Annotated in this window: 61 protein-coding genes and 1 pseudogene; 40 read left to right on the top strand and 22 right to left on the bottom strand. The window is 43.0% G+C overall.

The window, feature by feature from the left end; genetic code table 11:
• The first annotated feature begins 281 nt into the window (after positions 1-281).
• Positions 282-983, top strand: a complete 702-nt coding sequence (locus L1D37_RS08870; RefSeq protein ID WP_239847651.1) for a YafY family protein — start codon at positions 282-284, stop codon at positions 981-983.
• Between the two features lie 84 nt (positions 984-1067).
• Positions 1068-1427 (top strand): VOC family protein, encoded by a 360-nt coding sequence (locus L1D37_RS08865; protein WP_239847650.1) that lies wholly within the window; start codon positions 1068-1070, stop codon positions 1425-1427.
• A gap of 72 nt (positions 1428-1499) precedes the next feature.
• Here L1D37_RS08865 and L1D37_RS08860 read toward each other — a convergent pair.
• A pseudogene (locus L1D37_RS08860) lies at positions 1500-2215 on the bottom strand (DUF1826 domain-containing protein).
• 608 nt (positions 2216-2823) lie between these two features.
• Here L1D37_RS08860 and L1D37_RS08855 point away from each other — a divergent pair.
• The 7 genes from L1D37_RS08855 (at position 2824) to L1D37_RS08825 (ending at position 9557) form a co-directional block, all read left to right on the top strand.
• A complete protein-coding gene (locus L1D37_RS08855) occupies positions 2824-3732 on the top strand; it encodes a LysR family transcriptional regulator (protein ID WP_239847649.1) in 909 nt (302 codons plus the stop codon).
• A gap of 146 nt (positions 3733-3878) precedes the next feature.
• Complete coding sequence (locus L1D37_RS08850; protein ID WP_239847648.1) at positions 3879-5654, top strand: hypothetical protein; 1776 nt, start codon at positions 3879-3881, stop codon at positions 5652-5654.
• Between the two features lie 222 nt (positions 5655-5876).
• On the top strand, positions 5877-6449 hold the full coding sequence (locus L1D37_RS08845; protein WP_239847647.1) for a YceI family protein: 573 nt from the start codon (positions 5877-5879) through the stop codon (positions 6447-6449).
• 210 nt (positions 6450-6659) lie between these two features.
• On the top strand, positions 6660-7904 hold the full coding sequence (locus L1D37_RS08840; RefSeq protein ID WP_239847646.1) for an NADH:flavin oxidoreductase/NADH oxidase family protein: 1245 nt from the start codon (positions 6660-6662) through the stop codon (positions 7902-7904).
• A gap of 155 nt (positions 7905-8059) precedes the next feature.
• Positions 8060-8755: a VC0807 family protein gene (locus L1D37_RS08835; protein ID WP_239847645.1), complete on the top strand. Its 696-nt coding sequence runs from the start codon at positions 8060-8062 to the stop codon at positions 8753-8755.
• 352 nt (positions 8756-9107) lie between these two features.
• A complete protein-coding gene (locus L1D37_RS08830; RefSeq protein ID WP_017632873.1) occupies positions 9108-9383 on the top strand; it encodes an HU family DNA-binding protein in 276 nt (91 codons plus the stop codon).
• Positions 9384-9410: 27 nt separating this feature from the next.
• On the top strand, positions 9411-9557 hold the full coding sequence (locus L1D37_RS08825; RefSeq protein WP_017632874.1) for a hypothetical protein: 147 nt from the start codon (positions 9411-9413) through the stop codon (positions 9555-9557).
• Between the two features lie 183 nt (positions 9558-9740).
• Here the strand turns inward: L1D37_RS08825 and L1D37_RS08820 are convergent, their stop codons facing one another.
• A complete protein-coding gene (locus tag L1D37_RS08820) occupies positions 9741-10835 on the bottom strand; it encodes a UDP-N-acetylglucosamine 2-epimerase (protein ID WP_239847644.1) in 1095 nt (364 codons plus the stop codon).
• 432 nt (positions 10836-11267) lie between these two features.
• Between L1D37_RS08820 and L1D37_RS08815 the strand changes: the two genes are divergently transcribed.
• From L1D37_RS08815 to L1D37_RS08800, 4 genes are all read left to right on the top strand, one after another.
• Entirely contained in the window at positions 11268-12761 is a 1494-nt protein-coding gene (locus tag L1D37_RS08815; protein ID WP_239847643.1) for a hypothetical protein, read from the top strand.
• A gap of 26 nt (positions 12762-12787) precedes the next feature.
• The gene (locus tag L1D37_RS08810; protein ID WP_239847642.1) at positions 12788-13756 is read left to right on the top strand and encodes a glycosyltransferase family 2 protein; all 969 of its coding nucleotides are present in this window, start codon (positions 12788-12790) and stop codon (positions 13754-13756) included.
• Between the two features lie 1100 nt (positions 13757-14856).
• Positions 14857-15771, top strand: a complete 915-nt coding sequence (locus L1D37_RS08805; RefSeq protein WP_239847641.1) for a VirK/YbjX family protein — start codon at positions 14857-14859, stop codon at positions 15769-15771.
• A 258-nt stretch (positions 15772-16029) separates the two neighbouring features.
• A complete protein-coding gene (locus L1D37_RS08800; protein ID WP_239847640.1) occupies positions 16030-16233 on the top strand; it encodes a hypothetical protein in 204 nt (67 codons plus the stop codon).
• Positions 16234-16275: 42 nt separating this feature from the next.
• On the opposite strand, the gene L1D37_RS08795 is transcribed toward L1D37_RS08800, so the two are convergent.
• Both L1D37_RS08795 and L1D37_RS08790 read right to left on the bottom strand, forming a co-directional pair.
• Complete coding sequence (locus tag L1D37_RS08795) at positions 16276-17367, bottom strand: transporter substrate-binding domain-containing protein (RefSeq protein ID WP_239847639.1); 1092 nt, start codon at positions 17365-17367, stop codon at positions 16276-16278.
• 186 nt (positions 17368-17553) lie between these two features.
• Positions 17554-18003 carry a PaaI family thioesterase gene (locus L1D37_RS08790; protein ID WP_239847638.1) on the bottom strand — a complete coding sequence of 150 codons (450 nt, stop codon included), beginning with the start codon at positions 18001-18003 and terminating at the stop codon, positions 17554-17556.
• A gap of 44 nt (positions 18004-18047) precedes the next feature.
• Between L1D37_RS08790 and L1D37_RS08785 the strand changes: the two genes are divergently transcribed.
• The gene (locus L1D37_RS08785) at positions 18048-18326 is read left to right on the top strand and encodes a DUF134 domain-containing protein (protein WP_017096978.1); all 279 of its coding nucleotides are present in this window, start codon (positions 18048-18050) and stop codon (positions 18324-18326) included.
• Positions 18327-18370: 44 nt separating this feature from the next.
• On the opposite strand, the gene nqrM is transcribed toward L1D37_RS08785, so the two are convergent.
• Both nqrM and L1D37_RS08775 read right to left on the bottom strand, forming a co-directional pair.
• Entirely contained in the window at positions 18371-18568 is a 198-nt protein-coding gene (gene nqrM, locus L1D37_RS08780) for a (Na+)-NQR maturation NqrM (RefSeq protein ID WP_239847637.1), read from the bottom strand.
• On the bottom strand, positions 18565-19011 hold the full coding sequence (locus L1D37_RS08775) for a NifB/NifX family molybdenum-iron cluster-binding protein (protein ID WP_239847636.1): 447 nt from the start codon (positions 19009-19011) through the stop codon (positions 18565-18567). The genes nqrM and L1D37_RS08775 overlap by 4 nt, the downstream gene beginning before the upstream one ends.
• A gap of 239 nt (positions 19012-19250) precedes the next feature.
• On the opposite strand from L1D37_RS08775, the gene L1D37_RS08770 reads away from it, so the two are divergent.
• Positions 19251-20078: a DMT family transporter gene (locus L1D37_RS08770; protein ID WP_239847635.1), complete on the top strand. Its 828-nt coding sequence runs from the start codon at positions 19251-19253 to the stop codon at positions 20076-20078.
• Between the two features lie 32 nt (positions 20079-20110).
• Here the strand turns inward: L1D37_RS08770 and L1D37_RS08765 are convergent, their stop codons facing one another.
• Together L1D37_RS08765 and L1D37_RS08760 are read right to left on the bottom strand one after the other, a co-directional pair.
• A complete protein-coding gene (locus tag L1D37_RS08765) occupies positions 20111-21514 on the bottom strand; it encodes a HAMP domain-containing sensor histidine kinase (RefSeq protein ID WP_239847634.1) in 1404 nt (467 codons plus the stop codon).
• A complete protein-coding gene (locus L1D37_RS08760; protein ID WP_239847633.1) occupies positions 21498-22172 on the bottom strand; it encodes a response regulator transcription factor in 675 nt (224 codons plus the stop codon). The genes L1D37_RS08765 and L1D37_RS08760 overlap by 17 nt, the downstream gene beginning before the upstream one ends.
• A 214-nt stretch (positions 22173-22386) precedes the next feature.
• On the opposite strand from L1D37_RS08760, the gene L1D37_RS08755 reads away from it, so the two are divergent.
• From L1D37_RS08755 to L1D37_RS08745, 3 genes are all read left to right on the top strand, one after another.
• On the top strand, positions 22387-22884 hold the full coding sequence (locus tag L1D37_RS08755) for a heme-binding protein (RefSeq protein ID WP_239847632.1): 498 nt from the start codon (positions 22387-22389) through the stop codon (positions 22882-22884).
• 246 nt (positions 22885-23130) lie between these two features.
• Positions 23131-23568 carry a hypothetical protein gene (locus L1D37_RS08750; protein ID WP_239847631.1) on the top strand — a complete coding sequence of 146 codons (438 nt, stop codon included), beginning with the start codon at positions 23131-23133 and terminating at the stop codon, positions 23566-23568.
• A 32-nt stretch (positions 23569-23600) separates the two neighbouring features.
• A complete protein-coding gene (locus tag L1D37_RS08745; RefSeq protein WP_239847630.1) occupies positions 23601-23780 on the top strand; it encodes a DUF1289 domain-containing protein in 180 nt (59 codons plus the stop codon).
• A gap of 9 nt (positions 23781-23789) precedes the next feature.
• Here L1D37_RS08745 and rcnR read toward each other — a convergent pair whose 3' ends face one another.
• Positions 23790-24065, bottom strand: coding sequence for a Ni(II)/Co(II)-binding transcriptional repressor RcnR (gene rcnR / locus L1D37_RS08740; RefSeq protein WP_017631168.1), 276 nt, complete (start codon positions 24063-24065; stop codon positions 23790-23792).
• A 318-nt stretch (positions 24066-24383) separates the two neighbouring features.
• On the opposite strand from rcnR, the gene L1D37_RS08735 reads away from it, so the two are divergent.
• Together L1D37_RS08735 and L1D37_RS08730 are read left to right on the top strand one after the other, a co-directional pair.
• Entirely contained in the window at positions 24384-25106 is a 723-nt protein-coding gene (locus L1D37_RS08735; RefSeq protein WP_239847629.1) for a DUF1007 family protein, read from the top strand.
• A gap of 92 nt (positions 25107-25198) precedes the next feature.
• The gene (locus L1D37_RS08730; RefSeq protein ID WP_239847628.1) at positions 25199-26296 is read left to right on the top strand and encodes a nickel/cobalt transporter; all 1098 of its coding nucleotides are present in this window, start codon (positions 25199-25201) and stop codon (positions 26294-26296) included.
• Positions 26297-26429: 133 nt separating this feature from the next.
• Here L1D37_RS08730 and L1D37_RS08725 read toward each other — a convergent pair whose 3' ends face one another.
• On the bottom strand, positions 26430-27395 hold the full coding sequence (locus L1D37_RS08725; protein WP_239847627.1) for a helix-turn-helix domain-containing protein: 966 nt from the start codon (positions 27393-27395) through the stop codon (positions 26430-26432).
• Positions 27396-27509: 114 nt separating this feature from the next.
• Here L1D37_RS08725 and L1D37_RS08720 point away from each other — a divergent pair, with 114 nt between their 5' ends.
• The 6 genes from L1D37_RS08720 to L1D37_RS08695 all read left to right on the top strand — a co-directional run bounded on the left by L1D37_RS08720 (position 27510) and on the right by L1D37_RS08695 (position 34163).
• The gene (locus tag L1D37_RS08720) at positions 27510-28304 is read left to right on the top strand and encodes an MBL fold metallo-hydrolase (protein WP_239847626.1); all 795 of its coding nucleotides are present in this window, start codon (positions 27510-27512) and stop codon (positions 28302-28304) included.
• A 175-nt stretch (positions 28305-28479) separates the two neighbouring features.
• A complete protein-coding gene (locus L1D37_RS08715; protein WP_239829475.1) occupies positions 28480-28983 on the top strand; it encodes a YcxB family protein in 504 nt (167 codons plus the stop codon).
• Between the two features lie 87 nt (positions 28984-29070).
• Positions 29071-29796, top strand: a complete 726-nt coding sequence (locus L1D37_RS08710) for a metallophosphoesterase (protein ID WP_239847625.1) — start codon at positions 29071-29073, stop codon at positions 29794-29796.
• A gap of 198 nt (positions 29797-29994) precedes the next feature.
• Positions 29995-30879 carry a hypothetical protein gene (locus L1D37_RS08705; RefSeq protein ID WP_239847624.1) on the top strand — a complete coding sequence of 295 codons (885 nt, stop codon included), beginning with the start codon at positions 29995-29997 and terminating at the stop codon, positions 30877-30879.
• A gap of 56 nt (positions 30880-30935) precedes the next feature.
• The gene (locus L1D37_RS08700) at positions 30936-31724 is read left to right on the top strand and encodes a hypothetical protein (RefSeq protein WP_239847623.1); all 789 of its coding nucleotides are present in this window, start codon (positions 30936-30938) and stop codon (positions 31722-31724) included.
• Positions 31725-32120: 396 nt separating this feature from the next.
• The gene (locus tag L1D37_RS08695) at positions 32121-34163 is read left to right on the top strand and encodes an FUSC family protein (protein ID WP_239847622.1); all 2043 of its coding nucleotides are present in this window, start codon (positions 32121-32123) and stop codon (positions 34161-34163) included.
• A 116-nt stretch (positions 34164-34279) separates the two neighbouring features.
• Here L1D37_RS08695 and L1D37_RS08690 read toward each other — a convergent pair whose 3' ends face one another.
• The gene (locus L1D37_RS08690) at positions 34280-34897 is read right to left on the bottom strand and encodes a LysE family translocator (protein WP_239847621.1); all 618 of its coding nucleotides are present in this window, start codon (positions 34895-34897) and stop codon (positions 34280-34282) included.
• Positions 34898-35066: 169 nt separating this feature from the next.
• Here L1D37_RS08690 and L1D37_RS08685 point away from each other — a divergent pair, with 169 nt between their 5' ends.
• The 4 genes from L1D37_RS08685 (at position 35067) to L1D37_RS08670 (ending at position 37709) form a co-directional block, all read left to right on the top strand.
• The gene (locus L1D37_RS08685; protein ID WP_239847620.1) at positions 35067-35993 is read left to right on the top strand and encodes a helix-turn-helix domain-containing protein; all 927 of its coding nucleotides are present in this window, start codon (positions 35067-35069) and stop codon (positions 35991-35993) included.
• Between the two features lie 142 nt (positions 35994-36135).
• Positions 36136-36378: a hypothetical protein gene (locus L1D37_RS08680; RefSeq protein WP_239847619.1), complete on the top strand. Its 243-nt coding sequence runs from the start codon at positions 36136-36138 to the stop codon at positions 36376-36378.
• A 7-nt stretch (positions 36379-36385) separates the two neighbouring features.
• A complete protein-coding gene (locus L1D37_RS08675) occupies positions 36386-37177 on the top strand; it encodes an AraC family transcriptional regulator (protein WP_239847618.1) in 792 nt (263 codons plus the stop codon).
• A 76-nt stretch (positions 37178-37253) separates the two neighbouring features.
• Positions 37254-37709 carry a GNAT family N-acetyltransferase gene (locus L1D37_RS08670; RefSeq protein WP_239847617.1) on the top strand — a complete coding sequence of 152 codons (456 nt, stop codon included), beginning with the start codon at positions 37254-37256 and terminating at the stop codon, positions 37707-37709.
• A gap of 153 nt (positions 37710-37862) precedes the next feature.
• Here the strand turns inward: L1D37_RS08670 and L1D37_RS08665 are convergent, their stop codons facing one another.
• Positions 37863-39674: a PLP-dependent transferase gene (locus tag L1D37_RS08665; protein ID WP_239847616.1), complete on the bottom strand. Its 1812-nt coding sequence runs from the start codon at positions 39672-39674 to the stop codon at positions 37863-37865.
• Between the two features lie 141 nt (positions 39675-39815).
• On the opposite strand from L1D37_RS08665, the gene L1D37_RS08660 reads away from it, so the two are divergent.
• Positions 39816-40271, top strand: coding sequence for an Lrp/AsnC family transcriptional regulator (locus L1D37_RS08660; protein WP_239847615.1), 456 nt, complete (start codon positions 39816-39818; stop codon positions 40269-40271).
• A gap of 11 nt (positions 40272-40282) precedes the next feature.
• Here the strand turns inward: L1D37_RS08660 and L1D37_RS08655 are convergent, their stop codons facing one another.
• Positions 40283-40909 (bottom strand): type II secretion system protein, encoded by a 627-nt coding sequence (locus L1D37_RS08655; RefSeq protein ID WP_239847614.1) that lies wholly within the window; start codon positions 40907-40909, stop codon positions 40283-40285.
• A gap of 348 nt (positions 40910-41257) precedes the next feature.
• Here L1D37_RS08655 and L1D37_RS08650 point away from each other — a divergent pair, with 348 nt between their 5' ends.
• The 3 genes from L1D37_RS08650 (at position 41258) to L1D37_RS08640 (ending at position 44061) form a co-directional block, all read left to right on the top strand.
• On the top strand, positions 41258-42166 hold the full coding sequence (locus L1D37_RS08650; RefSeq protein WP_239847613.1) for a dienelactone hydrolase family protein: 909 nt from the start codon (positions 41258-41260) through the stop codon (positions 42164-42166).
• Positions 42167-42374: 208 nt separating this feature from the next.
• Positions 42375-43178: a MetQ/NlpA family ABC transporter substrate-binding protein gene (locus tag L1D37_RS08645; protein WP_239847612.1), complete on the top strand. Its 804-nt coding sequence runs from the start codon at positions 42375-42377 to the stop codon at positions 43176-43178.
• Between the two features lie 202 nt (positions 43179-43380).
• Positions 43381-44061: a haloacid dehalogenase type II gene (locus L1D37_RS08640; RefSeq protein ID WP_239847611.1), complete on the top strand. Its 681-nt coding sequence runs from the start codon at positions 43381-43383 to the stop codon at positions 44059-44061.
• Positions 44062-44211: 150 nt separating this feature from the next.
• On the opposite strand, the gene L1D37_RS08635 is transcribed toward L1D37_RS08640, so the two are convergent.
• Positions 44212-44550, bottom strand: coding sequence for a cytosolic protein (locus tag L1D37_RS08635; protein ID WP_239847610.1), 339 nt, complete (start codon positions 44548-44550; stop codon positions 44212-44214).
• Positions 44551-44889: 339 nt separating this feature from the next.
• Between L1D37_RS08635 and folK the strand changes: the two genes are divergently transcribed.
• The 4 genes from folK to folM all read left to right on the top strand — a co-directional run bounded on the left by folK (position 44890) and on the right by folM (position 47268).
• Positions 44890-45387 carry a 2-amino-4-hydroxy-6-hydroxymethyldihydropteridine diphosphokinase gene (gene folK / locus L1D37_RS08630; RefSeq protein ID WP_239847609.1) on the top strand — a complete coding sequence of 166 codons (498 nt, stop codon included), beginning with the start codon at positions 44890-44892 and terminating at the stop codon, positions 45385-45387.
• Between the two features lie 141 nt (positions 45388-45528).
• Entirely contained in the window at positions 45529-45906 is a 378-nt protein-coding gene (gene folX, locus L1D37_RS08625; protein ID WP_054546529.1) for a dihydroneopterin triphosphate 2'-epimerase, read from the top strand.
• A 10-nt stretch (positions 45907-45916) separates the two neighbouring features.
• A complete protein-coding gene (folE, locus tag L1D37_RS08620; protein WP_239847608.1) occupies positions 45917-46555 on the top strand; it encodes a GTP cyclohydrolase I FolE in 639 nt (212 codons plus the stop codon).
• Positions 46552-47268: a dihydromonapterin reductase gene (gene folM / locus L1D37_RS08615; protein WP_239847607.1), complete on the top strand. Its 717-nt coding sequence runs from the start codon at positions 46552-46554 to the stop codon at positions 47266-47268. Before folE ends, folM begins: the two co-directional genes overlap by 4 nt.
• A 78-nt stretch (positions 47269-47346) precedes the next feature.
• Here the strand turns inward: folM and L1D37_RS08610 are convergent, their stop codons facing one another.
• The 6 genes from L1D37_RS08610 to L1D37_RS08585 all read right to left on the bottom strand — a co-directional run bounded on the left by L1D37_RS08610 (position 47347) and on the right by L1D37_RS08585 (position 51522).
• A complete protein-coding gene (locus tag L1D37_RS08610) occupies positions 47347-47700 on the bottom strand; it encodes a hypothetical protein (RefSeq protein ID WP_239847606.1) in 354 nt (117 codons plus the stop codon).
• 15 nt (positions 47701-47715) lie between these two features.
• On the bottom strand, positions 47716-48588 hold the full coding sequence (locus tag L1D37_RS08605; protein WP_239847605.1) for a patatin-like phospholipase family protein: 873 nt from the start codon (positions 48586-48588) through the stop codon (positions 47716-47718).
• 368 nt (positions 48589-48956) lie between these two features.
• Positions 48957-49511: a hypothetical protein gene (locus L1D37_RS08600; protein ID WP_017632792.1), complete on the bottom strand. Its 555-nt coding sequence runs from the start codon at positions 49509-49511 to the stop codon at positions 48957-48959.
• A 144-nt stretch (positions 49512-49655) separates the two neighbouring features.
• Positions 49656-50171, bottom strand: coding sequence for a sigma-70 family RNA polymerase sigma factor (locus L1D37_RS08595; protein ID WP_239847604.1), 516 nt, complete (start codon positions 50169-50171; stop codon positions 49656-49658).
• A gap of 82 nt (positions 50172-50253) precedes the next feature.
• Positions 50254-50502, bottom strand: a complete 249-nt coding sequence (locus tag L1D37_RS08590; RefSeq protein ID WP_239847603.1) for a thioredoxin family protein — start codon at positions 50500-50502, stop codon at positions 50254-50256.
• Between the two features lie 33 nt (positions 50503-50535).
• The gene (locus L1D37_RS08585) at positions 50536-51522 is read right to left on the bottom strand and encodes a permease (RefSeq protein ID WP_239847602.1); all 987 of its coding nucleotides are present in this window, start codon (positions 51520-51522) and stop codon (positions 50536-50538) included.
• Positions 51523-51917: 395 nt separating this feature from the next.
• Here L1D37_RS08585 and L1D37_RS08580 point away from each other — a divergent pair, with 395 nt between their 5' ends.
• The gene (locus L1D37_RS08580; protein WP_239847601.1) at positions 51918-53426 is read left to right on the top strand and encodes a DUF3360 domain-containing protein; all 1509 of its coding nucleotides are present in this window, start codon (positions 51918-51920) and stop codon (positions 53424-53426) included.
• A 130-nt stretch (positions 53427-53556) separates the two neighbouring features.
• On the opposite strand, the gene L1D37_RS08575 is transcribed toward L1D37_RS08580, so the two are convergent.
• The gene (locus L1D37_RS08575; protein WP_239847600.1) at positions 53557-54318 is read right to left on the bottom strand and encodes a helix-turn-helix transcriptional regulator; all 762 of its coding nucleotides are present in this window, start codon (positions 54316-54318) and stop codon (positions 53557-53559) included.
• Positions 54319-54441: 123 nt separating this feature from the next.
• Between L1D37_RS08575 and L1D37_RS08570 the strand changes: the two genes are divergently transcribed.
• Positions 54442-55689, top strand: a complete 1248-nt coding sequence (locus L1D37_RS08570; protein WP_239847599.1) for an MFS transporter — start codon at positions 54442-54444, stop codon at positions 55687-55689.
• A gap of 268 nt (positions 55690-55957) precedes the next feature.
• Here L1D37_RS08570 and L1D37_RS08565 read toward each other — a convergent pair.
• On the bottom strand, positions 55958-56629 hold a 672-nt coding region (locus tag L1D37_RS08565; protein WP_239847598.1), incomplete at its 5' end, for an IS3 family transposase.

Here is a 56629-nt window from a genome sequence, read left to right as displayed (position 1 = left end):
AATAACCGTGGGTAACAGAACCGTTCCCATCCGGTAGCAAGCGCATATATTTTACACATTAAAATAAATAATAAAATGGGCTAACTCATTGTATTATCGTTATATGTGAACCAATAACAGATCCAGATCAATTCACAATCGAAAGAATGATATACGTTAATCGGTCGCGTCAAAGCCCCATCCAAAATGCCAAGCCTTTTGCTTCATTTATCTCAATGTAATTAGCGTTCATATTCCCAATGCATTAATCTTATAAGCTGTTAAGTATTCAGAGTTTTCCTATGTCCCGAAGTCAACGTCTCTTCGATCTGCTCCAATTATTACGCTGTCATAAATACCCCGTGTCTGCCGATCATCTCGCTAAGGAACTAAACGTGAGTACTCGTACCATTTATCGAGACATCGTGACGCTTCAAGCACAAGGCGCTGAAATTAATGGTGAAGCTGGAGTTGGCTATCAATTGAAACCGACCTTCACGCTACCGCCGATGATGTTTTCAATGGAAGAATTGGAAGCATTAAGACTCGGTGCTGAATGGGTCGCTAAGCAAGCCAATGGCGAGTTCAGTGAACCGGCTAGAAATGCGATTGCCAAGATTTCGTCCGTGTTACCTGCTGATCATCAAGCCAAACGCAGTGAAGACATTGTGCGTGTTGCTTCAATCATTGAAGTCGCAGAGCTAACCATAGAGCTTTCAGACATCAAGTTGGCAATTAAGCAACAGAACAAAGCCGAAATCCATTACACAGACGCAAAAGATCAGGTTAGCGAAAGAATCGTTTGGCCGATGTTGATTGGCTTGTTCGAACAACACTATGTTTTAGTCGCTTGGTGTGAAACACGCAGTGCGTATCGTAATTTCAGGCTCGATAGAATTACCGAGTGGAAAATGCTTGAAGAAAAATATCAACGCCCGCGTCATGACTTGATCAAAGATTGGCAGAACATGGAAGGCATTGCAGATAAAGTGATTCGCTACTGACAAAAACTGTCACTGACTCGCGCTATATTTCTCTCAACCCAAGCGAACTCGACGCAAATCAAATTGACCAGCCTAGGAGCTACTATGTTTACCATTGATTCATTTGTTCTTTATGTCGCAGACATTCATCGCAGCATGGACTTTTATGCCAAGGCATTTGATTGCGAGCCAAAGCTTCTATCACCAACCTTCGCTGCCTTAGACTTTGCAGGCAACGTAAAAATCACACTTAAGCAAGCGGATGTTCTAACCCCAGCAAGCAGCACCAAAGGTGGTGGCACTGAGCTCTCTATGCCTGTTGAAGACAAAGAGACACTAGAAAATCTTTACCAAGCATGGAAAGAGAAAGGCATTCAGTTTGAACAAGAGCCAGAAGAATCGCTTTACGGCATCAACTTCCTTGCTGTTGATCCAGACGGACACCGTATCCGCATCTTCGCTTAAACGAATATGAGCAAGCTGCACTTGGCCGCTTGCTCATCTCATCTCATCTCATCTCATCTCATAAACAGCTTACTAACCGAAATCTAGCGTCAGCAACAGTCGCGTTTCTTCAGATGAGGTCACTGGCGAACGGTGCACGAGACCCGCATTTTCATTGCCACTCCAACGCTCACCTTTCAATAGCGCTACGTCACCACTCGCCATTTGTTGAACATCAGATTCTCGTGCGTACAAGCCTGATGCAGAATCTGGTTGTCCGTTGCTTCCACGACCTAACTTTGAACGATCGACTGAGTCATTCTGTAGCCATTGTGTTGCAACACCGTGGTAAGTGGTCACCAAGCGACAAGGAACTTGGTCGAAATGAAAACGAGGACACATTGCCTTATTTAAAACCGCTAAACGCAACCCTACTTCTTCAAGTTCAAACAAACAACAGAACATATCCACCAACTGTGCCATGTTTTCTAATAGCGCTTTAGAAGCCGTTCCGTCTGTCGAGAATTCTAATTTCTCGTAGGCATTGTCGGGTGACACGCTAACAGACTTACTAAAATTTGGATTCGACGCGATAAACTCATTAATGTCGTCGATTAAATTAGCATCAAACTTACGCTGCCAAATCGCGATGTTGATATCACTTTGATAGATGTCGGCTAATACCGTGGGCTGCTCCGAAGCACTAACACATGGCTTGTGACTCACCTGATCTTTGATATTCACAGCCGAACTAATATTAAGAGGCTGGCTACTATTGGTGCCAAAGGCTTCGTTAACACGGCATTCATTACGTCTTCTCCTTGATACATGCTTATCGCCTCACTCTTGCTGCTACTATCATGATCTATAGTAAGAATAATCATGATACGTTATAACATATCAATTTAGATATTTACAACTGAGCTTATGGCACTCAACTCAATAGTGATAGCATTGTGAATAATGAAATTCGTTAATAATTTCGGTTGCGTTGAACTTTACAATATATTCCAAGCTTAAATTAAAATCTGTAGGGGAAGTTCTCACCATTTACATAAAGAAGCTGAAAATAAAATTACGATTTCCAGACCCATTGTTAATAATCAAACATAATCAACCTTTATAGCGCTGAAATACCAACCTAAACCTAGGTTAATATTAACATCATTAAGAAACCTGTAGAATAAAAACCACCTAACACATAACCAAATACAATTTCAATATAGAATATATCAAAATGAGACTTTTCATTTTAATTAATTCAATCAATGCTAGAAAATGTACAATTAAAGCAAATACTGAGCAATTTACACTCATAAAAAAACACCAATAAAACATTGTTTTATTGGTGTTTTTTATATCGTAGAATAATGTTCAATTTTAAAAATCATATAAAAGCCACCTTAAAAAACGTCTAATGAAAACTACCGACCTTAATCTGGTTCCAATCTTTGTCGCCATATTCGAAGAAAAAAACTTATCAAAAGCCGCCAAACGTTTATCAATAACTCAGCCAGCAGTTAGTAAGGCACTATCGAGATTAAGAGAAATATACGAAGATACTCTTTTCAATCGTACTCGTTCAGGTGTGGAACCCACTAGCTATGCGTCTACGCTCTACTCCGATATGGCAGCAATCATTGACAATTTTAATGCGACCTTATCCTCGACACATAACTCGTTTTCTCCAATTAATTCAAAAAGGTCATTTTCGATCGCTTGTATACATACAGTAGACTTTTTCCTTCTTCCTGAGTTATTTACTAGGATTCAACAACTAGCACCGGGCATTACTCTCACTATTCACCCTTTGACCTCTTCGGATTACGAAAACGACCTTAGCTTAGGTAACTACGACTTGATTATTGGGTTACGCCCGATAGGAAACACGATGTTAAAACACAAAGTCATTATGAGTGATAAGCTCAAAGCTTGTTGCAGAGTCAATCATCCTAGAATCGATGGATTTAATACCAACATGCAACAATTCTATACTGAACATCATGTTTCTATCACTCATGAGATAAACAGAGAAAATGTAATGTTGAATTCTGATATCGAAGCGCTCAATGCTCGTAAAATAGTTTATAAAGCATCTAGCTTCTTTGAGACACTTTCCTTAGTTGAGAAAACAGACTGCATCGCCCTTTTACCGTCATTTATGGAAAGTACTTGTAAGGACAAGTTTTCTATAAAAACATTCGACCTACCTTTTAATCTCAGCGATATAAATATGTCTTTGTATTGGCACCCACGTAAAAATGTAGACTCAGCTCATCAGTGGCTTAGAAATCAAATATATGCAACAGCTAAAAATTATAATTAGTGCATAGTTAATTTATATTTCATTATTTAATGCTCGTTTATCCATGAAGAATCATTAATTATTTAACATATAACCAATTTTCATATTTAAATTCATCATAATCCTCGCGTTTTATAGAAGTAACCTCAAAATCACAAGGCATTATAATGAGAAAAATGAACATTGGCTCACTTAAGATGTGCGCTTTGTCAGCAGCAATTTTGGTTGGCATCACTGGGTGTAATGATGATGACGATAGCACAAGCTCTGCACCGATTGACTTCACCAGTCCTATTACGACAACACAAGGCACCTTTGTTGACGCAGCTGTTGATGGTCTTTATTACACAGATCAACTCGTAAACAGCGGATTTACCGATAACGGTGGTCAATACAGCGCGATATCAAACACTACGCTGACCTTTTACTTGGGTGGTGAAGATGGGCTCAAAGTCGGTGCTGCATCTAACCGTGATGTTTTAAGCCCATTTGAAGCAACAGGTACTTACGAAAGAGCAGTAAACCTCGCTATTCTTCTTCAATCGGTCAATGTTGGCGACCAAGACTTAAATATCGTGTTACCCGAAACACTCTCGACGAACATCGGTGAAGCAACCATCAGTGCATTGCATAAAATCAACCTAGACGACCAAGACACGGTTATCACTTTCCTAGAAGATCATATGGGGATGAATGAAGCTGACATTGTAAGCGAAGATGACGCAGTTGCTCACATGAACAGTTCGTTAAAGGAATATAATGACCGCGGTGAAGATTCGTCAGTTCCAATGTTTCAGCGTGGTAGCGCTAACATCATTCGTGAAGTGAGTATCAATCAATATCAGTTGCATGAGTTGAATGATCATGACCCTCTTACAAATCAAAAGCAGTTTTATGTTCACGCTGACAAAACCATCGACGAAGAGACGTTTGATTTAGTTCGTAGTTCTGCACGCTGGGATTACAAACTCTCTGGCGACGCTATCGTTTTCCTTGAAGGTAACAACGACTCAGGTTTTAGTTCGGCTTGGGCTAGCCAATACTTAAGCTGTGTTGCGTCGACAGGTGACTCTCGTAAATTCACCGTTACCGATGATGATCAAACCAAATGCGACGGCCAAGACGCAACAACTGATGAGCGGTTCAACCTTGGAAGTCAATTCTCCTACAAGTTTAACAACCCAAATGAGAGTGAACCAGAAGAGAGCATGGACTATGACGATGAAGAGATAGAAAGCTATATGCCTTATGTTCTCGCTACTTCACAGTCTCAATTGAATTCTATGATTGAGACTGAGTTATATGATGATTCAAATAATAGAGACGGAACAGCGTGGCAATACAACATTTACTCACAGTCTTATGATGCTACGACTGAAGTACTAACCATTCTAGATAAGAAGTTCAACCTAGGTTCGGAGCAAGATAAATCAGCACCATCAGTTTCGAACAAAGGTGGCGTTAGTGAGAAAATTCGTTTCATCTATCAAATCGATGACCAAGAGACAGACCGCTACGTCAACTTTGTTGGTACGTGGGAGCACTTAGAAACATGTGAAAACGGCGTACAAGCACGTTCTGAGTATGTATTTGGTGAAAAGGACATCACTGTATCTGGCAAAGAGTGTACAGGTTCCACGCCAGTAGAGTTGGATGATGAGGGGCCTTATTCTTATGCTGACTTTTCTAACCTAGACTATTGGTGGTTCAACCAAACAGGGCGTACTTCAAAAGCGACGCTTAGTGAGCTGAATACTACTGTTCGCTTCTGTGACTCCAATAACTACGTAATGGGAACAGAATGCCCTCAAGGTAAAGAGTACTTTGTTAAATGGTCATACATGCCAGCAGGTAAAGACTGGGACCAGGGTGTTTTAACTCGCCGTAAAATGCTACCAACCGGCGAGTCAAAGAACGTATCTACATACCAAAAAATAAACTAACCTAATACTTGTGGGGCCGTATAGGCCTCACAATCACAACTCCTGATTGCTGCCTTAGTTTCTCATTCGACTAACTGTTCCCTTTGTAAAATCAAATACTCTGCTTCTTGCGCTTGCCTCCAACAATTGACTGTTACCTATTGAGTTGCAGTAAATATTAAAATACTGACCTAAGCTTCTATCTACACTGACCAAAAAAACTCATCTATATGGTGACCACTTATGAAAAAGCTAATACCTGCACTCGGTCTGTTTTGTACCCTCATTTCAGCGCCCTCTTTTTCAGAAACAGGCTACACGTTAGATCCAAAGTTATCGAACGTGACGTTCGCAACCATTAAGAAGCAGTTTGTTGTAGAACCCGCATCCATAAAGCCTTTATCCGGTGGGCTCACAGAAGATGGCCAGTTTTCTATTTTGTTAGATTTGAAAAGCCTGAGTACCGGAGTATCCATTCGCGACCAACGACTCAATGAGCTCTACTTCGAATCCATGAGTTTTCCTGAAGTGAAGATCTCCGGAAAGGTTGACCCTGCAATGCTATCTGGCGACCCGAAAAACACCACCATCGCTGCCGAAGTTACCTTGCATGGCGTTACTAAAACCATCGACTTCCCGGTTATGGTTGTTCCATCTGAAGGTTTTGTGATGGTCAATTCAACATCAACGATCATCGTCAATGGCGCTGATTTTGGGATATCGACAGAAAACCTCAACAAGCTTTCTGCAACCGTTGGCGGGCTAGCGATTTCCGACAAGGTTCCGTTAAGTTTCAATCTGATGTTCGACCAATAATCAACACCTCCCGCCCCACTTTTCTCTCAAACACAGGGCCATTTAGCTTAGTGTCTGAGAGAAGAATTTTTGATTGAGCATTCTGATTGCTAGGGTATTCGCTTGTTATGCGAATTAGATCGGCCACTCAATCAATTTCAAATGACTCGGAACGTTCGACAAAATAAGACATACTAGAGCCATCCATAACGCACATCCGAACTCTTATCTATGCAACCCAGTAACCTCAACGAACCGTTTACTCTTCCTAATGGTCAAGTCATCAAAAACCGCCTGTTTAAATCAGCAATGAGCGAACAACTTGGCGACAAGCAACACAACCCTAAAGCTGGGCTAGCGACCTTGTACCAACGTTGGGCAAAAGGCGGCATTGGTTTGTCTATGACAGGAAACGTAATGGTGGATAGGAATGCGCTGGGTGAACCAAAGAACGTAGTTTTAGATGAACACAGTAACCTCTCTAAGTTTCAAGCTTGGGCAAGTGCTGGAAAGCAAAATGGCTCACAGATTTGGATGCAGTTAAACCACCCAGGAAAACAGATCCCAAAATTCCTGTGTGATAAGCCTGTCGCTCCTTCTGCTATCTCATTAGAACGCGGACTAGAGAAAGGCTTCAATACCCCGCGAGCACTGACTGATTCAGAAGTCCATGAAGTGATTGGCAAGTTTGCCTTAAGCGCTAAACTGGCAAAACAAGCCGGCTTTACTGGCGTACAAATTCACGGTGCTCATGGCTACCTTGTCAGCCAATTTTTATCTTCAAGACACAACCAGAGAAATGATAAATGGGGCGGTTCGTTAGATAACCGACTTCGCTTCGTGCTCGAACTGTATCGCTCCATTCGTGCAGAAGTTGGTGAAGGTTTTCCTGTCGGGATAAAACTCAACAGCGCAGACTTCATGAAAGGTGGCTTTACCGAAGAAGAATCAATGCACGTCGTTCAAGCGCTTAGCCATGAAGGCATCGACCTGATTGAAATCTCAGGTGGTACATATGAGAGCCCTTCGATGATGGGCTCTAAGAACAAAAACGAACCTGTTAAAGCCAGCACAGCGAAACGTGAAGCGTATTTCTTGGATTACATGGTCAAAGTAAGAAAACTGGTTAGCACTCCTTTGGTGGTGACTGGTGGCTTTAGAACCGCACCGGCAATGAACGAAGCGTTGCAAACATCCGCCACCGACTTTATTGGTATTGCTCGCACCATGGCGGTAGATCCAGACTTTCCAAACAAACTCATTGAAAACCCAAGCCATGGAATGCCGTTAGATGTGCCAACCACAGGAAAACCGGCACTGGATAAAGTAGCCATGGTTGGACTGGTTTGGTACGAGCATCAAATGTGGCGAATTGCCGCAGGTAAAAATGCAGATCCGAAACTGAGTGCTCTTGGCGTGGTGATTAAAACGATTTTGAGTGCAGGTTGGCATGCCTTCAAAAAACGTAGGGCATAACGCGTTCCTTCAAGCAACTGAGGAACCTGACATTCAAAAATATGCTGTTGGTGTCACATGTCGTTACATAGCATGACCCCTTAAGGCTTTACATCTTGGGCGAGGTAAACAACAATCCCTGAGAATAAATCCATAACATAATGTATTTAGAAATTATGAGTAATACAGAAAACAAAAAATCGAGCCCTCTTTTCGAAGTCGTTTTTAACGTCTTTCTCCCTTCATTCATCCTAATGAAGTTCAGTGGAGAAGAGCACCTCGGAACTGGCTTAGCTCTGCTTGTCGCACTCGCCTTCCCTATCGCTTACGGTGGTATGGAGCTTATCCGCAACAAGAAATTTAACTTCATCGCCGCGCTTGGCTTTGTCAGCGTACTTTTAACGGGCGGCATTGGTTTTTTCGAATTGGACACGAGTTGGTTAGCACTAAAAGAAGCACTAATCCCTGGCTTAATAGGCTTGGCGGTACTTGGTTCTACCTTTACTCGCTACCCATTTATCCAAAAAGTAATCTTTACGCCTGCACTGTTAAACATCTCTCTGATTGAAGAGCGTTTAAGACAGTTTGGTAATCAAGCTAAGTTTGACCGTTGCCTAATGACATCAAATTACATGTTCGCTAGCACATTCGCTTTCTCATCTGCGATGAACTACTTCCTAGCGACTTGGATTGTAACCAGCCCTGCCGGCACTGCAGCTTTCAATGAAGAGCTTGGTAAACTGACACTTTACAGCTACCCAGCGATCGCGATCCCTAGCCTGCTTATGATGCTCGGTATTTTCTACTACATCTGGCGTCAGGTTCGTGACATGACATCGCTAGAAACAGAGCAGATATTTATCACTAAGTAACTGTTACTGATTTCGAACAAAAACGCATACTAAAAGCCCAGCACATACGCTGGGCTTTTTGTTTTTGTGCTCGCACCAAGGCGCCTGTTAGGCATTACCTTTGATTGATCAAATGAATCACATCTAAAATTAGAGGCCGCTTTTCTCAAGTTTTCGTGAGTAACTGACTTTAAATCCATAATAATCAATGAATTCCATTGATTGAACCGACAGATGCTTTTATAGTCGATTTTGTTGGTTACTTTACAAAGCCCTACCCAATCACTGACATTATTTCAGTTGCGATTGATAAGATCACATCAGCTAGGTGCTAAAGGTAGACGCCAGCCGTACTCAATAAGGAATATAGATTATGAACAAATCTCAATTAGTTGAACACATCGCGACTTCTGCAGACATCTCAAAAGACCAAGCAGGCTCAGCATTAAATGCTCTCGTTGAAGGTATTTCTACAACGCTTGCGAACGGTGATGATGTGTCCATCCTTGGATTTGGCAGTTTTAAAGTGAACACTCGTGCTGCACGCACAGGTCGTAACCCACGAACTGGAGAAGAGATTCAAATTTCAGCATCAAAGACGCCAGCATTTAAAGCAGGTAAAGCTTTAAAAGAGGCATGCAACCTTTAACACAGCAAAACAACAAGGAAAGTTACGATGACTACGCCAAAGGAAAAAGCGAAAACCAGTCGCAGTAAGAAAGCAGGCAAGTCAACGAAAGCACAAGCCGAAGGGCCGAAGGCTCGCCAACGCATTGAAGAGCTTCTCGAAGAACGCGAATTGGCGAAACTGTTAGAGTTATAGTTATAGTTATAGTTATAGTTATAGTTATAGTTTATATAAGAACTAAAGTTTATGCTTGAGCAAAGTATAGATTGTTAGCGTTCAAATGCCACTGCAGCCCTGTAGTGGCGTTGTTTAACAGTCCCGATCAAATTAAATTTTCTGATTTCTCACATATACGACTAAAGCACTGAATATAGCCTGTCATAGTATCTTAACGAGGTCATCAATGATGATTTCACTAGGACTGATTTCAAGAGCTTGTCTGGGGCGACGATAATCAGCGTAGTTTTCTATAAAGTCATTAATAACGTTGTATTTGAAATATGAAAGAACCGCGTTTTCACCAAGCCCATCCCTTCTCTCCGTTTCATTTCGGATAATTAAGCATGGAATTCCCAGAAATGCACACTCTTCTTGGTTACTACCACCATCAGTAACCATAAATTCGGCATTTAAGATAAGGTCATTAAATTGCAAAAAAGTCTTTCTAGGAATCAATTCCAATCTGTTATTTTTTTCCAACGAATTATACAAGTCATGCTTCTTTAGAGCCTCTCGTGTTGGAGGGTGCAGAATAAACTTTACCTCAATGAACGTGGTGATTTTCTCTATAATCTCAACAATCTTCTCTAGACCATCGCGACTTGAGATGGTTTCAAATCGATGAAGCGACACAATAGCAAAACGCTTTTTATGGGTAGAATCCACATTAATCGAACGCTCATTGATTTCACTGGCTAGTCGAATCGTGTCCACAATCGAATTGCCCTCTGTATTGACTACATGCTTATTATGATTTTGCACATTCGCGACAGAAACAGAGTCTTGGCAATAAAAAATATCAACAAGACCTAGTTTAGCCGTGATGACTCGAGTCAACTCTTCAGGGAAAGGCTTTAAGAGGTTGAAGGAACGAAGCCCAGCTTCAACTGAAGCCACTCTTAGTTTTTGAGACTTGGCCAAGATAGCACCCAACAATAAGGGAGGGGCATCTCCGTGTATAAGCACAACCCCTTTTTGATCACCCTTAAATACCTTTCGCTTGTCCTTAATTCCCACCCATAGAACCTTAATAGACCAACATAACATCTGAAGACTGCGAACAATATCTTGCCCTTCATCACCTAATATGTAGTCGGGATCTTTGATTCCGAACTCTTGTAATATTTCGAATATTGTTTCTCGATGCTGAGCCATAAAGATGAAGTTGTATTCAATACCTTGATCTTGCAACTTCCTCATAATTGGAAGCATTTTTATGAGTTGAGCACGAGTACCAATTAAAATATGTACCATCCGTAGTACCATCAAAACATTGTGATTTGATACATTTATCTTAGTGCAATAGTAGATAAACCGTTAACAAAATGCATATATCATTCACTTCTAGAACAGTAATGACGACTAAAGCGACTATAGTTACGAAAACAAACCAGAGCAGTCAGATCGAATAGATAAGAATTAATCGCATTAAGGTAACAGAATATGTTTGTTCATCCCGAGAGAAAACATCATTCAATACTCACTGAAAGAGCATCGTTTAATGACAAATTCATTCTGTTTTCTTTGATACTCCTAGCAATAGTTTTTCGCCTACACAACGTATTAAACTATGAGGTTAACTGGGATGAATTCTACTACTTATCGTTTGTTCACCAGTTTTTATCCGGCGAAACTATAAGCAGCTTTCAGACATTACATGTGCACTTTTTTAGTTGGTTAAGGTGGGTGTCTGAAAATGAAGTAAAACAAATCATAGCTGCTCGCAGTGTGATGCTGTGTCTTCAAGTAGCAACCGGTTTTTTTCTATTTAGAATTTGTCGAAACTATTTTACCTACTCTGCATCTTTATTTGCTGTATTAGCTTACTTTTCCTTTTCATTTGTCATTCGAATGGGGGCGAGTTTTCGGGCTGATCCTATTGCTACGTTTTGTTTGATGGCTAGTTTAGATTATGTTTTAAGAGTGGAATATTCTCTAAGGCAGTCTTTGGTTGCTTCGGTGCTCACAGCAGTAGCATTCTTAGTTACATTAAAGTCGGTGTTCTACCTGCCTACTTTAGCCCTAATTGCTTTACTTTCAATTCTCCGCTCATCAGATAGACGTCGAACTATTATTCGCTATGTTCGATATCTAATATTCAGCGCTCTTGCGTTCAGTATGCTCTACTTTTGGCACTCCAACAGTATTGTTAACACCACTAACCATGACATTGTCGCGATGATTGATGGTGCTGATAAAACATTAAATCATAAAATCTTCTTTCCTAGGCTTAGTTATTTTATATATACATTGGGCACAGATATGGGATTCTGGTTTACCTTATCTTGTGGCGTTTTCTATTATCTGAAATCCATCAATAAGAAAACCAATATTGATACAAAGATAGAAAAACTTAAACTCATAAGCCTAATTATCCCATTGACTTCATTACTTATTTACCGAAATGCATTTCCATATTTTTACTCATTCATGCTAGCACCAGTCTGTGTTTTCTGTGGTGTTGCTTGGGATCAATGGAGTCAGCAAAAAAATAGAAAAACGTACATTAGCATCGGTCGCGGTATTCTTCTTTTATTTATAGCTAATATTGTTATCCAAAATATTTATCAACCATACGTTAGAAATCTAGATTATCAACATAAGTTATTGGAAGTTGTACACAAAATGTTCCCAAAACCTGTCGCTTATATAGATAGATGCTCCATGGTTTCATCATACCCACAAAAGGGTTTTTTTATGAGCTCGTGGGGAATGGAAAACTACTGGTTGGTAGAACAACCTATACTTGAACTTGCTATTGAAAATCACGAGCCTATATTTTTGATTATAAATTCTGAATACCTAGAATTTGTTCGTGAAGATAACCCTATAGAGACGGAGTATTCACCTCTTCTAGGGAGAGATATACTTGCTATAGAAAACAATTACATACCTCATTGGAACGAAATTTATGTCGCTGGTAAAGTTTTAGTTCTAACTCAAGAGAATACGAGCTTGACGTTCAAGTTAAATATAGCTGGTGACTACACGTTAGAGTCAAGTTCGAAGGTCATGATTAATAGCCAAACCGTTAGCCCCAAAGAAACAATTGCTTTATCAAAAGGAGAACACACACTCCAAGCTTCAGAGGAACCCGGAGTGTATACCCTCCGTTGGGGCAAAAACTTGTATAGACCTGTGGAATTCGAGCGAAATTTGCGAATATTCAACGGGTTTTAATACATAAAATCATAGAGGTGGCATGATTGAAGCTTATTATTCAAATTCCCTGCTTTAACGAAGCAAATAACCTCGAATCAGTTATCGATGATTTACCATCTAAAATTTCGGGTATCGACAATATAGAGATACTTGTCATAGATGACGGTTCTACTGATGGGACAGTAGCTTTAGCGAAAAGGTTGGGTGTCCAGCATATAGTAAGTAGCAACAAGAATAAGGGGTTAGCCCACACTTTTCACCTTGGTTTGGAAGCATGTATCAAACATAAGGCCGATATCATTGTGAATACTGATGGAGACAACCAATATAACGGTTTAGACATTCCTAAATTAGTCGAACCTATACTAGCTAATAGAGCTGATATCGTTGTCGGAGACAGAGGTGGGTATAACAATAAACATTTCTCCTTCTTCAAGCGTACTCTTCAAGTCTTTGGCAGCTACATTATTTCAAAAGCAACAGGCTTGGATGTAAAAGATTCGGTAAGCGGTTTTCGAGCCATATCAAGGTCGGCTGCTCAGCAAATAAACATAGTATCCGAGTTCAGTTACACTATTGAAATGCTCATACAAGCTAGTGCAAAAAAGCTCAATGTAATATCTATTCCAATACGAACTAACAAAAAAACACGAGAATCTAGACTCTTTTCGAGCATCCCACACTTTTTAAGAATGTCTATTTCTACGTTAATTCGCATCTACACAATGTACAAACCATTACGCGTTTTCTTTGTTGTCGGTAGCATCATGACCGTGGCGGGCCTAATGCCAATTGTTCGTTTCCTATACTTCTTTATGATTGGTTCAGGAGATGGACACATCCAATCATTACTACTTGGGAGTACATTATTAATCCTTGGTTTTCTCACCTTAATTGTCGGGTTCGTTGCAGATCTAGTAAGCTTTAATCGTAAGTTAATGGAAAAGTTGCTTTATCGAATTGAAAAACTCGAGGAGAGGTTAGCGAATGACGAATCAAAAATGCCAAAATAATTTAGTCGGAATAATCTTTACGTGATAAATATACGAGAACAGACAAAGAAATTAGGCTGGCTTCTGTCAACCTTACTCATTATCTGGTTCGTTTATCAATCCTTTACCAAGCTATCAATCTGGCATTCCGTGGATTGGAATTATGACTTATTACTTGTGCTAATAGGAAGTATTCTTCTTTATTGTTTAACTACAATGAATGGTGGATTGGTTAGTTACTACCTTCTAAGGTAGATAGGAGGGCCTAAGGGTAGTGCCACTCAGGTTGTTTCAATATATCTCATTGCCCAACTAGCAAAATACTTACCTAGCAACGTAGCCCACAATGAGAACGACTTCATCGAAGTATCATCGACACAAGCAACAGTAATAGTACTAGTGTTAACTGGAGTTTCCATTTTTTGGGGACCAGTAATTTTCAGACACTGGTTTAATCGAATTGGTTCTTGGTTTTTACTTAGGCAAGAGACTGAACCAAGGGTTAACCTCAAACTCCCTACACTACCGATTGTCACCGCAAGTTTAGTTACTTACTTTTTTAATCATTTGATATTGGGTGCAATAATATATTTACTCGGTGCAATACTATTCGATCTTTGGGCTTCCGATATCTTAACGCTAGGCAGTATTTTTGCGGTCGCTTGGATTGTAGGCTTCTTTACTCCTGGTTCTCCCGCTGGTATAGGTGTACGGGAGTTCGTTCTGCTCAGCTTACTTCACCCCATTTACGGTCCTGACGCTTCCTTAGCTATAACAATGGTTTTGCGTCTAACAACGATCTCCGGCGATACTGTCACTTGGCTCGTTGGTTACTTTCTGTGGTCACGGTCTGATACAAAGACGACGACATATGATTAATCTATATCGAGTACAGTTAAGCTCCTCTCTAGCATATCCAATTCCTCATAGACCTGATTCTAACTACGTCAATAGAACAAGATCTATCCACTAAGTAACTGACTCAATTACATTGCTATACATACCCATACATACCCAAAAGACACTTTTCATTATCATCATCTCCCTTGTTATTTGTGAGAAGAAAGGAAGCTGTTCGCGGCACTGATGTGTTTGTGTTGTGCTTCTCTGTTGAGGTGATTATGAATGTAGTTCGCATGGGAATTGACGCTAATGTCCATAAGAATAAGGGAAAGTACAAAGCGATAATTAAGTTCGCTGCTCGTGCACTGTTTTATTATTCAGATACTAAAAAAATGAATGAAAATTTCAGCTCTGTCGAAAGAAAACTCTTATTTAAAAAGCAGCCAAATTTCCTATCTAAGTTTGTCACCCCTTACTTGTGTACTGACTTCAGTAAACAAGAAAAAATCGAAATACTATCAAAGCATTATGATTGGTTCGAAGACAGGTTCACGACAGAAGCTCGCCATCAAATATATAACGAAAGGCTTAACCTTCTAGAGCTAGAAATCGGCGAGCAAACCTACTTGCTAAACCTCAGTTTTGAAAGAAATTCGAGAAAAGAAGGCGAGCTCACTCTCTCCCTTACTGACTCCATGTTGAACAAAATGTACACCATATCATTCTCTGTTTTTAACAATGATATCTACATTGGTGGCGTTCAAGGCGGAGCAAATGACAATGGTTTCAGCCGTGCATTCACAAAGGCATTTTATGGTTTAAGACCGAAGTCCTTTATGGTCGAAACCATTCGATTAATGGCGACCAGTTTAGGCATTAATCACATCTATGCGGTCAACGAAACGGGACATGTTTCGAATTCATTACGCTATGGGAAGAAAGGAAAAGAGATAAGTCTTAAATACAATTGTTTGTGGGAAGAGCACGACGGACAGCAACATGACAAATGTTTTTATGCCCTGCCTATCCAGTCAACAAGAAAGGACCTTGAGGCACTTAAACGTCAGAAACGAAAGCTATATCGTGAGCGCTACGCTTGGTTAGACCTATATGAACAAGATCTACATAACGTAATCAGTCAGCGCACTAATGGTTCTTATGTGCCACCAATTGAACTAGCAAAAGCTAGCTGATTTAATTCTGTTAGATAGAAACGAGGCCTCGCAATCGCGGGGCCTAATGCTTCGTTCCAGACTCAAGTTACCACTCCAAAATAACCCACTTCCAAAAACGAAATTTTAGCTTACTGGCTTTTGACTGATATCGCGTTGACGGTTAGGCTGGAGAAGCGCATGCTTTTATTTCCAAGCAGAACCGTTCTTGGTTGCGTTAATAACTTAAGCCGCCGATAACTTGTTCTGTGTAACGCATCTCATTGAAAGGCTGGTCACATGAATAAAGTTATTATGTTAGTTATGGGGTTGTTGTTTACCAGTCGATTGTTTGCCAGTATTGTGCCGCACGTTAGCCAACTTGAGCATGACGCGCCCATCCTCCTTCGCTCTGCGCTTATCGTTGGTGTTGCGTCTTATGCCGTTTGGACAGCATTCAAATACTTCAAGAAAAACAAAGCTTCAAGTTCTGACCAGTTGTAACGATCAATACCCAAAAACCTCAAAGCCTGTCACTGGTGTCGATTACTTATCCGCAAAGTATTCGACTAGTATTTTACGCCACTTCCTAGACTCCCGAATTTGCAGCAGTGCGCGATTTATCTCTTCTTCATACGGGTTATTTTCCGTGATGATGAAACCATAGTTTTGTTTCTCTAACTGGTATGGCAACACCTCTAAGTCTTCAAATTGCCCGCTCATTCTGCCATTACCTATCATATATTTGAGCACCACATCATCAGCTACAATGGCGTCTACCTCGCCTTCCTCTAAAGCAGCCAATAGCCTTGGCATATCGATATAGTTCTCGTGTCTGATACCGAAGCTCGTCAATAACAAAGAGGATGTAGTCGCGACCTTGGCACCCACTTTGACATTCGCAAGGTCATTAATACCTTTGATCTGTGAAGAGCCTTGACTGAGTGTAAGTTTACTCGCTAACACAGCGGTAATACTGGCGATAAAAAGCATACTGAATACGCCAATAAACACCGTCGCGATTCGCCCTGTTAAGCTCTTAAATTCAAAGTAATTGAAGGGACCTCGGGTAATGAAAAGCAAACCGAGAATAAAGCTCTCTAGCCATCGCCCCGTGCGGCTTTTCATGGAGTAGAGCTTTTCGTTTTCTCCATGTTCCAATGCATAGAAGAATGCGCCAATCGCTCCAGCGACAAAGACGATCACTCCAATAATGAGCCACAACGCAGGGTTCAAGAATATCGAATGTAACGTCTCTAAGTAGCCTTTTTTCTTCACTGCGATAGCAAGGTGGGTTTCGTAGAATGAGTGTGAGAAGTCGGCGAACAGTTCGCGTTCTGGCGTGATTGAAATGCAAGAGACACCAATATCGATTTGCCCCGCTTCAATGGAGCTGAGTAAGTCATCGAGAGGGTGATTTTCTACCGTGAACTCAACGCCCATGTTTTGGGCGATCTTCTCCCACAGCTCAATGCTAAGTCCATCCCACTCATTATCTATTGAGCCAATAACAAAAGGAGGACAAGGGTAAACGCCAACTTTAAGCGGAGCAGACGAAGCAAAAGTGCTGAAAAATGGAATAAGTAAAATGACTGAAAGAGCACAATATCGAAGTGTCGATTTAACGAATTTTTGCATCAGCAGCCCTCCAGAAAAAGGCAGCGATGAATTGAATCGAGTGCAAAGGTTCGCCTAGCGAACACACCTTAGCGTCCTCAAAAGTGAATAGAGTTTATGATAAATTCAATGCTGCCCTAGCTTTAATAGTTGTTACTTTAACTATAGAGAACCCTAATTATTCTGCAATAATGTTGGGCTGCAAACCTAAGACATAAACTGACTTTGTGCCGATGAACACAGCTTCCCATTCTGAGTGATTTTGCTCTCTAAGAAGTGAATATTGCGTCTGCTTTTGACCCATTGAGCGCGAACTTCCAACTCTTGACCAATGGCGATTGGATGATGAAAGCGAGACGTTAAACTCACCGTCATCGCATTGATACTATTTTGGAACAAACAATGCAGCATCGCGCTGTCGTGTAATGTGGTAACAATACCGCCCTGCATGATGCCATCGTAGCCCTCGACTTTATCTGTTGGTACAATCTTGGCGAAAGCTTCGTACTTAATTAAAGTTTCATACTTGGCTTTAGCTTCATATTGAGAGAAAGCTTCACGCGCGGCAACGGCTTCAAAACAAATGGGGCTGTCTGCGAAAAAACCTTGGCTGCACACTTGGCAACGGCGATGATTGTGAGGAATGAAAACCTTCATACTTTCCCTTATTCCTTTTTACCCTTAGATTCTTAGAGATTGATATGGCTCGACCAAAAAAACATCGCCAATTATGTACCCGTGCGGCTTACTCTTGTTTCAAACCTAATGGTGTTCCTATGGATGAGCTTCATAAGGAGGAACTGCTATTAGAAGAGTTGGAAGCCTTGCGCTTGGCGGATCAAGAAGGCCTAAGCCAACTTGAAGCCGCCGAGCAGATGCAGGTGTCTCGCCAAACGTTCGGCAACATCATTAAACGAGCACGAACCAAAGTCGCTAAGTGCATCGTCAACGGCCATGCGTTAGTGATTCAAGGCTCATAGTCCGAAGCTTTAACTTTGCTTGTCGAAAAGGCTCTCAAAGAACATTAATGTGATGGCTCAGTAATCTGATACAGCTTTCGGCTTTGCCCCTCGCACACATCCTTGCAATTGCATTCGCGCTCGATGTCTAACTGCGCGAGTCCTCCACAGCTGCCTTTGATTGGCTTACGTGAAAAAATCACGCCTATCGCCATTAACGCAACGACTCCAACAAAAGCCACTAGTGTGAATAAGAAGGTCATTTACGAACACCTCGAATTACACTGAACCTATTCAACTGAGGCGTGAGAATCGACGTTTCTTTCTTGTGCCCTCTCTCGCCGCACGTTTTCTTGCTGCACCCGCTATTTCTTGACTCTCGACCATAATCAAGATCGGTGACTTCTTGCAGATTGTTGAAGTCCAAAGTCGCCACTTCCGCCTTTCCTTTAGACGCAAAAACACGAATATCGTTGTTGAACAAGTGCGCCAACATCTTCTTTCCAATGTGTCGAACTACCACAGCCTGCACATCGTAAGATTTAACGACAGACATCCATTGTTTCTTCTTATTGCACGGGCTATCTGACTCAATCAAAGGGATAAGATGCTTGATTTGTTGTCGCTCATCGACAATAGCTATCTCAGGAGAACGAGCAAAATGGTTGCCGACATGAAGGTCGCGGCAAGGTACTGCGTATAACATGGTAACTTCCTGTTATTGATGATCAGGAGTTCAGAATACGCCTCATTATTAGCATATGCCAATAACTATCGTGTGAAAAATTAGATTTACCGTTTGTAGAGATCTTGATAGCAAGTATGCGAAATCTGATTAAACAATAGGTTTCAATTGAATGCAGCGGTTAAACTCTGCACAATCACTCAGTATGGAGACTTGACACGCACGATAAGGAAATCACTATCTCATCAACGATTCTTTGGATGATAGGCACTCTGATGTCATTCAGTTTGATGGCCATTGGAGCACGAGAGCTCAGCGGTAACATCAGTACTTATCAAGTGTTGTTAGTAAGAAGCGTCATTGGTTTATGCGTGGTGTCATTTCTGATCATCGCGGCCAAGCAAAAGGGACTGTTTTCAACACAGCGACTCAGCTTACATAGCCTGCGTAATGTCTTTCACTTTGGAGGGCAGTTTGGCTGGTTTGTTGGAATTGGATTACTTCCCCTGTCGGAAGTGTTCGCGCTTGAATTCACCGTCCCACTTTGGACAGCTCTCTTGGCAAGTCTCTTTCTGGGTGAAAGCCTGACACTTAAGAAAATGATGGCTATCGCATTAGGGTTACTCGGCGTTGTCATCATTGTTCAACCGACCCAAGATGTCATGAATGCCGGTGCTATTGTCGTGTTGTGTGCGGCATTTTGTTACGCGGTCGCGCATACGTCGACCAAATCATTAGCCAGCACCGAGGCTCCGCTGACCATCCTGTTTTACATGTGTTTAATCCAACTGCCGATTGGCTTGATTCTGTCTTGGCAAGTATGGAAAACCCCTTCAGTACTTGAATCAGCTTGGCTGTTACTCGTCGCCCTGTCTGCACTCTCCGCTCACTATTGTTTGACCAAAGCCATGAAGAACGCTGAAGTAACTCTTGTGATGATACTCGATTTTTTCAGACTTCCTGTGATCGCAGTAGTCGGAATTGTGCTTTATGACGAACCACTGACCTTCGCGCTAATCATTGGTGGTGTGGTGATGCTGATCGGTAACCTACTCGTTACCTACAAGGGTCGTCGTCGGCCTTCGTAGCCAATAAAAATCATAACAGGCAACCCCGCTCATTAAAGCGTAAGAGTGAAAGTGCTCCCCACACCCAGCTCAGATTTCACGTTCAAAGTACCTTCGAGGTTCTCGACCATAGCAAGCGCCAAAGATAACCCAAGACCATATCCCTCAACATTACTTCGGCTGCTGTCGACTCGGTAAAGCCGCTCAAAAATCAAGTCCTGATATTTCTGCTCTATGCCGACACCAGTATCTTGGATACTTATAGAAACCTTGCCCTCTGTAGTTTGCTCAAATTTGATCGTCACTTTTCCTCCGGGCTCTGTGTACTTAATCGCGTTATCAATAAGATTGACCAAGACTTGAGTCAACTTGTCTGGGTCTGACTGAACAACAAAGTCCCGTTCACCTTCAACCACCAGCTCGATTTGTTTATCTTCTGCCACATCTTCATACCAACTCACAACATTGCTAATCACATCCGATACCTGAGTCGGCACTTTCTGTGGTGTGCGCTTGCCAGTCAGTTCATCGTTCAGCTTCATCAAAGCGGTTAGCATATTACTTGCCTGCATTGCGTGTTCAGAACAGTCTGCCAATGCATCTTTCATTGCTTGCTCATCAGCGTTGTTCAGTAGTGCGATTTGAGACGCCAAAGTAATGCGAGATAAAGGGGTTCGAATATCATGAGCAATCGCATCAACCGTCGTATTCAAGGTTGTCGTTACGTGCTGAAGCTTTGCAACTGCCGTGTGAACACTGGAACTGATCACGTTAAGTCCTTGCGGTATTTCAGATTCGGATTCTGTCTTAGTGTCAGTGTTAGGAAACTCTAATTGCCCTTTTTTCAACTTATCGAGTAGGTCACCAAAAGTAATCAGTGGCGACATCGCACTGTGAATGATTTTACGAGTAAACACCGCGGTAACCGCCACAAGTGCAAGCAAAGCATACAAGGTCATTAGCCATTGATTGTAAGCAATATAGTCCCTCGAGCGGTTGTCCAAAACCAACCAGAAATCATACTGCTCTCCTTCAATAGATAACGACATATAAGGACTCAAGATGAAGCTCTCTAGCCACGAGCGGTTGTCATCAATTTGATAGTTGGAAAAAGGCTCTATTGCTGATAGGTGTTGAGTTCCCGCAATGAATGTTCCCTCAGATGAAACACCCTTCTCAACCTTATAAGCGGCAATGTTGTTTTCGAGTAACCGATGAGGATTGGCTTCTAAAACATGAATCAAACGTTCGCTCGAATCATAAGTCAGAATACGTTGATACTCAGTAGACATCGACGTAAGGATCTTCTTTTCTGTTTGGTAAAGGTCGAAAAAGAAGATAGCCCCGACAATCAACTCCACCAGCATCAAGCAGAGCAGTAAGGTCGACATAAAACGAACCAACAAATGCCTCTGCGTTTTGGCAAGTGCCTTTTCAATACTACGACTTGAGGACATAGCCAACACCTCGAAGTGTGTGAATCAGTGGCTTAGAAAAACCTTTATCGACTTTGCTGCGAAGTCGGCACACTAGCACATCCACAACGTTGGTTTGCGGATCAAACTGATGTCCCCAAACATGCTCAAGAATCGCCGTTTTCGACATCACTGACTCTGGGTTTTCCAGCAGTAGCTTCATCAACATAAACTCACGTTGATTGATGGTGATCGTTTGTTGATCTCTTTGTAGCGTGTGCTTTAGAAGGTCTAGGCTTAGGGGACCATAATGCAATTCTAATGGTTGGGATGTCGGTTGCTTTCCTCGACGTACCAAGGTTTGACAACGAGCGAGTAACTCAGGAAATGCAAAAGGCTTCACCAAATAATCATCAGCCCCGGACTGCAGCCCTTGCACGCGCTCTTCTACCGAGTGCTTAGCACTTAATATGATGACGGGTGTCAAGTAGCCCTGCCCTCTTAGCTCAGCAAGCACTTCAAATCCATCTTTCTTTGGCAACATGATATCGAGAATGATCACGTCGTACTCTTCAGTAACGGCCGCGTGCAACCCATCAATACCATCTATTGCGTGAGTCACCGTTATCCCTTCTTGCTGAAAACCATTCACTAGAAATCGTGCGATATGATTGTCATCTTCGATCAACAGTATTTTCATTAACGTCCATTTATCTCTTCACCGTGCCTTAAACACACTTTATCAACATCCTGTCTCGAATATAACCAACATTGCAACTTTGTAATGTTCTAGAAAGCCAGTGGTAATCCTGCGTTCGTTAGTATGAACCTGTTGATTAAGAGTGGCTTGTCGATATCAGACCTGCACTCATCGAAACCCTATATCCGAAAAAGAATGTCTTAATGGAGTAAACATGAAAATGACAAAACTAACTGTACTAGCAGCAACTCTTGGTTTGCTTAGCCTTTCTCACAACGCAATGGCAGCAGAAACACAAACGGTCTCTTTCACTCAAATTTCATCAGAAGCAGCATTCAAGCTTGCTCATGAAGCGGTTAGCCAATGCGAGGCTGATGGTTACAAGGTGTCTACTACGGTCGTTGGTTTATCAGGGAATGTGATTGCACAACTTCGCTCAGATGGCGCAGGCATCCACACACTTGATAGCTCACGCAAAAAAGCGTTCACCGTGGCAAGCATGAAGCAGACTTCAGGTAACTTGATGAAGCTCATCGCCGATAAACCGATCATGCAACCTTTGCAGAATATGGACGACAACCTGTTGTTCCTAGCAGGTGGCGTTCCTATTCAATTGAACAATGCGATGATTGGTGCGATTGGTGTTGGCGGCGCGCCGGGTGGCCATTTTGATGTCGCATGTGCTGAAAAAGCAATCAAGAAGTTCTTCTAAAAGTCCTTTTGTTTAGTTGTCTAAATTCGTTTAGCAAACGGCTTAAAATCTACTTGCCCAAATAAAATTGCCTCGCACTTGCGGGGCTTTTCTTTGTACAAAGCAACTTAACATCACTCTCTTAGCGCTGAACTTCAAATAACCACATATACTAGGGGGTAGTATTTTATACTGGAGGGGAGTATAGTTTTTTAACGATGTATCTCGTATCCCCTAGCAACCCTATTAGCAGAGATGAGTTTCCGAATGAAAGACGTTAAGGGTGTGTTCCGCAACCTAGAGAAAATGCTACGAAACGCGAATTGGTTTGAAGATGGTTGGGAAATCTATAACCGTGGTGAGTACCTTCAACTCTATAAAGAGAACTGGTTTAACCAAAGCCAAGGCGGCGTTCACTTTGAGACCTTTATTGAAGGCCCTCAAATCAAACAGAAATCCTTCCCAATCTGCATGCACGCAGAAGAAGGTTGCCCAGCTCAAGCTGAATTTATACGTCAGTTTAAGGAGCTGGAAAAAAGCCGCATTGAAAGTTGGAAGGGATACCAAACCCAAGACAACAGCTATGGTATTTGCCAACGAACGCTTCCGCTAAACTTTAAAAACCTCGAACAGCGTTTGTTTGAAGAGTTCAACCGATTACGTGCTCTTGAAGCAAGTGTCGACAAAGTGCTAGACAGGCTTTAATGAAGGCTGACTTTAAACAGGACAGGCTCTAAATGAAAAAACAAAAAAGCCCATGTATTGATATGTGCGACTTTTCGAACAGTAAAGGATGGTGCTTGGGGTGTGGGAGAACCCGAGAAGAGTGCAAGGCTTGGAAATCAATGAAGCCTTACGCCATCAATAATCTTAAGAAAGAACTGCAGAAAAGAAAGTCTCAAATGAAGGCAGATTAACCAAGCCGGTTACTTGATATAAGAGTCTAATACTTTAAGCACGACTTCCATATCTTCTTCACGCTGAACCTTGTCATCCTCTAGCACCACATGCTCTAGCAGGTGACCTTTAATCACTTCTCGCATCAAGCCATTCACAGCTCCACGAATGGCTGCAATCTGCTGTAATACATCCTGACATTGCTGCTCTTCATCATCCAACATCTTTTTAAGACCATTAACCTGACCTTGTATCTTGCTCACTCTTGCCTTGAGTTTTTTCTGATCTTTGGCTGTGTGTGACATAACGTTGTTACTCAATGTGATTGGAAGAAAGATTTAACAAGTAATATAGCACCTTACCTATACTGGGGGGTAGTTCCTAAGCCTATCTGGTGTGTAATCCTGTCAACGCGTTTAAGATCTAAACCAAGCTGCGCGCCACTCAAGCATTGACTTAGTTAATGCTGATGCGAGCGTTATTCAACGGATTAATAGCGATAAGAGAATTAGATAGACAGTCATGGATTGAGACAATTTAGAAGTAAACAAACTTACATTTTGAAGTGAACAATGGAACGGATTGTTATAATATAACATTAAACTAAATAACCATTCGTTCTCATGAAACAGCTATTTATTCTAACCAACGCATTCAAACACCTATCTTCGCGCTATGTAAGCCGTTTTTCAGCGGGCTTACGTTCAATTAAGCGCTTGCCTCTTTGGTTGGCATTATTCTCTTTTGCTCCGAGCCTATCTGCTCACCCGCATTCTTGGATTGAAATGAAAACCCACATAGAAGGCGAAAACGGCATGATCACAGGCCTTTCAATGGAATGGTCTTTTGACGCCATGACATCTATGTACATGTTAGACGGGGAAAATGTCTCGCCAGAGAAAGAAGTCGAGACATACAAAAACCTAGCAGCATCCGTCATCGAAAACATGATGTACGAGCACTACTTCACCTACTTCTATGACGGTGAAGAGCCAATCAAATATCAAGTCGCTGAACATGCCAAATTTGAGCGTGACAAAGCCAAGATGGTACTCACTTTTGATCTACCACTCTCAAAGCCAAAACACGTAACTCGAGACTCACTTCGCGTGCTGATTTTTGATCCGAGTTACTTCGTCGATATGTCGTGGATCTCAAATAACGATGTGACTTTATCGTCTTCACTCGCTAGACAATGCCAGTTGGAGATCATTGAACCGAACCCGACACCTGAACAAATGAGCTATGCAATGTCTTTACCTGCCGATGCCGATCCAGACAACACGTTAGGCCAACTGTTTACTCAATCGGTTGAGCTTCACTGTGCTGCGGTTCCAGCTTCTTAATCATAATGAGTCGTTTCAGTTATAAAACGTCTTAACTCAAACTCATTAAACCTCACTCAATGAGAAAGGTCTCTGATACAGGTTCTTGTTAAATGCAGAAAAATCAAATCAAAACAAATTATTACCTCATTGGTATTGGCGCTTTATTGCTGGTTGCTGTCGGCGCATACCAATTGTGGTCTATGTGGCCTTCTTTGGTTATCTCTAGTATCCAATGGCAAAGAGAAGTTAACTCAGAACTTGCTGACCTACTCTATGAAGCCAAGTCTAACCCATGGGGCGCAGGCAGCTACCTCATCGGATTCAGCTTCGTCTACGGCATGCTTCACTCCTTAGGCCCTGGCCACGGTAAGGTTATCGTGTCCACTTACTTAGCAACTCACCCAACTAAGGCGAAAGCGAGTCTCGTGCTCACGGTTGTTTCAGCGTTTTTACAAGCGCTGGTTGCTATCTTACTGGTGAGTGTATTGCTATGGGGCTTTAGCGCGTCAATGCGAGTAGTGAATGACAAGGCTAATATGTTTGTCTCGTTAAGCTTTGCGTTAGTCGCGGTGGTGGGTGCTTTGATCTGTTGGAAAGCTCTGAAAAACATCTATGCAACGATGCGTAAGCCAAAGTTGAAAGTAAAAGCCATCACCACATTAGCGGCTGATGCGTCGTCGCCAATTTCAGTCCAGTCACCAATGGCGCTTCGCTCATCAGTATCTGCTGGTTCAATGATGTTGAATCCAACTAGTGCATTACAACCTGCAGAGCACTCTCACGCAGATCATTCTCATGCCGACTGTGGATGCGGCCACCAGCATGTTGCCGATGCAGACGCAATAAACAAAGCTTCAACGCTCCGCGAATACGCCGGAATCATCGTTACAATTGGCGTAAGACCTTGTACAGGCGCCATTATGGTTCTGTTGTTCGCGAATATGGTCGGCTTGTATTGGATGGGCGTGTTAAGTGCCTTCGCCATGGCGGTAGGTACCGCGTTCACGACCTCGACGATTGCAATCATGACACTAACAGGTAAGAACTTAGTAAAACGCTATTTGGCAGCAGGTAACAAGAATAACAGTGCGTCACTAAAAGCCGCAGGTCATTATTTACAGCTATTTGGTGGTGTTTTACTTGTCTTAATTGGCCTGTTGCTAATGAGTGGACAAGACAGCGGTATGTCGCCTGTGTTTACTATGTAAGGCCAGAGTTCTTAGAATTAAAAAAAGTAAACATATAGCTAAAGGTGGTTGAGTGATAATTCGCTGAACCACCTTTTTCTATGCGCCCTTCGTTATCTGACCCGACCACAGTTAGAACCGCAGAAAAGAGCATTTAGCGTCTGAATGTTGTGCGCCACTGAGTTGGAGAGATATGAAATGCAGCGCTAAAATGCTTCCTAAAAACACTTTCAGACCCGAACCCTGCAAGTTCTGCGATCTCTGGGATTGGGCTTAGCGTAGTTTCTAATAAACGCTGGCTTAGAACCAAACGTTGATTCAGCAACCAATGCCCAAACGTACAGCCATAAGCTAACTTGAACTGTCGGGTAAATGTGCGTTTACTCATCGCACACCGTTCAGCGACCTCATCCAATGAATAAGGTTTGGTTGGCTCTTTTCGAACACTCTCTATTACTCGGCTCAAGCTCGTCTCTTTTGGCGTGTCTACGTTAACGGATACAGGAATGTATTGCTGCTGGCCTCCTGAACGAAAAGGCGCTGTCACCATCATTCGAGCTAAGTCGTTGGCCATTTCCCCACCACAATAACGACGAACAATATGAAGGCAACAATCCAAAGAAGCCGCTGTACCCGCAGACGTGATCACTTGCTCATGTTCTATAAACAGCGGATTAGGATCTAACTCGACTGATGAGAATCGCTCTTGGAACGTATTAGCAAACGCCCAATGCGTTGTTGCACGCTTACCATCCAATATACCCGCGCATGCCAGCACATAACTACCAAGGCATAAACCAACCAGCAGTACTCCCCTTTCATTTTGCCGCTTTAAGGCATCAATAAGGCGGTTACTGGGCTCCGGCAGAGAGTTTGGCCAACTGGGTATTATGATGATGTCAGCATTATCCATCGCTGAAAGATCCTCTTGCACAGAAATATTAAAACCTGATCCAGAAGGAATCTCTTGCGCATCTTCTGCACAAATCTTCAAGCGAAACGGCGGCGCCTGTTGGATGAATACATCTCGAAACACCATACAAGGCACAGATAAGTGAAAGGCGCTGATCCCTTCAAAGGCGAGCAAAGCGATATTGATGATTCTTTCAGGCAATGACATAGAATGACCACATTTGAGCGAATGATGTCTTTAGAGACAGTATTGCAGCTTTGAATCCCGGTGTATATTTACATCATCAAAGCGAAACAACATTCAGAGATCATGAGGCACCCTATGAAGATTCACCACCTAAGAAGCGCAACGTTTGTTATCGAATCTGGCGAACACTATATTTTGATTGATCCGATGTTAGGTAAGAAAGGTTCTTTGCCGCCGTTCTCCGTATTTCGCGCCAAGATGCAGAAAAACCCGACCGTTGAACTGCCACACAATGCGAATGAGCTGCTTGATAAAGTCACTCACACGCTTATCACGCACAGCCAAACTTTTGGTATTAAAGCATTGCAGCACGGTGACCACCTTGATGGCGCAGGAGAAGATTTCCTCTCAAGTCGACAGCTTCCCGTGGCAACGCCAAGTAAAGATAAAGCCTATCTAGAGAAATACGGCCTAAACGTCGAGTTTGGTATTGATGATTGGCAGACCATCGACTTCTTAGGCGGCAAGCTAACTGCTATCCCAGCACAACATGGTCACGGTTGGATTCATAAAGTTATGGCCAATGGCGTGGGTTTCTTTTTAGAGTTGCCTAATGAGCCTTCGATCTACATCAGCGGTGATACCGTACTGACTGACCATGTAAAACGCGCACTGAGTGAGCTAAAACCCGATATTACCGTGGTGGCTGCAGGGCAAGCGCAAATGGACATTGGGCAACCTTTGTTGATGCCTCAAGATGAAGTGATGGAGTTTATTCGACTTTCACCAAGCAAGGTGATCGCGAATCATATGGAAGCGTTAAACCACTGTGCGATTGACCGTGGCACACTCTTGAAATCACTAGAGCAACATGACCTTGCAAGCAAAGTTGCCATTCCGGCCGATGGCGAAACATTAGAATACATCTAATCTGTTGTGCATCGCTCTAACTTCAACAAACACTGCGGTATTATTGATTTACAAAAGAGGGTTAAAACCTCTAAAGAAAAGCATCGAGAAGCGATACAATGCTCAAACTGCAAGAACGCAGCATGGATACCATCCATAGAAAGCCCATTTATAGAGAACCTTAAAGTAGTCACACATGTCTAAAGAACCCGGTTTCACCACAGAATACACCCTCGACAAGACGTTTTTTGCAGAGTGTTATGATCAAACTAGTCTTCCGACTCAGTTTCCAAAAGCCTATTTAAAGGGAATATTGTTTCTTATTTTTGGTGTGGTTCTACTAGAGTTCGAACTATTACCTAACGGCTATGTTGGTTGGTTCTTCATTGTTTTGAGTGTGATTGAAGCATTCAGTGTGTACTGCAAAAGAACCTGGTGGTTATGGAGACAAAAAATCAGCTCCGGCGCTGGTAGCAAAATAGTCTTTCAAGGTGATGTTAATGGCGTGAGTTACAAAAACCACAAAGCGACCAACACTATCGCGTGGACTGACATCGACCAACTCGAGCAGACCGACCTCGGCTTTATCCTTCATATTGGTAAACAGCGCCAATATGTGAGCAAATCTTGTTTAACTGATGAAGCCATTGCCTTCATGATTGAGCAACACGAAGCTTCCAACGCTCCTAAAACACCCTAAGCAAACTAACATCAATAAATGCCTGCCAATTTGGCAGGCATTTTTCTATCACTTATGAAAAGTGAATGGAATAACCGGATAACACTAATGACTACCGTATATCAAATCAGTGACTGTCACCTTTCAGATGAATCCAGCTACGAGAACTTGCGTAAAGCCTTGGAACACGTCGCTAACGATCCAACCTGTGAGACCATTTTTTTGACCGGTGATATTTGTTGTAATCCCAAACCGGGTGACTACGTTCGATTGGAAGCGTTCATTAGGCAACACCTTAACGCCAAGCCTATTTACGCGATTGCGGGCAACCATGACGACTCTGTCTTAATGCGTACTGAGCTAAAAGGCTCAACGATTGCCGTCACAGATAAAGTGATTATCAATAAACGAGAGTTTGTATTTCTGGACTCTAGCGACAAGCCGCTTGATAACCGTCATCCATTAGGTTCAGGGCGTATTAATAACCGTGGAATAGCTCGTCTAAAACAGCAACTAAGAAAGGCTAATGATCCCATCGTTATTGTCCACCACCCTATCATTCCCGTCGGTTCTGAGTGGATGAAAACGATCCGTTTGGAAAACGATGCCGAGGTAATGAAGGTGCTTCGCAAGTATCGCGTGCGAGACGTTATTTGTGGTCACGGCCATGATGGGATAATAGCCACACAACAAGGAATCACTCAATATATGGCACCTTCAACCGCCTATGGATTTGACCACTCTATCAATGAATACAATCGCAGCGACAAGGTAGGATTGAGTCGAATTTGTTTGTCGACTAATTCAATCAATTATCAGGCTGTCTATTTTTAACATTGAACTGAGTTCAAAAAATCAAGATTAGCTTGTGAACGGTTAAACATTATCATTCCAGTTTAATACGATATATAAAGCATAAACTAACTACATAACGTTGCTGTTTAGGTGACTTGAGTTAGCGTCAAATTCGTCCGATTTTCGAATCTAAATGGTGTATAAACTCTCAAATCAATACTCCATAGGACTTTCATGATGTCAGTTTATAACTATTATTATGCTTCAAAAGACGACATTGAAGCTCTAGAACAAGACCGTCTAGAGCTGTTAAATGATTTTAAAGAACAACTCGCTGTATTTTGCGAACATCTCTATGCAAACTTAGATCAACAGTCAATTTTTCAATCACTTAACTCACATACTAATTCGGCTATCTTCTTTCCACATTACCCATCAAACCGTTGCGAAATTTTAAAGACACCTCTAAGCGTATATTTAAGATCAAAATTAGTTGAGATAGTCAAATCAACCGCAACAAAAACGGTCCAAAACCTCGCAATCCAAATAGCAGATTCTTCTCAGAAACTTCTTTGCGAAGACTTTAGTTTGAGGGGTTCAACGGCATCAATTGCGGAAAAATTAGTGTTACGTTATTTATTCTCTCACTTGAACTTTGATGATATTGAAGCTATTCCAAAAGTTCCTTTGTCAAGGAACAACCAGCTGCTCGCCTTCTCCGAGTTCTACCTTCTTGATCATGTTGAAAAACGTTATACCGAAAATTATCACAAATACAAAATATGGGATGGCCGAGCCGTATCCTTGTTTTCTAGTTTACTTTTCGACCCAAAAAATGAATACCATCCTTTCTTCCACTTGCCTGACTTACGGTTCTTACTAGAAAACAACCTAGAACTAATAACAATTGAATTGTTTAAAGATGAGAGTATTGCGTGCTGGACAGCACTTCTTACAGATGGTCCAAAATATTTGTACACAGAATTGGCTTATCCGGATGATAATGGGCTGATTTTTGAGGAGTATGTACCATTAAATATGGTTTGTGAGGAAGTATGGGAGTCACTTTACGAACGATACCGAAACAAATGGACTAGCACTCTAAAACCACAAATAAATTGATATTTTTTCCCTGTAACGTTTATGAGTAAACAATAAACTAAAGGCAAATTTAAGAAATGACAGCAACAATTTCAATCAGTAAAAGTGCGATGTTTGAGTTAATAATGGCTGGATTCGAAGCATACGCAGTGAAACATCAAGCTAGTAAGAAAATATCTATAGAAACAGGCGCCCACCTTTGGGGGAGCATCAACAAGAATCATCCATTTAAATGTACAATCAACCACTTATCAGTAGAGACCTCGGCGAATCGAAAACCATCCTCCGTTTCATTTAATCAAAAGTCACTCCTAATCAAAAAAGACATCGCAAAAGTATTCGGAGAGCAATACCAGTATATCGGTACAGCCCATTCTCATCCATATTCTAGGCAAGAAGTCTCAAATGCCGCTCAAATTAGAGCGCTTAAGTTTTATCAGTTGTCTAGTGCCGACCACAATTGTGAAATAGGATGCCCAGAAATTGAGGTTGCAGGGAAATCATACAGTGTTGCTTTAATTTTAACACTCCACTCCATGCTCAAAGCAAATGATAGAAAAGATGGACAATGTTTCGGAGAGCCGCTTATTGAATTTTCTCTTGGAAATATCAAATGTTGGCTTTACGGACGTGTTTTCCAACATAAAACTAAAGCATCTCTAAGTGATGAAGAACGTGATTCGTTTGAACGTTATGGCATGAGTTTAGCGAAATTTTCTGCTGATGAAATCCTTCCGATACCTCAACATACTATGTTAGAAAGTAATATTGCGCTGGATACCATTTGCGCAGACTTTGGAAGATTAAAATTTATAGAGAATGACTCTGAATACGATCTCGCTTCAGTTGCTGAAAGCCGCTGGTAAAGAGTCAAATCATCATAAAACAATACTAAAGACTAACATTTGAAGTAAGATTTTTGAAAACGAGAAAGCCCAGTTGGCCAACTGGGCTTTCTTTATCTGAATATGTTGTCATAAATCTAGTCACTAAAAATACACATTACACATTCCTCTCTATCATTATATTTACTATTACGGTGAAGTTGTAAGTAGGACAGAGCTCAGTTTAATAAAAGCTAAATTGGTGTGGCGATATTGTTTTACTCAATTAGTTTATCCATTCACAACCAGATTTCTCCTATTTTCTGACTTATCGCTAAACTTGCAACAGCGCTTCAATTTATCAATCTGTGATTGAAACCAGCACAATGCATAGGTTTGGCGTTACACTGAATGAGACATAGCAAGTAAAGAGGGTCTATGACGTTTTCTCCTGCCATTCTGCGTAAAATCTGGTATTCCCCTTCGATTAACTTAGGGCTTCGCGCCACCAGTGCTATTGTGTTATTTTTCGGCTTAGGGTTGCTGTCGAATCACATCAATATCGCTATGACCGCACTCATGACCATGCCTGCCGCTTTAATTAGTGGGCTTGATGCGGCAGGCCCTAGGAGGTGGACACGTTTTGCGATTACCGCAACCGCTTGGGCAATCACTTTGGCCGTCAGTTACGTCCTTCTGATCAGTGGGCTGCCTTTATGGTTAACCTATGGCGCATTGGGTGCCTTACTTGCCAGTGCGGCGGTCAATGGTCCATTCTGGGCACGCCTGGGCATGTCCAGCCTACTAATTGCTGTCGTCACCCTATCACTTCATAATTCCAACACAGCGCTAAGCTTGTACCCAATGCTGGTACTGGGCCCTCTTACTTTTGCGCTGTTTAGCTGGCTTTGGTTTGCCCTGTGGAAACACTATGCGCTGCGTGTATGTTTGTCTGCAATTTACGAGACGTTGGCAGACTACATCCAATATCGCCAAGCCTTCTTGTTAGGAGGCGAAAATGAAGCGCCAAAAAGACGCATCAAATACCAGCTTATCGAGTTGTTCCAACAGGCGCTTCAATCCGAATCTTTTCGCTCTAAACACGAAGATGCAAACTCGCTCCGACAAGCCTTGTTCCTTGCTCTTGATACCTTTGAAGTGATACTGAGCAGTCACACCACGAATCCAGATCTATTAAGCCAATTTCAATCAAGTAAACAAAAGAGAGATTTGTTATTGGTTTGGAGCCAACATTGCCAGCAACGATTAAGGCACAAAGCCAGACAGCTTTTGCACAACACGAACGAAGAGATGAAGCACTTAAGCTCATTAGAGCAAGAAGCCAATGACTTGATTGAAGCAGTGAAGCTTGAAGACCAACCCCGTTTTCGTTATTGGGCCTACGCCGTGAAGCACATTTCTCGTCGTATTGAGCTTAATGAACCCGCATATGAACGCTCTTTTGAAGTACAGCCGTTTGAGTTGTCTTTCCGTCTACCAGGCCGAGGCAACCCTATTTGGCGTCATGTTACCCGTGTTGGTTTGATGTTCGCGCTTGGCGCAGGGATTGCCGAATACTTTGATTTGATTCGACCGGACTGGGTGTTGATTTCGATGCTCATGGTGATTCAGCCAAGCTTCTTGGCGACACGCAGTAAGACTTGGCAACGCTGTTTGGGTACGGCGCTTGGCGTGCTGTTCGCAACTTCTGTGATTCAGTTCGGCGTACCGACGACCGCGATGTATACGTTAATTGTCATCCTCTTACCCGTCGCGATGCTTAACATCATGCGAAATTACTCGCTCGCTATTGGTTGTATTACCGCCCTATTGATTTTGATTTATCAAACTATGGCGCATCAAGGGCTCGACTTCGCAGCACCACGTTTGATCGACAACATCGTTGGTGGTGCCATTGTGCTGCTCGGTTATGGTTTGTTGTGGCCGCAATGGCGAGGTAAAGAGATCCACAATCAAGCATTAACGGCTCTGAACAGTTCAAAAAGCTTGTTTGTGTATTGCTATGAACAACTGCAAGTCGCCCCCGAACAACGCGACCACATGGACTTAACCAAGCAACGTGCTGCGATGCTCACAGCAGAAAGCGACCTTGAGCTCATTTACAATGAGATGCAGCAAGAGCCAAGGCACACTAGGGCCGATCCCCATTATTACGAGGATATGCTGAGCCACTATCGCCTACTAAGCCATTACCTCTGCTTACTGATTCCACTCATCAGAACAGGCACGCAATACCAAGGCACTCAGCAAGTCGAACGCTTAATTCATGATGCGATGGACGCGTTGATCAATACCATTCGTGATAATCGCGTCCATGAGCTTCCTGCGCTAACCAATAAAACCGATGCCGACCAACCCACTTCCACAACGGGTCAACGCTCGGTAGAAGAAATCATCTGGTTAGCTTTGATGACAATAAAACAGATGCACGATTTAGTTAGGCGCAATCTGGAAAGCTAGATAACAGCATTATGGTTATATCCTCGCAAGCAATTAGCGCCTCTAAAACCGGTGTGATTTTATGCTGAGAGGCTTCATATTGCTTGCCGAAAAAGAATCAATCGTGAGATCTCCTATTACGGGAAACTTTTCACCATCGCCATTATTCCTAACAATAAGAAAAGAGCGCCGCAGCACTGGTTGAATATGCGGCCATTCTTGAGGAGCATCACTTTGACCTTGTCTGCGACTCTTGCCACCCCGAACTCGACAGCAAACTCAATACAAAGAAAGCTCACGGTGATGACAACAAACTGAGGCAGAAAGGCTTCATTCGGGTAAATAAACTGAGCCAAGAACGCTGTAAAAAACAGCAAAACTTTCGGGTTAGATAACGCGGCAAAGTACCCTTGTTTGAACAACTCGCGTGGTAACAACGTCGCCGTTTCTGACGCATCTTCAACGTTAACAGAAGGAGCTAAAAACAACTTCACACCCAAGAACCCGAGATACAGAGCACCTAACCATTGCAGAACAATCATCAGCTTCGGTTCGGCCTCTAATAGTGTGCCAAGGCCGAGCATGGCTATCGTGATCAATAAGAAGAAACCACAAACCCCGCCATAGATCGTCCACATTGTTTTCTTATAACCAAATTGAGCACCATGACTCAACGCTAATAAAGAGTTGGGACCTGGGATACAGGCAAGGCCCAGAGCAGACAAAATAAACACACACCACACTTCAAACGTCATACTTAACCTATAAAAAAGACATCTTAATCTGCCGCTAGTATCCTTCTAAAATCGAATTGATAACGGCAATATATGGACGTAATATATTAATATCTAGACATCAAGAGCCATTCTCATGAGCCAACCCAAGGGCGTCCGATTTTTATTAATACCCTTAAATAATTTCAATATGTTCCCCTTTGGCGCGTTTCTAGACAAACTGCGCTTTTCCGCTGATGACGCTGACTTCAGCCAACAACGTTATTGCTCTTGGCAAATCATGTCCCACACTCAAGGGGTGATCACATCTAGCAGTAACATCCCCATCACGGTTGACCTTACCCCTGACACAGTCGAGTTGAAAGACGTTGATTACGTTGTCTTATTTGGCAGTCGAAGTGCTCATGAGTCACAACAACAGGCTCCTTTGTATCGGTCATTTTTCAGAAAGGTGGTCTCGGCTGGTATCAAGATTATTAGCATCGATAACGCTTGTTTTACGCTTGCAGAGCTAGGCTTGTTAAACCAACATCAGGTAGTGGTTCACTGGAGGCATCATCATGAATTTAAAGCGAATTACCCCAAAGTGGTTGTACGTGATGAGCAACTTTATCACTTCGACAAAAAGCTCATCAGTTGCACGGGCGGTAGCGCAACTATCGACCTTCTCGTCGCCATTTTGCAAAACCATGTCGGCCAAATCAGAGCTGAAAAAGGGTTGGCCGATATGCTTGTGGATGAGAGTCGCGGTAATCATCATCGTTTAAAATCCTCACAGCATGGCAATTACCAAAATCGACACATCGATCGCGCAATCTTATTAATGCAGGAACATTTAGCGCTAGGTACCACGGTAGATGAGATAGGAGCATTTATTGGACTCAGTCGCCGTCAACTAGACCGCCTTTTTCAACAACAGTTTGATGTTTCTGTTCATCAGTACTGGCAGGAGTTACGCCTACAACACGTGCAGTGGCGATTAATCCATTCCAACCATAGCTTGATACAACTGGCAGATGAGATCGGTGTAAAAGACACCAGCTATCTGTGCAAGATTTTCCGAAAAAGATTTGAAATGACTCCGACCCAATGCCGTCGTAATTCGGTTAAGCAATAGTATTGAGATTGGCTTCTAGGTATCTGATTACTGTATTCACACTAGCTTCTTATGGTTAAAATGCCGTATGGTACAAACAATCAATTATAAAGACTCACGGCCTTTGCCACAGTGACTCTTCTTTTAAACGAAAAGACTGACTATGAATTTTGATATCAATGCACTGAAACACCACCAACTGGTCGAAGATGGTCAACTAGAAGGGTGTTACATTCATCAGCCTGTACAGGGTAGTCTGCCAGACGATAAAGCGGTTTTAGCAGAGCGCCAAGCACTGGAAAACCTCGGCTATAAAGTCGTTCAAGTTAAAGCGAAAGGCGGAACAACAACCTTTGCTGAGGCTATGCAAGAGTTTGCGAAAAAGACAGGCCACCAGCCGAAATAATCAACGAATGAATACATGGAAAATCAAACCCACATCAGACCTTCTCACGCCATATGTTGAGTATATCTGGGCGTTGCAAGTAACTGAGCCGAGCCAACAGTCTGCTTTGCTACTTCCTAATCCCTCTGCTAATGCCATTCTGTCCCCTTCGACAGACAAACATGTTTATCGAAAGAACGGATTCGAATTAGAGGTTAAAGGTGGACATTGGCTCTCTGCATACACTGAAGAACTTTATGTTGATGACTTGCATCCACGCCAACTATTAGGAGTGAAGTTCTTTCCTGATGGTGCTTTTGGCTTAGGTTTGATGCGAGCGGAGAGCGCTAACCAGAAGCTCATTCAACCTCTCCCTCCCTGTTTTCAATGGCAAGATGAAATGGATATCAACTGTCCGGAAACAGCAGCCCAAGTTATAGAGTCACAGTTACTTACTCTTCCCCCCATTGATGATCAGCGAATATGGAAAAGTGTTCATGAAGCTCGCTTGCACATCAACGAAGGCAAAAGCCTCGATTTGTTGCCAGTGTCTAGGCGTACATTGGAGCGACAGTTTGCATTAGTCACTGGTTTGTCGCTCAAGCAGTATGAGCAAATGGTGAGGATGGATCGTCTTATATGGGCCATCTACCAAGAGCAAGACGAGAAGATAGATTGGAGCGACCTCGCCTATCGATTTGGTTTCAGTGACCAGCCCCACCTCATACGACAATTAAAAAAAGCGATTGGCGTGACACCCAAACGTTACTTAATCGAGAAGCACCTTTCTATTGACCTGTTTGGTGACTTCAGTAATTGATCATGTCGCATTTGTTCAATTTTTCCAGAACCACAAAGGGTAGATTAGCCTTATGGTGACTAGCGGGTTATAAAAAATGAAAATTAGACAAGCAAATTTGAGTGATGCTCACTCTTTGAAAGAGCTATCCAAGCATGCCATTAGTGCATGCTACACAAGTTTTATGGGTGAGGAAATGGTCAATGGCTACCTATCAAGTGGTGCTAGTGACGATGAAATTGACAAGCATATTGGCAATACCTTTGTAGCCGTCGATGATAGCGAATCTGCCGTTGGTTACGTCGTGGTTATTGATGACCTAATACACATTATGATGGTATCGCCAGCACAGCAGCGTAAAGGCATTGGTGCGATGTTACTGTCGTTCTCTGAGGCGAAAGTCCTCAGTAACCACCTCAAACCAACACTTGAAACCTTCGAGAGCAATACTCAAGCAATGAACTTTTACCTGAAAAATGGATGGACGATTTCTCGTAAGGAGTCTGATCCTGATTTTGGTTTTGTTCGTGTGTTTTTTGAGAAAGAAAGCTAATCGAAAACCGTCTATTCGGGATTACTCTATAGTCATTATCTGACACTCAAAAGGCCTCGAACACGTGAGGCCTTTGTTGTTCTATCTAGCGATATAGCTATCCTGTAACAGTTATAACTACACTACTTCACTGGCTAGGCTTCTCGATCTAACTTACTGCGTAAGCTGACCGAACTTCGGCAAGCTCTTCACAAACCTCTGGTGTACATCCATATAGGTTTGCATATAGATTTCGTCGATACGGTCGTTACTCGGGAAGCTCGATGAGAAGTCTGAGTGTTTACGATCAATCGATAACTTGGCTGCCTCGATAATATGAGTAATGAACATCCGAGGATCTTCCAACCCAATCGAGATACGCATTGTGGTCGGTTTGATGCCCGCTTCATTGAGTGCCTCATCGCTGAGTTCTGAATGCGTGGTCAATGCTGGGCACAGCGCTACCGTATTGGTTTGCCCTAAGCTCACTTGCATCCCGATTGCGGGCTCAAGCATGTCGAAGAACTGTTTAAACCCATCACGATTGATTGGTGCACGACTGCCACTACCTTCCATATCGATTGTAAAAAGCGCCGCTGGTAAACCCAAGTACATGTTGTTCTGGCAGTGTTCATAGTTATCGCTGTCTGGCAAAGCAGGACACGACACATTGATGTCTGGGTGAGCATCGAAGATCTTCGCCAGCGTCAGGGTATTAATCGTTTTTTGCACCACACGCATCTCATAGGTTTTCATACCATTGAGCACTTCGAACGCTTTGTCTGCATCTAAGAACGCGCCTTTGATGTAATACACATTCCAAAACAGGGTTTCGTTCCATGGAATGGTCGCCTCATCGCCATTAGGTTTGGTGAAAGTCACCTCCTCTCCTTTTGGCACAAACATGGTCTCATTGCGTCCGATGACTACCCCAGCGGTTGTGGTGCCTGATCCCGCCAGCTCTTTGGTATAAGAATGAATCACGTAATCAGGCCTTTCCATCACATCATCACGTTTGAGTACAGGATGAAGCAATGGTGTGCCTACTGTTGAGTCGACAATCACATCCCAACCACGAGAGTGACCAGCTTTACTGATACTGGCGACATCTAACACGTAGCCATGCGGGTTACACGGTGATTCAAGGTAAACGTAGATTTTTTTACCAGCAGCGAGGCGATCCGCATATTTGTCAGCAACCTCATCAAGGCGAGTCGCAAACTCATCTCCGGAGTAACCATCCACCCACTCTACCGCGACATTCAAGTTAGAAGGCTTGCCAAACCAATCTTCCAACAGTTGGTACGAACCTCCGTAGATGTTACGTGAGGCCAACACAATGTCTTCATGCCCAAGTAAATGACTCAACAACCCATCAATAGCCGCCATGCCTGAGTTGAAGTTCCATGCGAGATACTCATTGGCTCTAGAGCCAGCCTCTAGATCAACCATGTGGTTAGCGAGTGAGATTGAGGTTGGGTTTAGCAGTCGAGAGTAGATATCGTGCAGTGGTTCTTTACCGTTGAACGCATCCTCAATCCATTCAGTACAGGCAAACAAATAGGTCGCGGTGCGTGTAATCACTGGGCTTGCCGAGAATATAGCGGCAACATTATCGAAGATAGGATACGCACCTTTAGAGGCAAAATTACCATTGTTAGTCGCAATGGATTGGTAAGTAGCACGCATTGGGTTTTGTAGATTATCGAGGATTTTCGCGATCTGGAATGACAAAAAGCGTTTGGCGTTGAACCAAGCGATTCGGTCACTCTTATCGAGTTCTGAAAGTCCATCAACGGTCAAAGCCCAAAGGTCGTGAGTTTTGGTATTGGCTTTGTACAGGGTCGTTGCCAGCTCAATCAGCGTGATGCCGTAATCACTGTTTGGGTCGATACCAAAATGCTTTGCCTGCTCAATAGCAAGGGCTTCCGCTTGTTCATGTTTAGTGGTTTTACGCAGTGGGCTAAGTTGAGTTGAAGTATTCATAATTCCTAAATCATTCCATCCTTGTGTACCTCCTTTAAGCTTAGTGTTGCACCGATACCAAAGATTGCTATTTGCGAAGTAAGACATACACTTTGAGCAATAATATTGCCGAATAAACTTCAATATTGATGGGATATGCTAATGGATGAGATCGACAAGAAAATACTGGCTGAACTACAAAGCAACGCTCGCCTGACCAATCAAGAGTTGGCCGACCGCGTGGCACTTTCACCCTCTCCTTGTTTGCGACGAGTTCGAACATTAGAGAAACAAGGGATCATTCGCGGCTATCACGCCAGCGTAGATCAAGAAGCGTGTGGCTTACCTGTGAATGTGTTTGTGTTGGTAAAACTTGAAAAGCCGACTGAAGAGAACATGCGAGACTTTGAGCAACACATTGAAGTGATAGATGAAGTGTTAGAGTGCTTTTTGATGACGGGCAATCACGACTACCTATTGCACGTGGTGAGCGAGTCACTCAAAAGCTACGAGCAGTTTATCCGCAAACAGTTAACTCGCCTGCCCAATATTGCGTCTATTGAATCCAGCTTCGCATTTGGTCAGGTAAAAACAAAGACTAAGCTGCCAGTAAGGTAATTAGAAACGACTTAGTTGGACGGTGCAGAAGGCATTGGGTAGTCATCTCCAATCAAACAGATAAGTGCGCCCCCAAAAGCTTTGTCATAACGTACTTTTCCGGTCGTATTAGAACCTTCTATATCCGTATTTCCATCCACAATCTGATTAATTTCTTGCGCCACTTTTGTTGGTACCAACCAGATACAAGCCGCAAGAGAACAAGTTGATGACGACGATTTACAACCTGTCTCGGTGCTTCCTCGCGCCCACTGGCTGCCCTTTTCCTTAAGCAGTAATTGCGTTGCTATGTAATCTGGGTGATCGATGTACTGATCACCTCCTATCCATGTATCGTCATAAGGTAGGTACGGTCCTTTCCATGTTGATAAGCCCGGATTTTCAATTAAGTGGTTGATGTTTAAGTAGCCGAAGTTCGTATCGGTATCGGAAGTAATTGGAGGCAAAGAACCGTTGTCACGAGAATACTGCTCAGCGGCATCCAAGACTGTATTCAGTTGCCCGATCAAAAATTTTGCCTCATCGACACGGGACATACTGTTGCCAAACTGGTTGTAGATAAAAAATGCGGCAATGAGTATGAGCAAACTGAACGATGCAAGTTTCCATTTTTTTATCTGACGCAAAAGTTTCAACATCTAATCTTTGTCTCTCATCAAATTGGTTCTAATAACGCTAAGGCTTCTCTTGTTGGGAAAGATTATACCAGAGTAAAATCAAGCGCTTTGTATTGAAACATTCTGCCCTATTGACCGTAAATATGCATAACTCTTAAAGGCCAATTTAGAACTAGATCCTCCCCCCAATAAAAACAAACCTAAGACATGACATGGGAATTGATTCTGAAGCGTTCGTTTTATCAGACTGCCATCTAATTTTTGTACTTTGATATAACAAATAGACAAAAAGGTATTGAGCGATCGTTCAAATATATTGAAATTTCCACTATAGTTGATTGGTCAAACAACTCACAACAAGGAAAAGTTATGAATAAAAGTACCGAATCTCAATCAGATCCAACTCGATCTATCCCCCAAGAAGCATTTGATTGGTATGACGAATATGCACACGGTCTGATTGATCGCAGAGAGTTTATGACTCGCCTATCCGGGTTGGCAGTACTTGGTTTAACCATGACAACATTAACTTCTGCATTGATTCCTAATTATGCGAAGGCAGAACAAGTCTCTTTCAATGATCCTTCAATCAAAGCAACCTACGAGAAGTTTCCTTCGCCTAAAGGACACGGAGAAGGCTATGGCTACTTGGTGGTACCAAAAGAGCTAGAGGGTAATGCGCCTGTTGTATTGGTCATACATGAAAATAGAGGCTTAAACCCATACGTAAAGGATGTGGCGAGACGACTCGCGGCCGCTGGGTTTATTGCGTTTGCACCTGATGCACTCTATTCGCTTGGCGGGTATCCAGGTAATGATGATGAAGGTCGAGCAATGCAAAAATCATTATCCAGAGAGAAAATCGAAGAAGACTTTATCGCCGCTGCCAACTTTTTAAAATCTCATGAAAAAAGTAACGGAAAACTAGGCGCTGTAGGATTTTGCTTCGGTGGCTATATCGTGAATATGTTGGCGGCGGTAATACCAGAACAACTGGATGCGGGCGTTCCATTTTACGGCACTCCTGCTGCTCCTGATTTAAGAAAGAACGTTAAAGGGCCATTACTCATCCAATTCGCTGGAATCGATAAACGTGTGAATGCAACTTGGCCAGACTATGAAGCCGAACTCAAAGAGATTGGAGCAGACTACACCGCTTACATCTATGACGGTGTGAATCATGGCTTCCATAACGATTCAACCGGTCGATATGCTGAAGAAGAAGCAGAGTTAGCATGGGCACGTACGCTTGAGTTCTTTAATCAAAAGCTTTCTTAATAGGCGAGATTACCGAACCCGTTTTCTTTAAGTTTCAAGTGACTGCCCTATATCTTACTCAACGAAACCCCAAAGGCCTCATACGTGCGAGGCCTTTGTTTTCTCGATCTAACTTTGCTTCTAACAAACCTATTGACCCAACTTTATAAATAGATAATATAGACATCCAGACACCTAAACGTCTTTTGGTTAATTAAATGGAGTTATCATGAACCGCTACAAAAAAATCACAGCATCCCTGTTGGCATTAGCATTCGTATTCGGCGTGACAGGATGTGGAAAAAAAGACGAGGCTGTTATCAAGATTGGGGCTACAGTTGGCCCACATGCACAAGTTGTACAAGCTGTTGCCAAAGAAGCAGCAAAGCAAGGGATTAGCATTGAACTCGTCGAATTCTCAGACTACATCACCCCTAACGCAGCATTGGAAGATGGAAGTATCCAACTGAACAGTTACCAGCATCAGCCATTTCTCGATAACTTTAATGCCAATCACGATAGCAAGTTAGTTTCTATCGGACGTTCAATTTTGATGCGTATGGGCGTTTACTCGAACAAGTACACTTCGCTTGACTCTATCCCAGATAACGCACGAATCGCGATTCCAAACGACCCAACGAATGGCGGGCGCGGACTATTGCTACTTGAAGATGCTGGGCTGATTTCTTTAAAAGAGAACGCTGGTTTCAACGCTTCATTAAGCGATATTGTTGATAACCCGAAGAACATTCGATTTGTTGAAGTGGATGCCGCTCAGCTACCCCGCTCTCTTGACGATGTAGATGCAGCAGCAATCACCATGAACTACGTAATGTCGGCTGGACTCGATCCTAAGAAACAGGGCATTTACTTAGAGAAAAAAGACGCACCTTTAGCTGTGATGGTTGTGGCGGCGCGAGAAGAAGACAAAAACAATGAAACGTATAAAAAGATCATCTCAATTTACCACTCACAAGAGATCAATGACTTTTTAAACACCACTTTCAAAGGCACTATCGAAGCTGCAAATTAAGCTAAAGAAAATCCCTTTGATTTGGCGTTGCCTGCTACCCATTAAGCAACGCCAGATTTAAGTGACGTGTTCATCGATGACTCATCCCAACCCTCTTTTCTAGTTAGAGAGCAAAGCTTAAGTTACTTAAATCGAGGTTGAAAACCGTAACATCAGAGCGGATTATGTGAGTACGAAATTCAATTAAATCTGGGTTCTTCGCATGAAAAAAGAAGTGATACTGTTTGATATAAACGAAACGGTTTTAAACTTGGAGTCATTACAGCCTAAATTTAAAGCAGCATTTGGTAGTGAGGACGCACTATCGCTTTGGTTCTCAAAGCTTTTGCACTCTTCAACGGTTTGCATCGCAACAAACGTAAAGTCTACTTTTTCTGAACTAGCGAATGCAGCGCTCGACGCTATTGCACAACGGCACAGGTGTGATTTAACGGCGGAAAGCAAAGATGCCTTGTTAACTTCTTTTGCTAACCTACCACCGCACACTGATATCAAAGCATCTTTGCTTAAATTGCGTAACAACGGCTTTAAAACCGTCGCTTTTTCCAACTCATCCCTCGACCTTATCACTTCTCAAATCAAGAACTCGGGCTTAGAAGATTATTTCGACACCGTCATTTCCGTTGAAGAAACAGGCAGTTTCAAACCCAATTCAGATGTGTATAGATTTGCAGCAGAAACGTTAAAAGAGCCTGTCGAAAACCTTCGTCTTGTGGCTACTCACGATTGGGACACTCATGGTGCATTATCTGCTGGCTTACAAGCAGCCTATATAGACCGCACAGGCGTTGAGTATCATTCCCTGTATTTGAAACCTGAGATTAGCTCCAGAACGATGAATGGTGTGGTGGAACAAATCATTAAGCACAATTTAGAAAAGTAACACCTTAAGAGCTTTTCTCCTGACTCGGTACAAACAAAAAAGGCCTCGCACACGCTAGGCCTTCGTTTTATCTGCAAAGCAGTTTATCTATAACTAATTAACCTATTGGCCAATCAACCAATTCACCGCTCTAAAAATACTGAATTATGTTCAGTCCATTCTAGTAATGAAGGTTTGCTCGTCATCCACGAATGCCACATAGTCGCCGTGATAGATAAACACTCGACCTCGCCCTTCAACGATACACGCAAGTTGTGGATTCAAATCTTCTTCAAGATCTTTGCTTTGATACGTACCGGTATCGGTGATCACACCTCGGAGAGTCGGCAAAAGCCCATAGCTACGCTTGGCTTGGTCAATCAGGCTCAATTCACTGGTAGTCGAGAAGTAAGATGGAATTGGACCAGCATCTTCGATAAACATTGGCTTTAGTTCTTCAAAAGCTGTAATCACCAGCCAGTCGATGCCGTTAACGTGATGGATAAACATAGTTTATAAATACCTAGATTCTCGATAATTCTGATTCGGGGATTCTATCACTATCAGAGGCAGAACGTCGTAGAAATTGAGTTGCTAGAGGCGGTAATTATGAGGCTATTGCTGGAATTCACTCGACCAACTTGAAACTCATTTTTATCCGGAAGCGTCATCGGCTGAATTTTGACTCATGGAACTTTCTTGCTCCAAAGTTCCCTCCTACGAGCTCAAAAACGTGCAAGATTTGCGGCAGAATCGTATTTTATTTTGTCTTCCTGCTTTTAAAAGGATGCATAGCTGATCTTCATCGTTAGTTAGACGTATAGGTTCCTTAAACAAAAAGGAAATATTATGGCCAACGTCTATGTCAGCATCGGAAGCAACATTAACCGCGAACACCACATCTCACAATCTCTCAAAGCACTGAATGACCGCTTTGCTCCCCTGCATATTTCTAATTTCTACGATTGCGAGCCAGTTGGGTTTGAAGGGGATAACTTTTTAAACCTAGTCGTTGGTTTCGAATGTGAGCTCCCTGTCGCAGAGTTGGTTAAGGTTTTGCACCAAATCGAATCAGAGAACGATCGCAAGCGCCAAACCAAAGCCTATGCTTCACGCACTATGGACATCGACATCCTTCTTTATGGCAATCAAGTGGGGGTTATTGATGGTGTAGAGCTGCCTAGAGGCGAAATCACCGAATACGCATTTGTACTCAGGCCGTTAGTTGATATCGCCGCGCAAGAACACCACCCCACTCTAGACATTTCGTTTCAGCAGCTATGGGAAAGCTTCGATCAGTTGAGCCAGAAAACCGAACCCATCCCTTTCGAGCTCAGTTTCACTTAGCGTTTACATGACTGAAAAAAGAACGACTGCAACAGGAACAACTGCGAAAGGAACAACTTAAATCTAATCGACTGAGCTTTACTGATCTTTTCTTAAAACAAGCACGTAACTGACTTCACTTTCTAAGGAATGGACACTGTTATGAATCACAACGCCATTATCACCATTACAAATCTCAGACTAAGAACCTTCATCGGTTTCAACGAAGAAGAAAAGTCTAAGCAGCAAGACATCGTTATCAATGCAGAGATCCACTATCCCGCTAACAACCTTTGTCTCTCAGATGATGTGGAGAACGCGCTCAACTACAAAAACATCTGCAAGAAGGTAATCCAACACGTCGAATCTGGAAGGTTTCTGCTTTTAGAAAAATTGACCAGCGACGTACTCGGCATCTGTATCGATCATCCATGGGTGAAATACGCTCAAGTGAGAATTGATAAGCCTCATGCGCTACGTTTTGCCGACTCTGTTTCGCTCACCCTGAGCTATGAAGCAGACAACGACAATAATTCTTAAGGAGAGAGTCATGCTGAATACAGAAGCCGAAAAAGTAAGAGAAGCTTTGCTCGCAAAAGGACTTGAAACCCCAATGACACCGAGCGAAATGAACCCCAGCCAAAAGTACAACCGCATCAAAGGACTTTTAACGGAAGTGGTCAGTACGCTTGGACTGGATTTAACTGATGATAGCCTCGCTGAAACACCTCATCGCATTGCGAAGATGTACGTTCATGAGATATTTTCCGGGCTCGATTACGATAACTTTCCAAAGATCAGCGTTATCGACAACAAAATGTCAGTGGATGAAATGGTGAAGGTATCGGATATCGACTTAACTTCGACGTGCGAACATCACTTCATTACCATCGATGGTTTAGCGGAAGTGGCCTATATCCCCGAAAACAAAATCCTTGGGCTCTCTAAAATAAACCGCATTGTCCGATTCTTTGCTCAGCGCCCTCAGGTTCAAGAACGCCTCACTCAGCAAATCTTGGTCGCGATACAGACTCTAGTTGAAACAGAAAACGTGGCTGTGACGATTAAAGCAACCCACTATTGCGTTAAATCCAGAGGCGTGATGGATGCAAACTCTGAAACCTCAACAACCGCGCTCGGTGGTATTTTCAAAACTAACCCTCAAACCAGAGCTGAGTTTTTACGATGAGTGAAACGATACTGATAACCGGCGTAGGAAAGCGACTCGGCTTCGCACTGGCGCAGCAACTTTTATCGGATGGATACAACGTGGTTGGCACCTACCGCAGCGACTATCCTCAACTACAACTGTTGCGCGACAGTGGCGCCGACTTGCAACAGGTCGACTTTTATCAACAAAGCAGCCTAGAAGAATTTCTTCATTATGTTGGCCAAGAATACAAGACTCTCAGAGCCGTCATACACAACGCTTCCGACTGGAAACCTGAGAACAAGAAAAATCCCAGTGAAAATGCTTCACACATCATGCATCAGATGATGACGATTCACGCTAGCGTGCCTTATCTAGTCAATTTAACACTCAAAGACCAACTGATGTCTGGCGAGCAAACTTCAGACATCATCCACATCAGTGATTACGTTGCGGAAAAAGGCAGTAAAAAACATATCGCTTACGCCGCCAGTAAAGCTGCGCTCAACAACCTGACGCTGTCGTTCTCAGCAATGTTGGCTCCCAAGGTGAAAGTGAATACCCTCTCTCCAGCCATGATTAAGTTCAATGACCATGACGACGAGGCATACAAAACCAAAGCGCTACAAAAAGCTCTGATCCCCGCAGAAGCGGGCTTTGAGGAAATAATAGATGGCATCAAGTTTGTGTTGGCCAGCCACTACATGACAGGAAGAACCTTGCACCTAGATGGCGGTAGGCATTTGAAGTAAAGCCCACATCTTGTGGGCTTACATCAACATAGAAACATAAAAGAATAGCGACTGGTGTTATCTAGAAGCAGCTATAAGCTAGAAACTGCTAAAAGAGTGAGGAAGGCAATTTTCTTCATCCCATCCGGACAACTCAATATTGATCAATGATTTGCGCTTCTCATTACACAGTGTGGCGATGTTGATGATAGGGAGCTGGCTGCGAAACTGCGCAGTAAGTATGACCTTTTTACTTTCACTCAAGCTACTTCGGCATTGCGCCAAAATAGCTTCTGTATCTAACTGGTGTGCATTCTCGATAATCTGAATATCAGCGTTGTCTTGATAACAATCTATCAGCCAAGACACGGCAGCCACCTCTGAGCTGGTTAGTACGATGACATCTTTGCTTGTGACCAGATCTTTTAGTTCAGTTTCCATAAATACTCTCATTCAGCAGTAAATACATTAAAGGCGATTCCCCAGTTTAGCCTGTGCCAAATGGTAGCCTCTGTCTATCATCTCTTGTGAGCGATCAAACTCTAAGGTGCCACAAGCATTGCGTGGAAGTTCAAGCGTAATATCAGCAGGGTAAGCGGCCAATTTTTGGCGAGCAATGGTCGATTGCATTGCATCAAACGCTTGGTTGGCAATATCGTAGGCCGCAAAATTAAAGCTCATTTTACTTTTTACACTGCTACCGAGATTATCGATAAAATGAACCACTTTTTCATGCAGGTTACTTTCTTTCGTTGGTAGGGAAATCGGTGTCACTTCCTGTTTAACCAATTCAGGTTCACCCCCTAAGTTCACCGCCAGCGTAAAGTCTGTCTTATCACCGAAGGTAGGTGCAATTGGTACGGGATTGAGTACCCCGCCATCAATCAGCGCTTCGCCGTTAATAACATGAGGCGTAAAGAACAATGGCAAAGAGATAGAGGCACGAATAGCATCAAACAAAGAGCCTGATTGCAGCCAAACCTCTTTTTCATCGGCGACGTTGGCGGCTACCGCGGTATAAGGGATAGGCAGATCTTCAATTGAAGTTTCACCAATCAGCCCGCGCAGTGTGTCGATGATCTTGTCCCCTTTGAACATACCACTCGATTGCCATGAAAAGTCCAACAACATCGCCATATCACCTTGGTCAATACTGGTCACCCACTCTTCAAATTCATCCAACTTACCCGCTGCGTAGACACCGCCAATAAGTGCACCAATTGAACAACCAGAGATGGATTTTATCTCATAGCCATGCTCAATCAGCCAACGGATGATTCCAACGTGAACCAAGCCTCTTGCGCCACCACTACCCAGTACCAATGAGATCGTTTTTGCCATCGTACTCATCCTTTAAATCGTTAGTTCTTGAGCTCTTTCAGCAAAATCATATCACTTAGTTTAACCGTAAGCAGTGTAATGCTTTGAAAACTGTCCCATATGTACATCTTAGTGTGCCTGCGCAATGAAATTGAGGTAGTTTAAGAACATTGGTGAAAGATATAGATACTCTAAGCTGCCTCCCCCAATACCAAAAAACCGAAGCCCAAAGCTCTAAGCCCGAAGCCCAAAAACAAAAGCACGTCATTCCAGCAAGCCTAAGCGCGACTAGGAATCTGGTTTCCACGAACGCTTGATACAAAAGAAGGTCGCTCACTTGTAAGCGAGCGACCTTTCTGTGTTCGTTCTATTAGTTCCAGACTCGAAAGCTACAGCACACGTAAGCACTCTTCTGGCGACAAACTCAAGAGTGTATTGGCGAAGTTGATCTTCTCATCTCGCCATTTCAATGCCGCTTCTCTGCTGTCTTGCGAATGTCGGTCAGCTTCAAAATAGCTTTGTCTTGGTAGCCCGTTTGCTGGCGTCATCACCATGGATTGTTCGTTCAAGCGAATAGTAAATAGGAACTGACCACGCTGCCCGGTTTGCGCGGCTGGATGGTGCAATGTGCTATCACAGCAATAGCGCTTATCACGTAATGCGCGGCATGTGTATTCAAAGACATCTTGAGCACCACGCCCCGGGAAAGCGGTATAAATACTAATGCCATCACGTTGCAAAGACTGGTCACCCGCCGCTAATTTAACCGCGTACTGGATAATCCTAAAGCCGAGAACCACGCCGCCAATGCTGTTCAACCCACTGTATTGAATTGCTCCCTCTAAGCTGAGTCGAAGTTTGTCTTCGCCTTCATAGAGAAAGAGATCAGGCGATGCCCAATCACTCTTTGGAATAAGCAGTTGAGTAATATCCGAGTGTTCCATGTTGGTCTCCGAAACAATGAGTGTGTTTGAGACACCAAACATAACGTAATGAGAATTATTATCAATAAGTTTAAATCGAAAACGTTACTTCCAGAAGGATTTAAGGTTCAGCTCGAAAGGGCTTAAGGCTCTCCTTAAAAAGACTTAAGGCTCTGCTTGAAAAGACTTGAAACAACAGACGCCCGTTTGGTCTTGAGTCACCTTGCACTCACTCACCAAAATGGTTTTGAGCTCTATACGGGCGCGGCGTAAGCGTGCCTTCACGGCCGGCAAGCTAAGCTGGTGTTTCTCTGCGTAGTCTTTTTGTGCCATCCCGTTAAGGTCACATTGTTCTATCACATCACGCTCTTGCTCGGTGAGTTTTACCAATACTTTGGGAAGACAGCGTTGAAGCTGAACCATCGCAGGGGAAATGTCCGTGGGCATCACAAACTCCCCGATGTCTACCGAATGTATTTTCCGTCTCAGTTGGTCGACAAGGTGGTTTCTGGTCATCTTAAACAGCCATGATTTACCGTCCTGTAATGTACAGAAACGCTCGCTATTTCCCATGGCTTTGAGAAACACTTCTTGCATGATGTCTTCCGCTTCGTGCGGATTTTGAGTCTGTTTTAGTAGCCAGCCATAAAGGCTAGGTTCGGCATGATTCCACGCATTCATCAAACATTTCATTCTTGAATCTCGATTATCCGTCGCGCGTGCTCATTCAAAAAACGGCACGCGCGACGCTCCTTCCTTTCCTTTACGCTACAACATCTTCTTTGAGTAAATCACGAACCAGATCAACAGATGGCACCGATCCCGTGTGTTTTAGCTCACCATTAATCGCAACACCCGGTGTGCTCATAATGCCAGCTTTCATAATGGCTTCTAAACTGGTGACTTTTTCAATGTTGATTTGCTGCCCTAGCTCTTGTGCGACCTCGGCAAACCGTTCTGCTGTGACGACGCAGTTCTTACAACCTGAACCATAAACTTGAATGCTTTTCATATCAGACTCCTGTGAGCATTTGCCCTGCTGTGATTAATAGAAGAAATTGAACAACCAACCCGTGATGGAAATCGCCACCAGCAAGTAACCCGCGATTACACCAAGTAACCGGTATTGCATGACTTGTTTGAGCATCATGAACTCTGGCAAGCTCACTGCGACCGCTCCCATACAAAACGCAAGCGTGGTGCCCAGTGGCATACCTTTGTCTATCAACGACGCCATGATTGGCACGATGCCCGTTGCATTGGTGTAAATCGGAATGGCACTGAGTGTCGCGAGTGGCACCGTCCACCACTGGCCGTGTGCGAGGTTTTGCTCGAACCAATCAGCCGGAACAAAACCATGAATAAACGCACCAATACCGACACCAACAAAGACCCAAATCCAAATGCGCTTGAAGATGGTACTGGTCTCGGTCACGGCAAACTCATGGCGCTGTTTAAACGTCATTGGGGTCGATTCAATCGCCGTTTGAGGCTGTTCATCTAACTCATTGGCTTTTTGATACGCGTCGGCGAGGAAAGGTTGTAACCAACGGTGGGCTTTAAAAGCATCTAAGACAAAGCCTGCAAAAATGCCAAGCGACATACCAATCACAACGTACATGATGGTGAATTTCAGCCCGAGTACACTGCCAAGCATGATGATCACCACCTCATTGATCAGAGGCGACGTAATAAGAAATGCGATGGTCACACCAATAGGAATACGTGCAGAGACAAAGCCCATAAACAGAGGAATAGAACTGCACGAGCAAAACGGTGTAATTGCCCCAAATAGCGAACCAAGGAAGTAACCCACACCGCGGCGCTTGCCTTGTAGATATTGGCGAACTTTGTCCACACTCAAACTGGCTCTCAGTGCGGAGATAACGTAAATCAACACGACCAATAAGACTAAGATCTTACTGGTGTCTTCAATAAAGAAATGAACCCCTGTAGCCATTGAAGTATTGGCTTCCAAATTGAAAATGGAATATGTCAGCCAGTCGGCAAAGTAGGTAAAAACGTCCAACATAGTGGCACCCTCTTAACGATTTACCTCTAACACGTTTTAGGTCGCGAAAGGATGCACACTTTTCTAAATTATTTTTTGGTTTTGATTTTTAGGCTCGTTATCAGAACAGATTCAATTAGCCGTTCGATGTTGAAAGTGACTTTATTGTTCCTGTAATTAAGGGCTTATAAACAAACTGACTCATCCCCTTTACCGTCTCCCATATTAGCATTCAAACTCTACGACTAATGTCTAACTACCTGAGACTATTTGTTTTTTTTGGTTTGGTATAAGGTACTAACAACTAAATGTTAATGAATTTTTAAGAATAAGTTGACGCATTGTTTGCGCATCTGCATGAGTCAACAACGTTTGTTGGAATAACACACCTCAGAGTGTGAACGAAAGGAATCAACATGAGCAGTACTTTAGAGTCCGTACATATACAAGCCGATAAGCCTCAAGCCAATGAGGATGAACTCACTTATGAACAGCAACACAAACCAAGATCAGAATTTGATTCCCGCGAACAATATTTAGAACATGAATTACAAATCATGGCGCCTAAACGCTGGCGTCCAAATTTACCGTTTAAAGATTATCGATTCGAGATAGAAGACACCATCCCAGCGATGGCAGCGACCATTGGTAAAGTTGTGATGGTGGGCGCGATTGCTGCTACCTTTGCGGGGGCTCTCGGATTAAATGAAGACTTCATTCTAGAAAACGTTCGTTATGAACTCCTCATCGCCTCTGTTTTCATTATTATTTTCTCTGGCTTCCTGTTACCGACCGCGAACCTCGCAGGTACACACGGCCCACTTATCCCTTTGATTCCTATTGTGGTTGCAGCAGGCGGACACCCTATGGCGTTTGGCTTGTTGATTGGCGCTTTTGGCCTCATCTTAGCCATCAGTAAAGGTGGCAGCATGTTGGCCAACCTCACCAGTAAAGGCGTGTGTGGCGGCTTATTGCTCTACCTCGGCTTTGTTGGAACCGCTTCTCAAGTTAAAAAGCTGTTCGCTTGGGCTGAAGGAATCGGCATGAGCCACATCGCGTTTGTCGTGATCTTTTGCACCATTATCTTGTACGCGCTATTGGAACACTTCCGCAAACGTTGGTTAGCTGTGCCTCTTAGTTGCTTACTGGGTGGTACGATTGCATTTGCCATGGGTGCGCCATTTGCTTTCCACACTGAGCCTGGCTTACCTAACATGAACCCTATGTATTGGTGGGGCGAAGATACTGGTTGGATGCTAGGCCTACCGACAATTGAACACTTCATGGTGGTATTGCCGTTTGCTATTCTAGCCGTAGCGATGTGGTCACCAGATTTCTTAGGACATCAAGTATTCCAAAAGATCAGCTACCCAGAACGTACCGAAAAAGTACACATGAACATCGACGACACCATGACCACGGCTTCAATTCGTCAAACGTTCGGCTCTCTGCTTGGTGGTACTAACTTTACGTCTTCATGGGGTACTTATATCGTACCGGCGGCGATTGCTAAACGCCCTATTCCTGCTGGCGCTTTGCTCACAGCTCTGTTCTGTATCATCGCCGCTGTTTGGGGTTACCCGATGGATTTGGCTATCTGGCAACCTGTACTATGTGTTGCGCTGATTGTTGGGGTATTTGTTCCATTACTAGAAGCAGGAATGGAAATGACACGCGAAGGGAAAACCACACAATCAGCAGCGATTGTTGTATTTTCATCGGCGCTAGTGAACCCAGCATTTGGTTGGTCTCTCACCATGCTACTAGACAACTTAGGCTTAGTCGGTTGTAAAGAACGCAGCGGTGAACTGAGTAAAATGAGCCGTTGGGTATTGCCTGGCATCATGTTTATTGTACTAAGTGGCGTAATGGCATTGGTTGGCCTTCTACCGGGAATCCCAGCGATTATCCCAAGCTTTCGCTAGGCTCGATTAATATTGATTTTTGGTAGGAACACAAAAAGGCCTCGCACATGCGAGGCCTTGTTTTATCTATCAAACTAGTGGCGACAGCCCTACTTCACTGACTTTAATCGCTTTCATCACTAATATTCCGCTAGACTAAATTCGATATTGGTGGCATCTGCCCATGAAACTCCCCTTGAGCTCCCATAAAACCAAATGTATAAGGCTTCACTTCTTCGTACCTTCGACCATCAAACGCTTGTCTTTCTCGCAGCTTATTAAACAGCCAGTTATCTAACATGTTATTAATCTCGATAAACTCATCCTTCGTCAACTCAGCTTTGAAGCTTGTGAGAAAGGCATCATCATCAGATTTAGGCAAGTTAATGACGCGTTCTTGTAAACCATTTAACACCTGAGATTTGAAATAAATGGGATACCTAGCCCCTTTTACAAACGCGGTTTCTTTGGGCAAGAGCAGTTTGTACTTATTGTTAGAACCTATCTCGATAAGGTTGAGATTTTCCAATTGTCGAAGATACAGGTGCACTGAAGCATCGTTTAGCGTGTGCTTTTCTTGAATACATTGAACGGTAATATCTTCTGCTAACTCTGACCAGAACGAGAAAAGTGCGGGGTTTTCAAAAAACGCGTCATCTTGGTCTTTAGAGAAAACGGGAATAGAAGCAATGTTTTCTTCTGCCTCTGCAAGAAGCTTTGATAGCGGCATGTCCGTGAGGTTAGCTATCGCGACTAGCCTCTGAATAGACAGTGGTTGAGAACTGTTAAGTAACCTCTTAATACTGATTTCCGATATATCCAGTTCCGCCGCGAGTGCACGATATGAAATATTGCACCTTTTAAGCTCTCTTTTGAGTAACTTACAAATTTCGAATGATAGTTGTTCGTCCATTTTGTTCAAACCGCCTCAAATAGAGATACCAAAAGTATCACAATGCTACCCTTTTAAATCATAAGTTGCACCTAAGTATCAATGAAAGATGATGCCACTTTCAATAAACAAAGGAACGTATTGATGCAACGAAAAGAGTTAGTTGTGAGATTTGGCATACAACAATACCTACACTGGACAGTAGTCGGGCTGCTTATTCCTGTCATCATTCTGATTTTTCAGTCTAAGGGACTCAACCTAGCGCAAGTTGGGATTGTCATGGCTGTTTGGATTGGAAGCACAACACTATTAGAGATACCAATCGGTGGGCTTGCTGACACCATTGGACGAAAAAAAACATATTCGTACTCGTTAATACTCACCCTACTGGGCTGCCTAAACCTACTCTATGCAAATGGCTTGTTCAGTATTTTAATTAGCGCCTTATTATTGGGAGCTTCTAGAGCTGTTTACTCAGGTACTCTCGATGCATGGTTTTATGATGCGTTTACTGATAGCACTGGAGCAGGCTCGTATCATACTGCAATTGCAAAAGTTAATGTGTTCGTGACTGCTGGGCTAGCGACCGGAGCCCTTATCGGCGGATTTCTACCTAACAGTATTGTAAGTTCTTATTTTGAGTCATTTGACGAGTATGACATCAATGTTTTCACCACCAGCGTATCGAGTCTTACCCTGCTGTTGCTAACATGGCTATTACTTCCTCATGAGCAAAGAATCATCAAAGAACACCACAAAAACACCGTCACCACCGCGGTACAAACCAGTATCAAGGCGCTTACTTTCTCTTTAAACCATTGGACGTTAAGGTTAGTGATTCAGGCAACGCTTATCTTTGGCGCGGCAATGAGTGCTGTAGAAAACCTCTGGCAACCCTACCTATCTGAATTAATGGGAATTCATTCCAAAGACTTAACCCTGTTTGGCATCATATCGGCACTGTACTTCTTGATGGCCGCTTTATCGTCAATCGTGTCCGTCCCACTACTAAAAGTGTTTGGCGGCTCTCATAAGGCTTTAATGTTTGTCACACGCGCACTTGCCGGCCTATCGCTGATCTTACTTGCTAACACCAACAGCACCATGTGCTTTTCTCTCCTGTATTTAACGTTTTTCTTTCTTTTCACAATGGGCAACAATTCTGAGCAGGTATTACTTAATGACAGTACTCCAAATGAGATGCGCTCAACCATTTTGTCCATCAGCTCTTTCGCCGTTACCGCTGGTGGAGTGCTAGCTTCTTTAGCTTTTGGAGTCATTTCCGAGCATTACAGTATTTCCATAAGTTGGATATTATGTGGCGCGGTCCTCTTAGCCTCTTCGCTATATTTCTTAAGTTGTCGTGAAGCCGTCAAAACTAAACCAGCATAAACAACCTCCCCCTCTAGCTCCCCCCTCAAATGCAGTTAAACGATCTCTTGAGATATACGATCGAGGGGGAGAACATTCTTTGCCGCTGAACATATAGCTGCACTTGTCACGATCGGTATTCAGTTCCTCCCCTTTCTCGTTGCCAGCAAGAGGTTGGAGATGTAAACCAAGGGGAGGTTAGGAGGGGGTTTGTAGCGGATTCTCATGTGTATCTGCCACTTTGATTCGATCTACTGACCCGTCCTGATATGGGTTGACACTTGATTGACTAAAACGCTCGATGTATTTCATCGGGCGTTTTGTATTTTAGAGCTGTGTGAGGCCTATATTCATTATAGATTTTTACTGATTCGGCGACCATTTTCTTTGCTTCATCTAAATCATTCGGCTTATTCAACAGATATTCCATCTTCAGTATTCCGTTGACCCTCTCTGCCAACGCATTTTGATAACAGTCATAACCATCAGTCATTGAGCAAGATACATCATACTGTCGATGCAACTCTTGGTATTCAACAGAGCAGTACTGAACACCTCGATCTGAGTGATGAACAAGCTCACCTGTATTCTTCCGCTCTTTCAACGCGTTTAAAAAGGCCTGCTTGACCGTGCGCGCTTTCATATCATCACCTATGTGATAACCCACGATTTTTCTTGAATAAGCATCCGTCACTAAACTAAGATAAGTACTACCACACCGCGTTGCTAGATAAGTAATATCGGCCACCCATAATTGCTCTGGTCTTTCCGGTATTAAGCCTTCTTTGATTCGATTTGGATGGCAGTAAAAGCGATGATTACTGTTTGTGGTTCGATGATAAGCCCTTCGATTCTGCACTAATAATCGATTCATTCTCAGCAGAGAGAATAAGCGGTCTCGCCCGATTTCAATATCGTTCTGAGCAAGTAAGTACTTGAGCTTACGAGTTCCTATACGAGG

The organism is Vibrio sp. Isolate33, from assembly GCF_022397895.1.
Lineage (GTDB): Bacteria > Pseudomonadota > Gammaproteobacteria > Enterobacterales > Vibrionaceae > Vibrio > Vibrio pomeroyi.
This window is presented reverse-complemented; position numbering and strand designations above follow the sequence as displayed.

Bases quoted from the DNA above. Each gene is read 5' to 3' on its own strand.
- L1D37_RS08850 (WP_239847648.1), top strand. From the start codon at position 3,879: ATGAGAAAAATGAACATTGGCTCACTTAAGATGTGCGCTTTGTCAGCA.
- L1D37_RS08590 (WP_239847603.1), bottom strand. From the start codon at position 50,502: ATGAAAAGCATTCAAGTTTATGGTTCAGGTTGTAAGAACTGCGTCGTC.
- L1D37_RS08685 (WP_239847620.1), top strand. From the start codon at position 35,067: ATGTTCCCCTTTGGCGCGTTTCTAGACAAACTGCGCTTTTCCGCTGAT.
- L1D37_RS08870 (WP_239847651.1), top strand. From the start codon at position 282: ATGTCCCGAAGTCAACGTCTCTTCGATCTGCTCCAATTATTACGCTGT.
- L1D37_RS08835 (WP_239847645.1), top strand. From the start codon at position 8,060: ATGAGTAATACAGAAAACAAAAAATCGAGCCCTCTTTTCGAAGTCGTT.
- folE (WP_239847608.1), top strand. From the start codon at position 45,917: ATGCTGAATACAGAAGCCGAAAAAGTAAGAGAAGCTTTGCTCGCAAAA.
- L1D37_RS08845 (WP_239847647.1), top strand. From the start codon at position 5,877: ATGAAAAAGCTAATACCTGCACTCGGTCTGTTTTGTACCCTCATTTCA.
- L1D37_RS08795 (WP_239847639.1), bottom strand. From the start codon at position 17,367: ATGCAAAAATTCGTTAAATCGACACTTCGATATTGTGCTCTTTCAGTC.
- L1D37_RS08575 (WP_239847600.1), bottom strand. From the start codon at position 54,318: ATGGACGAACAACTATCATTCGAAATTTGTAAGTTACTCAAAAGAGAG.
- L1D37_RS08825 (WP_017632874.1), top strand. From the start codon at position 9,411: ATGACTACGCCAAAGGAAAAAGCGAAAACCAGTCGCAGTAAGAAAGCA.
- L1D37_RS08735 (WP_239847629.1), top strand. From the start codon at position 24,384: ATGAAACAGCTATTTATTCTAACCAACGCATTCAAACACCTATCTTCG.
- L1D37_RS08790 (WP_239847638.1), bottom strand. From the start codon at position 18,003: ATGAAGGTTTTCATTCCTCACAATCATCGCCGTTGCCAAGTGTGCAGC.
- rcnR (WP_017631168.1), bottom strand. From the start codon at position 24,065: ATGTCACACACAGCCAAAGATCAGAAAAAACTCAAGGCAAGAGTGAGC.
- L1D37_RS08655 (WP_239847614.1), bottom strand. From the start codon at position 40,909: ATGTTGAAACTTTTGCGTCAGATAAAAAAATGGAAACTTGCATCGTTC.
- L1D37_RS08805 (WP_239847641.1), top strand. From the start codon at position 14,857: ATGAATGTAGTTCGCATGGGAATTGACGCTAATGTCCATAAGAATAAG.
- L1D37_RS08840 (WP_239847646.1), top strand. From the start codon at position 6,660: ATGCAACCCAGTAACCTCAACGAACCGTTTACTCTTCCTAATGGTCAA.
- L1D37_RS08785 (WP_017096978.1), top strand. From the start codon at position 18,048: ATGGCTCGACCAAAAAAACATCGCCAATTATGTACCCGTGCGGCTTAC.
- L1D37_RS08715 (WP_239829475.1), top strand. From the start codon at position 28,480: ATGTCTAAAGAACCCGGTTTCACCACAGAATACACCCTCGACAAGACG.
- folK (WP_239847609.1), top strand. From the start codon at position 44,890: ATGGCCAACGTCTATGTCAGCATCGGAAGCAACATTAACCGCGAACAC.
- L1D37_RS08865 (WP_239847650.1), top strand. From the start codon at position 1,068: ATGTTTACCATTGATTCATTTGTTCTTTATGTCGCAGACATTCATCGC.
- L1D37_RS08660 (WP_239847615.1), top strand. From the start codon at position 39,816: ATGGATGAGATCGACAAGAAAATACTGGCTGAACTACAAAGCAACGCT.
- L1D37_RS08650 (WP_239847613.1), top strand. From the start codon at position 41,258: ATGAATAAAAGTACCGAATCTCAATCAGATCCAACTCGATCTATCCCC.
- L1D37_RS08695 (WP_239847622.1), top strand. From the start codon at position 32,121: ATGACGTTTTCTCCTGCCATTCTGCGTAAAATCTGGTATTCCCCTTCG.
- L1D37_RS08820 (WP_239847644.1), bottom strand. From the start codon at position 10,835: ATGGTACATATTTTAATTGGTACTCGTGCTCAACTCATAAAAATGCTT.
- L1D37_RS08645 (WP_239847612.1), top strand. From the start codon at position 42,375: ATGAACCGCTACAAAAAAATCACAGCATCCCTGTTGGCATTAGCATTC.
- L1D37_RS08725 (WP_239847627.1), bottom strand. From the start codon at position 27,395: ATGTCATTGCCTGAAAGAATCATCAATATCGCTTTGCTCGCCTTTGAA.
- L1D37_RS08775 (WP_239847636.1), bottom strand. From the start codon at position 19,011: ATGTTATACGCAGTACCTTGCCGCGACCTTCATGTCGGCAACCATTTT.
- L1D37_RS08585 (WP_239847602.1), bottom strand. From the start codon at position 51,522: ATGTTGGACGTTTTTACCTACTTTGCCGACTGGCTGACATATTCCATT.
- L1D37_RS08755 (WP_239847632.1), top strand. From the start codon at position 22,387: ATGAAAATGACAAAACTAACTGTACTAGCAGCAACTCTTGGTTTGCTT.
- L1D37_RS08680 (WP_239847619.1), top strand. From the start codon at position 36,136: ATGAATTTTGATATCAATGCACTGAAACACCACCAACTGGTCGAAGAT.
- L1D37_RS08570 (WP_239847599.1), top strand. From the start codon at position 54,442: ATGCAACGAAAAGAGTTAGTTGTGAGATTTGGCATACAACAATACCTA.
- nqrM (WP_239847637.1), bottom strand. From the start codon at position 18,568: ATGACCTTCTTATTCACACTAGTGGCTTTTGTTGGAGTCGTTGCGTTA.
- L1D37_RS08765 (WP_239847634.1), bottom strand. From the start codon at position 21,514: ATGTCCTCAAGTCGTAGTATTGAAAAGGCACTTGCCAAAACGCAGAGG.
- L1D37_RS08670 (WP_239847617.1), top strand. From the start codon at position 37,254: ATGAAAATTAGACAAGCAAATTTGAGTGATGCTCACTCTTTGAAAGAG.
- L1D37_RS08600 (WP_017632792.1), bottom strand. From the start codon at position 49,511: ATGGAACACTCGGATATTACTCAACTGCTTATTCCAAAGAGTGATTGG.
- L1D37_RS08595 (WP_239847604.1), bottom strand. From the start codon at position 50,171: ATGAATGCGTGGAATCATGCCGAACCTAGCCTTTATGGCTGGCTACTA.
- L1D37_RS08800 (WP_239847640.1), top strand. From the start codon at position 16,030: ATGAATAAAGTTATTATGTTAGTTATGGGGTTGTTGTTTACCAGTCGA.
- L1D37_RS08855 (WP_239847649.1), top strand. From the start codon at position 2,824: ATGAAAACTACCGACCTTAATCTGGTTCCAATCTTTGTCGCCATATTC.
- L1D37_RS08635 (WP_239847610.1), bottom strand. From the start codon at position 44,550: ATGTTTATCCATCACGTTAACGGCATCGACTGGCTGGTGATTACAGCT.
- L1D37_RS08675 (WP_239847618.1), top strand. From the start codon at position 36,386: ATGAATACATGGAAAATCAAACCCACATCAGACCTTCTCACGCCATAT.
- folX (WP_054546529.1), top strand. From the start codon at position 45,529: ATGAATCACAACGCCATTATCACCATTACAAATCTCAGACTAAGAACC.
- L1D37_RS08640 (WP_239847611.1), top strand. From the start codon at position 43,381: ATGAAAAAAGAAGTGATACTGTTTGATATAAACGAAACGGTTTTAAAC.
- L1D37_RS08730 (WP_239847628.1), top strand. From the start codon at position 25,199: ATGCAGAAAAATCAAATCAAAACAAATTATTACCTCATTGGTATTGGC.
- L1D37_RS08710 (WP_239847625.1), top strand. From the start codon at position 29,071: ATGACTACCGTATATCAAATCAGTGACTGTCACCTTTCAGATGAATCC.
- L1D37_RS08665 (WP_239847616.1), bottom strand. From the start codon at position 39,674: ATGAATACTTCAACTCAACTTAGCCCACTGCGTAAAACCACTAAACAT.
- L1D37_RS08760 (WP_239847633.1), bottom strand. From the start codon at position 22,172: ATGAAAATACTGTTGATCGAAGATGACAATCATATCGCACGATTTCTA.
- L1D37_RS08745 (WP_239847630.1), top strand. From the start codon at position 23,601: ATGAAAAAACAAAAAAGCCCATGTATTGATATGTGCGACTTTTCGAAC.
- L1D37_RS08690 (WP_239847621.1), bottom strand. From the start codon at position 34,897: ATGACGTTTGAAGTGTGGTGTGTGTTTATTTTGTCTGCTCTGGGCCTT.
- L1D37_RS08770 (WP_239847635.1), top strand. From the start codon at position 19,251: ATGATAGGCACTCTGATGTCATTCAGTTTGATGGCCATTGGAGCACGA.
- L1D37_RS08720 (WP_239847626.1), top strand. From the start codon at position 27,510: ATGAAGATTCACCACCTAAGAAGCGCAACGTTTGTTATCGAATCTGGC.
- L1D37_RS08580 (WP_239847601.1), top strand. From the start codon at position 51,918: ATGAGCAGTACTTTAGAGTCCGTACATATACAAGCCGATAAGCCTCAA.
- L1D37_RS08700 (WP_239847623.1), top strand. From the start codon at position 30,936: ATGACAGCAACAATTTCAATCAGTAAAAGTGCGATGTTTGAGTTAATA.
- L1D37_RS08610 (WP_239847606.1), bottom strand. From the start codon at position 47,700: ATGAGAGTATTTATGGAAACTGAACTAAAAGATCTGGTCACAAGCAAA.
- L1D37_RS08705 (WP_239847624.1), top strand. From the start codon at position 29,995: ATGTCAGTTTATAACTATTATTATGCTTCAAAAGACGACATTGAAGCT.
- L1D37_RS08830 (WP_017632873.1), top strand. From the start codon at position 9,108: ATGAACAAATCTCAATTAGTTGAACACATCGCGACTTCTGCAGACATC.
- folM (WP_239847607.1), top strand. From the start codon at position 46,552: ATGAGTGAAACGATACTGATAACCGGCGTAGGAAAGCGACTCGGCTTC.
- L1D37_RS08605 (WP_239847605.1), bottom strand. From the start codon at position 48,588: ATGGCAAAAACGATCTCATTGGTACTGGGTAGTGGTGGCGCAAGAGGC.
- L1D37_RS08750 (WP_239847631.1), top strand. From the start codon at position 23,131: ATGAAAGACGTTAAGGGTGTGTTCCGCAACCTAGAGAAAATGCTACGA.